This window comes from Nocardioides sp. NPDC004968, assembly GCF_040608935.1.
Classification (GTDB): Bacteria; Actinomycetota; Actinomycetes; order Propionibacteriales; family Nocardioidaceae; genus Nocardioides.
The window spans coordinates 1-43148 of sequence record NZ_JBEXJF010000045.1 but is presented as its reverse complement, the minus strand read 5'-3'; the positions used below and the strand labels follow the sequence as shown (position 1 = coordinate 43148).

At 68.8% G+C, this 43148-nt stretch carries 40 protein-coding genes; 27 read left to right on the top strand and 13 right to left on the bottom strand.

Features of this window, described 5'->3' with window-relative positions; translation table 11 throughout:
* The 4 genes from ABZU72_RS25895 to ABZU72_RS25880 all read left to right on the top strand — a co-directional run.
* The coding region (locus ABZU72_RS25895) for a carboxyl transferase domain-containing protein (RefSeq protein WP_355021652.1) at positions 1 to 740 on the top strand (740 nt) is incomplete at its 5' end.
* Positions 737 to 976 (top strand): acyl-CoA carboxylase epsilon subunit, encoded by a 240-nt coding sequence (locus ABZU72_RS25890; protein ID WP_355021651.1) that lies wholly within the window; start codon positions 737 to 739, stop codon positions 974 to 976. The genes ABZU72_RS25895 and ABZU72_RS25890, both read left to right, overlap by 4 nt.
* Before the next feature lie 22 nt (positions 977 to 998).
* Positions 999 to 2756, top strand: coding sequence for a biotin carboxylase N-terminal domain-containing protein (locus ABZU72_RS25885; RefSeq protein ID WP_355021650.1), 1758 nt, complete (start codon positions 999 to 1001; stop codon positions 2754 to 2756).
* Positions 2757 to 3055: 299 nt separating this feature from the next.
* On the top strand, positions 3056 to 3637 hold the full coding sequence (locus tag ABZU72_RS25880) for an adenylate kinase (RefSeq protein ID WP_355021649.1): 582 nt from the start codon (positions 3056 to 3058) through the stop codon (positions 3635 to 3637).
* Between the two features lie 79 nt (positions 3638 to 3716).
* Here ABZU72_RS25880 and ABZU72_RS25875 read toward each other — a convergent pair whose 3' ends face one another.
* A complete protein-coding gene (locus tag ABZU72_RS25875; RefSeq protein ID WP_355021648.1) occupies positions 3717 to 4664 on the bottom strand; it encodes a ThuA domain-containing protein in 948 nt (315 codons plus the stop codon).
* A gap of 285 nt (positions 4665 to 4949) precedes the next feature.
* Here ABZU72_RS25875 and ABZU72_RS25870 point away from each other — a divergent pair, with 285 nt between their 5' ends.
* On the top strand, positions 4950 to 7640 hold the full coding sequence (locus ABZU72_RS25870) for a PQQ-binding-like beta-propeller repeat protein (protein ID WP_355021647.1): 2691 nt from the start codon (positions 4950 to 4952) through the stop codon (positions 7638 to 7640).
* 59 nt (positions 7641 to 7699) lie between these two features.
* On the opposite strand, the gene ABZU72_RS25865 is transcribed toward ABZU72_RS25870, so the two are convergent.
* Genes ABZU72_RS25865 through ABZU72_RS25855 form a run of 3 tightly spaced genes read right to left on the bottom strand, consistent with a single transcriptional unit; the run spans position 7700 to position 10505 of the window.
* On the bottom strand, positions 7700 to 8497 hold the full coding sequence (locus ABZU72_RS25865; RefSeq protein WP_355021646.1) for a citryl-CoA lyase: 798 nt from the start codon (positions 8495 to 8497) through the stop codon (positions 7700 to 7702).
* The gene (locus ABZU72_RS25860; RefSeq protein ID WP_355021645.1) at positions 8497 to 9699 is read right to left on the bottom strand and encodes a CoA transferase; all 1203 of its coding nucleotides are present in this window, start codon (positions 9697 to 9699) and stop codon (positions 8497 to 8499) included. Before ABZU72_RS25860 ends, ABZU72_RS25865 begins: the two co-directional genes overlap by 1 nt.
* The gene (locus tag ABZU72_RS25855) at positions 9696 to 10505 is read right to left on the bottom strand and encodes an IclR family transcriptional regulator (protein ID WP_355021644.1); all 810 of its coding nucleotides are present in this window, start codon (positions 10503 to 10505) and stop codon (positions 9696 to 9698) included. The genes ABZU72_RS25860 and ABZU72_RS25855 overlap by 4 nt, the downstream gene beginning before the upstream one ends.
* 145 nt (positions 10506 to 10650) lie before the next feature.
* Between ABZU72_RS25855 and ABZU72_RS25850 the strand changes: the two genes are divergently transcribed.
* The 9 genes from ABZU72_RS25850 (at position 10651) to egtD (ending at position 20784) form a co-directional block, all read left to right on the top strand.
* Complete coding sequence (locus ABZU72_RS25850; RefSeq protein WP_355021643.1) at positions 10651 to 12114, top strand: aldehyde dehydrogenase family protein; 1464 nt, start codon at positions 10651 to 10653, stop codon at positions 12112 to 12114.
* Positions 12111 to 13913: a thiamine pyrophosphate-binding protein gene (locus tag ABZU72_RS25845; RefSeq protein WP_355021642.1), complete on the top strand. Its 1803-nt coding sequence runs from the start codon at positions 12111 to 12113 to the stop codon at positions 13911 to 13913. The genes ABZU72_RS25850 and ABZU72_RS25845 overlap by 4 nt, the downstream gene beginning before the upstream one ends.
* A 98-nt stretch (positions 13914 to 14011) precedes the next feature.
* A complete protein-coding gene (locus ABZU72_RS25840; RefSeq protein WP_355021641.1) occupies positions 14012 to 15043 on the top strand; it encodes a DctP family TRAP transporter solute-binding subunit in 1032 nt (343 codons plus the stop codon).
* A gap of 29 nt (positions 15044 to 15072) precedes the next feature.
* The gene (locus ABZU72_RS25835; RefSeq protein ID WP_355021640.1) at positions 15073 to 15828 is read left to right on the top strand and encodes an SDR family oxidoreductase; all 756 of its coding nucleotides are present in this window, start codon (positions 15073 to 15075) and stop codon (positions 15826 to 15828) included.
* A 47-nt stretch (positions 15829 to 15875) separates the two neighbouring features.
* Entirely contained in the window at positions 15876 to 16517 is a 642-nt protein-coding gene (locus ABZU72_RS25830) for a TRAP transporter small permease (RefSeq protein ID WP_355021639.1), read from the top strand.
* Positions 16514 to 17788, top strand: a complete 1275-nt coding sequence (locus ABZU72_RS25825; protein WP_355021638.1) for a TRAP transporter large permease — start codon at positions 16514 to 16516, stop codon at positions 17786 to 17788. Before ABZU72_RS25830 ends, ABZU72_RS25825 begins: the two co-directional genes overlap by 4 nt.
* Positions 17789 to 18056: 268 nt before the next feature.
* Complete coding sequence (gene egtB / locus ABZU72_RS25820; protein WP_355021637.1) at positions 18057 to 19313, top strand: ergothioneine biosynthesis protein EgtB; 1257 nt, start codon at positions 18057 to 18059, stop codon at positions 19311 to 19313.
* Positions 19310 to 19780, top strand: a complete 471-nt coding sequence (locus tag ABZU72_RS25815; RefSeq protein ID WP_355021636.1) for a hypothetical protein — start codon at positions 19310 to 19312, stop codon at positions 19778 to 19780. The genes egtB and ABZU72_RS25815 overlap by 4 nt, the downstream gene beginning before the upstream one ends.
* Positions 19777 to 20784: an L-histidine N(alpha)-methyltransferase gene (gene egtD, locus ABZU72_RS25810; protein WP_355021635.1), complete on the top strand. Its 1008-nt coding sequence runs from the start codon at positions 19777 to 19779 to the stop codon at positions 20782 to 20784. The genes ABZU72_RS25815 and egtD overlap by 4 nt, the downstream gene beginning before the upstream one ends.
* A gap of 40 nt (positions 20785 to 20824) precedes the next feature.
* Here the strand turns inward: egtD and ABZU72_RS25805 are convergent, their stop codons facing one another.
* Complete coding sequence (locus tag ABZU72_RS25805) at positions 20825 to 21508, bottom strand: TetR family transcriptional regulator (RefSeq protein WP_355021634.1); 684 nt, start codon at positions 21506 to 21508, stop codon at positions 20825 to 20827.
* Positions 21509 to 21577: 69 nt separating this feature from the next.
* Here ABZU72_RS25805 and ABZU72_RS25800 point away from each other — a divergent pair, with 69 nt between their 5' ends.
* Together ABZU72_RS25800 and ABZU72_RS25795 are read left to right on the top strand one after the other, a co-directional pair.
* Positions 21578 to 22429, top strand: a complete 852-nt coding sequence (locus ABZU72_RS25800; protein WP_355021633.1) for a 3-hydroxybutyryl-CoA dehydrogenase — start codon at positions 21578 to 21580, stop codon at positions 22427 to 22429.
* Between the two features lie 29 nt (positions 22430 to 22458).
* A complete protein-coding gene (locus ABZU72_RS25795; protein ID WP_355021632.1) occupies positions 22459 to 23622 on the top strand; it encodes an acyl-CoA dehydrogenase family protein in 1164 nt (387 codons plus the stop codon).
* Between the two features lie 24 nt (positions 23623 to 23646).
* Here ABZU72_RS25795 and ABZU72_RS25790 read toward each other — a convergent pair whose 3' ends face one another.
* The 3 genes from ABZU72_RS25790 to ABZU72_RS25780 form a co-directional block, all read right to left on the bottom strand.
* Positions 23647 to 23880 carry a hypothetical protein gene (locus tag ABZU72_RS25790; protein WP_355021631.1) on the bottom strand — a complete coding sequence of 78 codons (234 nt, stop codon included), beginning with the start codon at positions 23878 to 23880 and terminating at the stop codon, positions 23647 to 23649.
* Positions 23881 to 23947: 67 nt separating this feature from the next.
* Positions 23948 to 25204 (bottom strand): HAMP domain-containing sensor histidine kinase, encoded by a 1257-nt coding sequence (locus tag ABZU72_RS25785; RefSeq protein ID WP_355021630.1) that lies wholly within the window; start codon positions 25202 to 25204, stop codon positions 23948 to 23950.
* Positions 25201 to 25917 carry a response regulator transcription factor gene (locus ABZU72_RS25780; protein WP_355021629.1) on the bottom strand — a complete coding sequence of 239 codons (717 nt, stop codon included), beginning with the start codon at positions 25915 to 25917 and terminating at the stop codon, positions 25201 to 25203. Before ABZU72_RS25780 ends, ABZU72_RS25785 begins: the two co-directional genes overlap by 4 nt.
* 182 nt (positions 25918 to 26099) lie before the next feature.
* Between ABZU72_RS25780 and ABZU72_RS25775 the strand changes: the two genes are divergently transcribed.
* The 4 genes from ABZU72_RS25775 to ABZU72_RS25760 are packed head-to-tail and all read left to right on the top strand — an operon-like array spanning position 26100 to position 30224.
* The gene (locus ABZU72_RS25775) at positions 26100 to 27167 is read left to right on the top strand and encodes an AAA family ATPase (RefSeq protein ID WP_355021628.1); all 1068 of its coding nucleotides are present in this window, start codon (positions 26100 to 26102) and stop codon (positions 27165 to 27167) included.
* Positions 27164 to 28117, top strand: coding sequence for a DUF58 domain-containing protein (locus tag ABZU72_RS25770; protein ID WP_355021627.1), 954 nt, complete (start codon positions 27164 to 27166; stop codon positions 28115 to 28117). Before ABZU72_RS25775 ends, ABZU72_RS25770 begins: the two co-directional genes overlap by 4 nt.
* Positions 28118 to 28133: 16 nt before the next feature.
* On the top strand, positions 28134 to 29135 hold the full coding sequence (locus ABZU72_RS25765) for a VWA domain-containing protein (protein ID WP_355021626.1): 1002 nt from the start codon (positions 28134 to 28136) through the stop codon (positions 29133 to 29135).
* 33 nt (positions 29136 to 29168) lie between these two features.
* A complete protein-coding gene (locus tag ABZU72_RS25760; protein WP_355021625.1) occupies positions 29169 to 30224 on the top strand; it encodes a trypsin-like peptidase domain-containing protein in 1056 nt (351 codons plus the stop codon).
* A 39-nt stretch (positions 30225 to 30263) separates the two neighbouring features.
* On the opposite strand, the gene ABZU72_RS25755 is transcribed toward ABZU72_RS25760, so the two are convergent.
* Complete coding sequence (locus ABZU72_RS25755; protein ID WP_355021624.1) at positions 30264 to 31949, bottom strand: alpha/beta-hydrolase family protein; 1686 nt, start codon at positions 31947 to 31949, stop codon at positions 30264 to 30266.
* Positions 31924 to 32478, bottom strand: coding sequence for an LURP-one-related family protein (locus tag ABZU72_RS25750; RefSeq protein WP_355021623.1), 555 nt, complete (start codon positions 32476 to 32478; stop codon positions 31924 to 31926). Before ABZU72_RS25750 ends, ABZU72_RS25755 begins: the two co-directional genes overlap by 26 nt.
* A 107-nt stretch (positions 32479 to 32585) precedes the next feature.
* Between ABZU72_RS25750 and ABZU72_RS25745 the strand changes: the two genes are divergently transcribed.
* From ABZU72_RS25745 to ABZU72_RS25735, 3 genes are read left to right on the top strand one after another with little or no spacing between them, the layout of a single operon-like run.
* A complete protein-coding gene (locus ABZU72_RS25745; protein WP_355021622.1) occupies positions 32586 to 34040 on the top strand; it encodes a basic amino acid/polyamine antiporter in 1455 nt (484 codons plus the stop codon).
* 26 nt (positions 34041 to 34066) lie between these two features.
* Entirely contained in the window at positions 34067 to 35317 is a 1251-nt protein-coding gene (locus tag ABZU72_RS25740; RefSeq protein ID WP_355021621.1) for an arginine deiminase, read from the top strand.
* A gap of 18 nt (positions 35318 to 35335) precedes the next feature.
* Complete coding sequence (locus ABZU72_RS25735; protein WP_355021620.1) at positions 35336 to 36376, top strand: lysylphosphatidylglycerol synthase domain-containing protein; 1041 nt, start codon at positions 35336 to 35338, stop codon at positions 36374 to 36376.
* Positions 36377 to 36415: 39 nt separating this feature from the next.
* Here the strand turns inward: ABZU72_RS25735 and ABZU72_RS25730 are convergent, their stop codons facing one another.
* A complete protein-coding gene (locus ABZU72_RS25730) occupies positions 36416 to 37348 on the bottom strand; it encodes an EamA family transporter (RefSeq protein ID WP_355021619.1) in 933 nt (310 codons plus the stop codon).
* Positions 37349 to 37432: 84 nt separating this feature from the next.
* On the opposite strand from ABZU72_RS25730, the gene ABZU72_RS25725 reads away from it, so the two are divergent.
* The 4 genes from ABZU72_RS25725 to ABZU72_RS25710 all read left to right on the top strand — a co-directional run bounded on the left by ABZU72_RS25725 (position 37433) and on the right by ABZU72_RS25710 (position 40710).
* Complete coding sequence (locus ABZU72_RS25725; RefSeq protein ID WP_355021618.1) at positions 37433 to 38296, top strand: LysR family transcriptional regulator; 864 nt, start codon at positions 37433 to 37435, stop codon at positions 38294 to 38296.
* A gap of 133 nt (positions 38297 to 38429) precedes the next feature.
* On the top strand, positions 38430 to 39248 hold the full coding sequence (locus ABZU72_RS25720; RefSeq protein ID WP_355021617.1) for a MerR family transcriptional regulator: 819 nt from the start codon (positions 38430 to 38432) through the stop codon (positions 39246 to 39248).
* Complete coding sequence (locus ABZU72_RS25715; protein WP_355021616.1) at positions 39245 to 39604, top strand: VOC family protein; 360 nt, start codon at positions 39245 to 39247, stop codon at positions 39602 to 39604. The genes ABZU72_RS25720 and ABZU72_RS25715 overlap by 4 nt, the downstream gene beginning before the upstream one ends.
* 125 nt (positions 39605 to 39729) lie before the next feature.
* Positions 39730 to 40710, top strand: coding sequence for a serine protease (locus tag ABZU72_RS25710; RefSeq protein WP_355021615.1), 981 nt, complete (start codon positions 39730 to 39732; stop codon positions 40708 to 40710).
* Positions 40711 to 40735: 25 nt separating this feature from the next.
* Here ABZU72_RS25710 and ABZU72_RS25705 read toward each other — a convergent pair whose 3' ends face one another.
* Positions 40736 to 40990, bottom strand: a complete 255-nt coding sequence (locus tag ABZU72_RS25705) for a hypothetical protein (RefSeq protein WP_355021614.1) — start codon at positions 40988 to 40990, stop codon at positions 40736 to 40738.
* Positions 40991 to 41043: 53 nt separating this feature from the next.
* Positions 41044 to 43148 (bottom strand): LuxR C-terminal-related transcriptional regulator (locus ABZU72_RS25700; protein ID WP_355021613.1); only part of this gene is annotated, 2105 nt, incomplete at its 5' end.

Genomic DNA, 43148 nt, shown 5'->3' with positions numbered 1-43148 from the left:
GCGGGAACCAGCCCTACGACATGCACGAGGTCATCTCCCACATCGTCGATGATGAGGAGTTCCTCGAGGTCCAGCCGCTGTGGGCGCCCAACATCATCATCGGCTACGCCCGGATCGAGGGCCGCCCGGTCGGGATCGTGGCCAACCAGCCGATGCAGTTCGCCGGCTGCCTCGACATCGACGCCTCCGAGAAGGCCGCCCGCTTCGTGCGCACCTGCGACGCCTTCAACGTCCCGGTGATCACCTTCGTCGACGTCCCCGGGTTCTTGCCCGGCACCGACCAAGAACACAACGGCATCATCCGCCGCGGCGCCAAGCTGATCTACGCCTACGCCGAGGCCACCGTCCCGCTGGTCACCATCATCACCCGCAAGGCCTACGGCGGCGCCTACGACGTGATGGGCTCCAAACACCTCGGCGCCGACATCAACCTGGCCTGGCCCACCGCCCAGATCGCGGTCATGGGCGCCCAAGGCGCCGCCAACATCATCCACCGCCGCACCCTGGCCGACCTGGAAGCCTCCGGCGCCAGCACCGACGAGGTCGAAGCCAAACGCACCCAGCTCATCGACGAGTACGAGACCACCCTGGCCAACCCCTACATCGCCGCCGAACGCGGCTACATCGACGCGGTCATCCCACCCCACGAGACCCGCGCCGAGGTCACCCGCGCCCTGCGGCTGCTCCGCACCAAGCGCGAGACCCTGCCCGCCAAGAAGCACGGGAACATCCCGCTGTGACCACGCCCGAGAACCCGACGAACGAGCCCAAGGCTGAGCCCAAGCCACTGCTCAAGGTCATCGACCACAACGCCACCCCCGAAGAGGTAGCCGCGATCGTGGCCGTCTTCGCGGCCCTGGGATCGACCGGCGAGGCACCCAAGAAGAAGCCACGCTCCCTGTGGGCTGCTCCGCAGCTGCGTACCCCGCTCCACCCCGGCCCCGGCGCCTGGCGCGCCAGCGCTCTTCCGAACTGAACGTCGTAGAAAGCAGAACACCGTGCCTGAACTGACAAAGGTCCTGATCGCCAACCGTGGTGAGATCGCTGTGCGAGTGATCCGTGCGTGCAAGGACGCCGGGATCGGCTCGGTCGCGATCTATGCGGACCCCGACCGTGACGCGCTGTTCGTGCGGCTGGCTGATGAGTCCTACTCCCTCGGTGGAGCCACCCCGGCGGAGTCGTACCTCTCCATCGAGAAGATCCTCGACGTCGCCCGCCGCTCGGGGGCGGACTCGGTCCACCCGGGCTATGGGTTCCTGGCCGAGAACGCCGACTTCGCCAAGGCGGTGATCGAGGCCGGTCTGACCTGGATCGGACCCTCGCCCGAAGCGATCGACGCACTCGGGGACAAGGCCAAGGCCAAGCAGATCGCGTTGAAGGCCGGTGCGCCGTTGGCGCCGGGCCTCAAGGACCCGGTCAAGGACGCCACCGAGATCGTCTCCTTCGCGAAGGAGTACGGCCTGCCGGTCGCGATCAAGGCCGTCTTCGGTGGCGGCGGCCGCGGCCTGAAGGTCGCCCGCACCCTGGAGGAGATCCCCGACCTCTACGAATCCGCGGTCCGTGAGGCCGTGGGTGCGTTCGGTCGGGGTGAGTGTCTGGTGGAGAAGTTCCTCGACAAGCCCCGCCACGTCGAGACCCAGTGCCTGGCCGATACCCACGGCAACGTGGTCGTGGTCTCCACGCGGGACTGCTCCCTGCAGCGTCGCCACCAGAAACTGGTCGAGGAAGCCCCCGCACCGTTCCTGTCCGAGGAGCAGAACAAACGCCTCTATGAGTCCTCCAAGGCCATCCTGCGTGAGGCCGGCTACGTCGGCGCCGGGACCTGTGAGTTCCTGGTCGCCGCCGATGGCACCATCTCCTTCCTCGAGGTCAACACCCGCCTCCAGGTCGAACACTGCGTCTCCGAGGAAGTCACCGGCATCGACCTGGTCCGGGAGATGTTCCGCATCGCCGCCGGCGAAGAGCTCGGCTATGACGACCCCGAGGTCCGCGGCCACTCCATCGAGTTCCGCATCAACGCCGAAGACGGCGGCAACAACTTCATGCCAGCGCCCGGCACCCTCACCGAATGGGCACCCCCGGCCGGACCCGGGGTACGCCTGGACGGGGGCTATGAGAAGGGCCAGACCATCCCCGGCGCCTTCGACTCCTTGATCGCCAAGCTGATCGTCTCCGGCCGCGACCGCACCCAAGCACTCGAACGCTCCCGCCGGGCGCTGGAGGAGTTCCAGGTCGACGGGATGCCGACCGTGATCCCGTTCCACCAGGCCGTGGTCACCGACCCCGCCTACACCGCCACCAACGGGTCCTTCGAGGTCTACACCACCTGGATCGAGACCGACTTCGACAACCAGATCACCCCCTACGCCGGTGCCCACGGTGAGCCCGCCGAGGACGGCGAGCGCCAGACCGTCGTGGTCGAGGTCGGCGGCAAACGCCTCTCGGTCACGCTGCCCGCCGGACTCGGCGGGCTCGCGGTCAGCGGCGGCACCGCGGCGAAGAAGCCCAAGCGGTCGGCGAAGAAGGCCGGCGCGGCCGCCTCCGGTGACTCGGTGACCTCGCCGATGCAGGGCACCATCGTCAAGATCGCGGTCGAAGAAGGCCAAGAGGTCACCGAAGGCGACGTCGTGGTCGTCATCGAGGCCATGAAGATGGAACAACCCCTCAAGGCCCACAAGTCCGGCGTCGTCACCGGCCTCAACGCCACCGTCGGCGAGACCGTCGCCAACGGCGCCGTCATCGCCGAGATCAAGTAGCTGAAGGGATCCGTGATGACACCAGCGCCGGCAACTCTCCCCAGGCCTCAGTCACGTGGCACCGTGGGCATGCAGTGGCTCGCGACGGCGCCTCAGACACAGCCGCGGCACTCTCGCCACCGACTGCCATGGGGAACGGTCCACATCCGAAGGAACGGCTCCCAACGAACGGCCTGCGGAGAACCGACAGCGCTCTGGTACACCTTCTGGGAGCTCCCCGTCGACATGACGTCTCCCGAGACGTGCCGCGCCTGCGCGCAACGTGCCGCAGGCGATCACAGGATCATGGGAGACGTGTGATGCGGATCATCATCATGGGCCCGCCCGGCGCGGGTAAGGGCACCCAGGCCAAGCACCTCGCCCAGCACTTCGGCATCCCGGCCATCTCCACCGGCGACATCTTCCGCGCCAACGTATCGCTGGCCACTCCACTCGGCCTGGAGGCCAAGCGCTACCTGGACGCCGGCGAGTACGTCCCGGACGAGGTCACCAACAACATGGTTCGCGACCGGATCGCTGAGCCCGACGCGACCAACGGCTTCCTTCTCGACGGCTATCCCCGCACGCTCGCACAGGTCGAGGAGCTCGACGGGATGATCAGCCCCACCGGCCACGACCTCGACGTCGTCATCAGCCTCGTCGTCGACGAGGACGAGGTGGTCGAGCGGCTGCTGCAGCGTGCCCAGGTCGAGGGCCGCGCCGATGACACCGAGGACATCATCCGCCGTCGTCAGGAGATCTACCTCGAGCAGACGGCGCCGCTCATCGATGCCTATCGCAGCCGGGGCCTCATCGTCGAGGTCGATGGCCTCGGCGAGGTCGATGAGGTCACCAAGCGGATCCTCAGCGCCTGCGGTTCATCCGCGGACGCCATCTGCTGACCGCGAAGGACCCGGTGGCGCCGCGGGCTCCTTCACGGAGCACGTTGCGGCGGATCTTGCCGCTCAGCCCAGCACGAATCTACCGACAGAACTCCTCGACACCCATGGCACTAAGGGTGCCCTGCACCACGTGCTCCCTGAACTCGGCGTCGCCGCGCAGAGGCTCGTCCGTCCAAGCCTTGACGTCGTGACCCAGCGTGGTGAGCCAGGCTCGTCCGCCGTCGTAGTAGTGGCACCAGCTGACCGGGTGGTGCTTGCCGTGGCCGGGGTGGCCCTGAGTCCCCTCGGGCCGAATGCTGGTCTCGGCGTCCACCTCGGCGAGGACCTTGACGAAGCTGGGGTACGGCGTGAGGTTGTACCACTCGTCCGTGAACGTCCACTCGCGCGGAAGATCGGCGGTCGACACGTCACGGCGGTTGATCGTCTCGACGGTTCCTTCGCGGTTGGGACCGTGGTCGTAGAAGTTGGCGCCACCCAGCAGGCCCTCGTAGTACTCGAAGCTGTACTCGGCACCGAAGGCGTTGTGAATACCCACGAATCCCCCACCGCGTCGTACGTACTGCTTCAGGGCGGTCTGGGCCGTGTCGTCAAGCGTGTCCCGGTTCGAGCTCAGGAAGACCACCGCGTTGTAGTTGTTGAGCCGGAACTGGGCAAGGTCCTCGGTGTAGTCGACCTGCACACCCTCGGCTTCTAGCCATGCCTTGAGGTTTGCCTGGGCCACGTTGTTGGCGTTCAACGGAGGGTTGAGCCCAGGGTCAAGGGCAGTACCGAGGTGTGCGTGCCGCGGCCCTGCTGTACGACTCCAGATCAAGACGCGCTTCTGCTCGCCCTCCTCCCACCCAGCCCCCCAGTCGTGGTAGCAGGACGGGTCCACGCCGCGGCAGACGCCGTAGTCGGCGATCTCGTCGGTGTAGATGTCGGTCGCGCTCGATGCATCGTCCCGCCCGGCGCTCGGGGCACCGAGAGCCAGCGCGCCGCCCATGAGCGCCGCAACGGCGACCGACCCTGCCTTCGTCTTCAGGTCCATTTCTGCCTCCGTACCACTAGGTGGGTCATAAAGTCCATTTGGTGACATGAATGTAACGGACGTCACACGACCGAGCAAGAGGGTGTCCAGCGCCAAATACAGCAGGAATCTCCCTAGGAGATGGCGAGCGGAGGTCTTGCCGAAGCGTGTGACGCTCGTTACCGTCGTGTCACGGGACGGTTCGATCGACCCACTAGATGGATCAACCTGCGGCGGGGCGAGAGATCCGCTGTGCGACACCAGGGCACCGGAAACGGCTGTCCGCGACCATCCGAGGAGAACAAGGTGCGCAGACCAACCAAAGTGCGCACGGCGACAGCGTTGGTGACCGTTCTGGTCAGCAGCCTCGCCGTGGCTCCCTTCGCCAATCCGCTCATGGCTGCTGCCGAGCAGGCCATAGGTCCAGACGAACTCGGGGCGACAGAGCCCACCGGCGCAGACATGCCGACTGTGGGCGGCAACCTGGGCAACCAGCACTACTCCGCCCTCGACCAGATCACCAAGCGAAACCTCGACAAGCTCAGCCCGACCTGGCGGACCCACGTCAGCGCAGTTGCCCCGGCGTCTGACGACGTCGGTCAGCAGACGACTCCGATCGTGATCGAAGGGGTCATCTATCTCGATACGCCCAACGGTGGTGTCGTCGCGGTCGACGGCAAGTCGGGTGAGGCCAAGTGGAAGTGGGTGCCTGAGGAATTCGCCCCGGCCGATACTCGCCGTGGCGTCGCGGCCGGTGACGGCAAGGTCTACACGCTGGCCGACGGCGACCGCGTGGTCGCCCTCGACCAGGAGACCGGCGAGGAGGAATGGGGTGTCCAGCCGACCGGCCCCAACGGCGAGAGTCTGGGCAACTTCGATCGGGTGGCGACCGTCTATCACGACGGCATCGTCTACGCCCATGCCGCGAACGGAGACCGGGCCGCGGTGGCTGCCCTCGACGCCACCGACGGCAGCCGTCTGTGGCACTTCTTCGGAGGCCCGAGCCGAGGCACCGTCTTCACCGACGTCAACGGGAACTCCGTGGACGCCGGCGCGACCTGGGGACCGGTCCTGCCTGATGGCACGGACTGTGCCCTGGAAGGCGGCTCGACCCCCTGGATCCACGGAGCCGTGGATCCAGAGCTGGGCATGTACTACATGACCTTCGGCAACGCACGCAGCTGCCGCACCTCGCAAGACGGGTCACAGCGGCCAGGCGACAACCTCTTCTCGTCCACCATGGTCGCGGTCGATGCCGTCACCGGCGACTACAAGTGGCACTACCAGTCGATCCGGCACGATGTGTGGGACATGGACAACGTCCACCCGCCCACGCTCGCCGACGTGAAGATCGATGGGGACGTACGCAAGGTCGTCTTCTACGGCAGCAAGTCCGGTCACCAGTTCGTGCTCGACCGCACCAACGGCAAGCCGGCACTCCCGGTCGTCGAGAAGCCCATGATCCAGGACTCTCGCCAGCACCACGCGAAGACCCAACCCTTCCCGAAGGAGCGGCTGCTGCCCGAGTGCGTCGCCTGGCAGAAGCTCGACCCGAAGAACGTCCCCGGCGATCCGTGGCGAGCGGTTCCCAACTACAACGGATACCAGCCCGACAAGGACGGCAACCTGGTCTTCGACCCTGACAGCTACGTCAAGGCCGACGAACCGTTCCTGACGTACCCGAGCGGTCAGGACCACCGCAAGGGCTGCATGTACGACCCCCAGTGGGACCTGCCCATTCTCTCCACCACCAGCCAGAACGGCGGGGCCGACTGGTCGAACAACGCCTACAGTCACAAGACGAACCTCGTCTACTACCCCTACGGCACCAACCCGGTAGCCCACTGGAACGGGGCCGCCGCCAACGGTCAGCGGGCCATGGGCCAGTACCAGACCGGCGGAATCCTCGCCTACGACGCCTCCACCGGGAAGGTGGCCTGGAGGAACCATCTAGGGACCGACATGTCGCACGGCCAAGGTCCGCTCGCCACCGCGTCGAACCTCCTCTTCGCCGGCCAGATCGACGGAAGGCTGCTCGCGATGGACGCCGCCGACGGCGACGTGCTGTGGGACTTCCAGACCGGGTCCGGGATCGCCGGCGCCCCGATCACCTACGAGATCGACGGCGAGCAGTACGTGGCGGTTTTCGCGGCCGGCTCGACGAACCCCTACGGCGGCTCGGTGACCCAGGGTGACTCTCTCTGGGCCTTCAAGGTCGGTGGGACGTACATCACGGATTCTGGGAGCCAAGAGGGTCCCAGCACCGCCCCGTTGAGCATCCGCCGGCCCGTCAGCGGAGCGCCAGTCGAGGGCAGCACGGTGGACAACACCGTCTATCTCGGCCGTTCGAGCCGTACGGCCGACACCGCCGCTGCTCGCGACAGCAAGGCCCAAACGGGTATGCAACCGACCCACCTGCGGGTACCTGTCGGCGCGACGGTGAAGTTCCTCAACCCGGGAGCTGCCACGTTCCCGAACTTCCCGAACGAGCTGCCGCACTGTGCCACACAGTTCTTCGAGGGCGAGTTCAACGTCAAGTTGAAGCCAGGTGAGGTCTACGAGCACACCTTCGACCGTGCTGGCGAGTACTTCTTCAACGACTGCACCGATCCCAGGCCGACCGGAAAGATCGAGGTCGTCCTGACTCCGGAGGACCGGCCGGGAGCTCTGCACTTCAAACCCTCCCAGCTCGATCTGAGTTCCAGGACGGGGACCTTCACGGGCGTCAGAGGTCTCGTCACAGCGGTGCTGGACGTGCCCGCCGGCTACCGGTTCGATGACTTCGCCGAGCTCGAGACCCCGCTGGGAGGCACCCCGATCGCCGCGGTACGGACGGAGTCGTCCAGAGGAAAGGTCGTCGTGCAGTTCCGTAAGGCCGATCTGGACAACGACGTGCCGGAAGGCTCAGGGGTTCCATTGAGACTCGTGGCCAACTTCGTCCACCACGGCGAGCAGAAGCAGGTGACGTCTGCGACCGAGGTGACGGTCATCAAGTGAGCCCGGGTGGCTGCACCTTCGCAGGGTGCAGCCACCTTCACCTCTCGATGAGGCGACTCTCAGCCCGAAGGCGGAACATATGTCGGGAGGATCGTCGGCGGCATGGGGCCCTTGAGGCGACTGCCGGACTCGGCTTCCTCCCAGGCATGAGCCAGGATGCCGACGCTGCGACTGAGTACGAACAGCCCGCGCGCCAACGCTGAGGGGAAACCGAGCTCGCCGTAGATGATGGCAGTGGCTCCGTCGATGTTCATCGGTACGCCACGTACACGACCGCGAGCGAGCAGGCGTTCGATCGCCAGGCCGGCCTGCAGATGGCGGCCTGACACCACCCCTTCGTCACGGGAGGCCGCGACCAGACCGAGGAGCGGGGCGCGCCGCGGGTCGACGGGGTGGAATCGATGCCCGAACCCCGGGATGTGGGAGTTGGCCTGGCGGAAGCGGGTCACACACTCTTCCGCTGCTGCGTCCCAGTCATCATCGGACGAGGCGCGGTCCACGATCTCCTCGAGCAGGGTCAGGCACTGCTCCCCCGCACCACCGTGGACGTCCCCGAGTACGTTGACGGCGCTGGCCATGGCGCTGTTGATACCGACTCCGCACGTGATCGCCATCCGCGAGATGGCGATCGACGGTGCTTGCGGACCGTGGTCGGTGCCGGCGACAAGGGCGGCATCGAGCAGGGCTGCTTGCCTGGGGTCTGGTCGCTCGCCGCGTACCATCAGCCACACCATCTCGGCGAAGGACGTCCGGCCGATCAGGTCCTGCACGGGGATCCCCCGATGCTCGATCACACCGGGCTCGATGCGAGTGACCGAGGTCGCCCACCAATCAGCGAGGTCAGCTGCCTCGCTCATCAGGCAGGCCTGCTCACGGTCGAGGTGTGCTCGTCGTCGTTGTGCTCGCCGAGCAGCGGCGGCCGGAATAGTGGCTTAAGGGAGCGACCGTCCACGCGGACTCCCGAGCCCATGACCCGTACGTGCTCGTCGTCGCGGTCGGGGACCTCGACGTCAGCGAAGAAGTCACGGTGCTGGAGCTGGTCGAGCTCGACGGCCTGGGCGACCGTCAGGATGCGAGCCGCCGGTACGCCGTTCGCGGAGAGCGTCTCCTCCCACCACTCCGCCGTGGCGCCAGCGAGGGCGGCGTTGATCTCGTCGTTGAGAGCCTGACGATGGATCTTCCGGTCCTCACGCAGGGCGAAGCGCTCGTCGTGGAGAAGGTCGTCACGGCCGATCAGCGTGCAGAGGGTGACGAACTGCTCCTGACGGTTCGCGGCGATGTTCAAGGGGCCGTCGGCCGCCTGGAACGTGCCCGACGGCGCCGATGTCGCGTTCTGGTCCCCCATCGGCATCGGCTCGACGCCACTGACCAGGTAGTTGCTGACGGCCCATCCCATGGCCGAGAGCGATGATTCGAGCATCGACACGTCCAGGTAGGCGCCGCGGCCAGTGCGCTCCCTGCTGAGCAGCGCAGCGTTGATGGTCATCGCCGCGACCAGACCACCCACGGTGTCGCAGATCGGGAACCCGACCCGTTGCGGCGCAGTCTCCTCGGTGCCGGTGATGCTCATCATCCCGGACAGACCCTGCACGATCTGGTCGTAGGCGGGGCGCTGGCTCATGGGCCCGGTCTGGCCGAACCCGGAGATGGCGCAGCAGATGAGTTCAGGCCGCAGCTCCCGAAGCCGTTCCCACGGATAGCCCAGACGTGCCATCACGCCTGGACGGAAGTTCTCCAGCAGCACGTCGGACTCCGACAGCATGCGCTCAAAGGCCGCTCGCCCGTCGGCAGACTTGAGGTCCACCTCGACCGAGCGCTTGCCCGAGTTCTGCGCCAGGAAGGACGCGCCGATCCGGCGCGCATTCAGGTCGGCGTCGGGCCCCAGCTGCCGGGCGAGGTCGCCGCGGTCCGGCACCTCCACCTTGGTCACGTCCGCACCCAGCAACATCAGCTGGTAGCTGCAGAACGGACCAGCCAGCACGTTGGAGAGGTCCAGGACGCGTACGCCTGCCAGCGGCTCCGGCGCCGCATGGCTCGAGGCGACATCAGAGACGCTCATGAGATCGAACTCCGCACGGCGCTGCCGAGCGCGCGGCCCGACATGGCGACGGCAGCGCTCTGCAGGGCCGAGGCGAAGTCGCGCACGCGGTCCTCGGCGAACCGGGGTGTGGCGCCACTCATGCTGAGGGCGGCGATGACCTGGCCGTTGTCCATGACCGGTACTGCCACCGCTGACACGCCGGACTCCCGTTCACCGTGCGAGACCGCGAAACCATCCACCTTCGTCTGGGCGACTGCCTCCCGGAGTCGGGCGAGGTCTGAACGACCCGCGGGGGCGCCTGCCACCACGCGCGCCAGCAGACTGTCTTCGACGTCGGTCAGGAGCACCCGGGCGGAAGCACCTGCCCACAACGGGAACTCGTCGCCGACGTTCACCACATGGCGCAGCGGTCTGGGACTCTCGGCCTGGGCGATGCACAGGCGTCGGACGTCCCGGCGGATGTAGAGGTTGACCGTCTCCTGATGTTCGCGGGCCATGTCGGTGATCATGCTGCGGAACTCGGGCGGCAGCTCCCAGGCGCTGCGGGCCAGGTGCGCCCAGCGCCACAGGCCAGGCCCTGCCATGAAGCCCGACTCGGTCGCCCACAGGAGGCCCGCGTTCACCAACGTCTGCGCCAGGCGGGTCGAGGTGGTCTTGGCCAGCCCCGTGTTGTCGACGATGTCCCGGATCGTGATCTGCGGCTTCTCCTCGCTCAGCAGATTCAGGATCTCCAGGGCGCGCTGAACGCTGCGTACACCTCCCATGGCCTCGGACGAGGTTCCACTCACTTCGGCGTCGTCGCCTGCTGAGCTGCCTTTCACCATGGAGCACTCCTGGGGTCGGGACGCGGGTGCGTCATCTCGGGCTGTGACAAGTTTCACATCCACCCTTGCCACGAAACATTGAATGCCCGTACCTTACTCAAAGTCCACCCAGTGGTCCAGATAGACCGCCAGACGGAACGAGTAGGTGAAGGCAGTGACGCACGAGTTGCCGCAGGTCGTTCGCAACCTTGTCGCGGGGTCCTGGCACGATAGCTCCACGCTCGACCGCCGAAGCCCCGTCACGGGGCACGTGGTGTCGCAGGCTGCGCAGGCCACCACGGCCCACGCGAAGGATGCGCTCGACTTCGCAGCCATGTCCGCCTCAGAGGTGGCCGGCCTGTCCCCTGCCGCCCGTGCCGACATCCTCGAGAGTGCCAGCCTCCTCGTGGAGGAGAGCCAGAGAGAGATCGCTCGCCTGCTCGCCCTCGAGCTCGGCAAGCCGGTGCGGGACGGCCGCGGCGAAGCACTTCGCGCGGCCGAGACCTTGGCCCTGTCCGCCGCTGAGGCGCGGACCATCGGCGGAGAGGTGCTGCCCTCGGCCGGCTGGGAACGTGGGGTGGGCACGACCGCCATGACGTTCCGTTCGCCTGTAGGCGTCGTCGTTGCCATCACCCCGTTCAACGCACCAGTCAACCTTCTGGCCCACAAGCTCGCGGCCTCGTTCGCGGCCGGCAACACGACCATCGTCAAGCCACCGCCCCAGGCGCCGGCGAGTTCCGTACGCTTCGTCGAACTTCTCATCGAGGCCGGTCTGCCAACGACCGCCGTCCAGGTCCTGCACGGTGGACCCGACCTCGGCGAGGTGCTCACCGGCAGCCCGGTAGTGGCCGCGATCAGCTTCACCGGGAGCGCTAGCGCAGGACATGCCGTCGCTCGCAATGCTGCGGGCAAGCGGCTCATCCTCGAGCTCGGCGGCAACGCGGCGACCATCGTGTGCGAGGACGCGGACCTCGCCGAGGCGGCTGCACTGTGTGCACGCACTGGCTTCAGCAACTCGGGACAGAGCTGTATCAGTGTTCAGCGCATCTTCGTGCCACGACCCATGATGGACGACTTCGCTGGCCGCCTGGCGGCCGCGGTGAGCGAGCTCCGCACCGGCGACCCGCTCGAGGAGACGACGGACATCGGGAGCATGGTGGACGAGAGCGCCGCCGAACGAGTGCTGCGATGGGCGAAGGATGCCGAGCGAGATGGCGCCGAGCTGGCGACCGGCGGGACGCGAAACGGCGCCACGCTCGAGCCTCTCGTCGTGGTCGACCCCGCGCGCGACGCCACGATCGTGCGCGAGGAGGTGTTCGGGGCCGCAGTCGTCGTGCTGCCCTACGACGACTTCGACGAGGTCATTCGAGAGTGCAATCGCAGCAGCTACGGACTGCAGGCCGGACTCTTCACCCATGACAGCCGGCGCATCTTCAAAGCCTGGCGCGAGCTGCAGGTCGGCGCTGTCGTCGTGGGTGGCACCTCCAACTTCCGTCTCGACAACGTGCCGTTCGGAGGGGTCAAGGACTCCGGGATCGGGCGCGAGTCACCGCGCTGGATGATCGACGACTACACGTACGTCAAGACGTTGCTCTGGAAGAACGAATCCGTATGGGGAGTGACCCGATGACCATGTCCAACCACCACGAGGAGGCCGGGCCGATGGCCGCGGAGCACGCCGACCCCGAGCAGACGACCACTGGGGCCGACGTGGTCGTGCGCCAACTCGAGGCCTGGGGGGTCACCCATGTCTTCGGGCTCTGTGGTCATACGAACATCGCGCTCCTCGACGCCTTGGGGCGCAGCGGAATCGAGTTCGTCGTCTTCAGGCACGAGCAGACCGCGGCGCACGCGGCTGACGGTTACGCACGGGCGACGGGTCGTCCTGGTGTGGTCGTCGTGCATGTCGGCCCAGGAATGATGAACGCAGTCACCGGAGCGGCGACCGCAGCGCTCGACTCCGTCCCGCTCATCGTCATCAGCGGCGACATCCCCTCCTACTACCGCGGCCGGCACCCGCACCAGGAGGTGAACCTGCACGAGGACGCGAATCAGTCGGCGATCTACCGCCCGTTCGTCAAGCGTGCCTGGGACGTCTCACGCGTGGAGGACCTTCCGCGATTCCTCGAACGCGCGTACTGGACCGCAGCGGCCGGACGCCCTGGCGTGACACTTCTGAACGTGCCGATGGACATGTTCTCGCGCCCGCTCGGGGCGGAGTATGCCGAGGCATACCCGCTACCGGTCGCCAGTGCGCGGCCGGACCTGCCTGAAGAGACCGCCGATGCGATCGCGGCCGAGCTCATCAACGCGGAGCGCCCGCTCATCTACTTCGGCGGCGGCGTACGCGAACCCGCGGCCAAGGAGCGGATGCTGCGCATCGCCGAGCACCTCGACATCCCCCTGGTCCATTCCTTGATGGCCAAGAGCGTCGTCTCCGACGATCACCCCCTCCTGTTGGGCATGCCGGGGTTCTGGGGGCTCGAGTTCACCAACGAGTACGCCCGCTCCGCGGACCTCGTCCTGGCACTGGGCACCCGGTTCGCCGAGACCGACGCCAGCTCCTGGGAGCGCGACTACACCTGGCAGTTCCCGCCCGCTCGTCTCGTTCAGATCGATCTCGACATCGCGGAGATCGGGCGCAACTACCCGGTCACCATCGGCGCGGTGGCAGATGTCGGCCTCGCCCTGGCCGCGATCGAGTCGGCCCTGGAACGAGCGGGCGCAGCACCCGTCGACCACGCTGAGCTCCGGGACAAGATCGCTGCGACGCGTGGGGAGCTCTTCGCAGACACCGAGGAGCGTGGCGTTGACCCTGCGTTCCCCCTCAAGCCCGAGCGGATCCTCAAGGACGTGCGCGACAACGTGCCTCAGGACGCCGTCTTGGTGACCGATGTCGGATGGAACAAGAACGGCGTCGCGCAGAGATATCCGATGAGCGACCGCGGCCGCTTCATCACTCCCGGCGGCGCATCCACGATGGGCTTCGGCCCAGCGGCCGCACTGGGCATCCAGCTCGCCTGGCCCCAGCGGGTCGTGGTGGCGCTGGTCGGTGACGGCGGGATGAGTGCACAGCTGGCCGCGCTCCCCACCGCCGTCGAACGGGATCTGCCGGTGATCTTCGTGGTCATGAACAACGCTGCTCACGGAACGATCGCCGACCTTCAGGCATCGAGCTATGGGGCCAGCTACGGCTGTGAGTTCGTGGATCGCGACGGTCGGCCGTACAGCCCGGACTTCGCCGCTCTGGGGCGCGCATGCGGCGCCGAGGGGTTCAAGGTTTCCGGCGTCGACGACCTGGGCGCTGCCATCGAGAAGGCCATCCAGGCTCGTCGCCCCACCGTCATCGATGTGCCCATGGTCAACGACCCCGTGCCTACGCCCGGGCACTGGAACATCAAAGACATCTACCGCGGCGTCTTCGAGTAGCCCCGCGATCAACCCGGCGGAAACCTTCCCACCAACGTTTGTCCAGAAGTAACGTACTAGTTCGGTCATTATGGCCGCACTGGCCCATAGGAGGAGCCATGTCAGTCAAGCGCACGAAGAGAGGGCTCGGTATTGCCGCAACCGCGGTAGCCAGTCTGCTGATCGTCTCCGCATGCGGAGGGAACGAGGCGGGTGGCGACGGCGAGGACGGCGCGACGACCAAGCTCTCGTTCGCCAACAGCTATCCCGACGAGCACCCGCACAACACGTGTGGCGCACAGGTAGTCGCCGATGCCCTGAAGGAGGACGACACGGGTGTGGAGATCGAGGTCTTCTCCAACAGCCAGCTCGGACCCGACGCCGAACGTTTCGCCTCGGTGGCTTCAGGAGACATCGACATGGATATCCAGGGGGCCTCAGCGATCTCCGCTTCGTTCCCCGAGGTCGGGGCGCTCGACGCGGCGTACGCGTTCGACGGTCCGGACGCCTTGTTCGAGTTCGTCGACAGCGAAGCGTTCGAGGGTCTCAAGAAGCGCATGCTCGAGGAGACCGGCGTTCGGGTCCTCGACGTGTGGTACTTCGGCATGCGGCACTTCACCGCGAACCAGCCGATCAAGACACCTGACGACTTCAAAGGCCTGCGCATGCGGTTCCCGGACAGCCCGCAGTACCTCATGAACGCCGAGGCGCTCGGCGCCGAGCCCACGGCCGTCGCCTTCGAGGAGGTGTTCCTCGCGCTGCAGCAGGGCACGATCGACGGCCAGGAGAACCCGGTCCCCACCATCAAGGACCTGAACCTCCCCGAGGTCCAGAGCCACGTCAGCCTGACCGGCCACCAGGTCGGATCAGTGCTGGCGATCATCTCCGAGGAGACCTGGCAGAGCCTCTCGGCCGAGCAGCAGGAGGCCGTGCAGGCCGCCATCAGTGACACCCGTGACGGCGACCGGAAGTGCGTTGAGGACGCCGAGGCGGAGATCGTCGAGGAGTGGAAGTCGAGCGGCGAGATGACGGTCGTCGAGGATGTCGACGTCGACACGTTCCGGTCCCAGGCCGAGAAGTTCTTCAAGTCTGAGTACAAGGACGATCAGCTCGCCCTCTACGAAGCGATCCTCGCTGGCGCCTCGAGCTGATTCGACAGCCGGGAGAGGAGGAGGCGGACGTGCAGGCGATCGTCACCGGTGGTCGGGGCGGTATCGGTCGTGCCGTCGTGGAACGCCTCGCGTCCAATGGCTACCGCGTGGTCGTGGCAGATGGCGCGCCGGTCCCGGACGGCGAGACGTCCACCGCAACTGTCACCCACGTTGTCACGGACCTCACCGACGAGGCAGCGATCAAGGACATGGTGCGCGAAGCCTCAAGCGACGGACTCCACGTCCTGGTCAACTGCGCAGGTATCTCGCCGAAGCGGCACGGCGCCGCACCCCAGCTGCCGGAGATCGATGTCGAGGAGTGGGACCGAGTGTTCTCGGTCAACGCTCGCTCCTGTTTCCTCACCATCCGCGAGGCGTGGCCGCACCTGGCCGACCATGACAACGCCTCCATCGTCAACGTCGTCTCTGCGGTCGCCAAAGCAGCAGCTTCAGGACCGCCGGGGACCTCGTTCGGGCTGAATCACCCCGCGGGCGCTCACTACTGTGCGTCCAAGGCCGCATTGGGCAACCTGACGTTGTCGGTGGCTAGGGCTCTTGCCGGTCGCGGCATCCGGTGCAACGGAGTCGCGCCCGGCTACATCAACTCGGGGATGGGCAACGCGACCGCCCGATCGGTGGAGCAAGCAGTCGTACGCCAGCTGCCGCTGGGGAGACCGGGGACCAGCGCGGAGGTGGCCAATGTCGTCGAGTTCCTCGTCTCCCCTGCCGCGTCGTACCTGACCGGCGAGATCGTCGATGTCGACGGCGGCTGGTACCCCGACTGACTCGTCTGCTCGGGCGACAAAGAGAACATCCAGAAAGGACACGAGAGGTGCAGGCGACAACAACACAGCAGGAGCGCTCCCGGGGCTGGCGGCGACCCCGCTGGCTCGTCGCCGGGCTGCGCGGACTCGAGATCGTCGAGTTGACCATCGGAGCCATCCTCATTCTCGGCATCGTCATCCTGGTCATGCTCCAGGTGCTGGCGAGAGTGACGCCCATCGACAACCAGGTCTGGACCGGCGAACTGGCACGCTTCTCATTGGTATGGCTCTCCTTCGGGCTGGCCGGGTACCTGCTGGGACGTGACGAGCACATCGCGCTGGACGTCGCCGACCACGTCCTGCCAGCCCTCGGCCAGCGTCTCGTCAAGGCGTTCTCCCTCCTGGTCGTCGCCGCCACGGCGGCCATGTTCGGCTACGAAGGACTGGACCTCTTCACCTCCGATTCACCGATCAAGTCACCGGCCACCGGGATCCCGTTGGCGTGGATCTACTTCATCCCCATGGTCGGGATGGCACTCACGGTTCTCCGTGCCCTCATCGAGATCATCTGGCCCTCCAGCCACCAGGGTCAGATCCGCGTGGCCGGCGAGGTGATCGCCGACGAGACGCTCGGCGCCGACGGCGACGCCCTGACCCACGCGGCACTTGGCGAGATTCCGCCCTCGAACGACGAGGAGACCTCACGATGAGCGTCGCAATCCTGGGCATTCTGATCGCCGCGTGCATCGCACTGCGAGTCCCGATCGCCTTCGCGATCCTCGGTCCGTGCTTGGTCTACATGTGGACCAACGACCAGTCGGTCGGTTTCGCCATGCGAACCGGCGCTGGCGGGGTGAACAGCTGGCCGCTGCTCGCGGTGCCGCTCTTCATCCTCGTGGGATTCCTCGCCACGCGCGCCGGCATCGCCGAACGGGTCTTCGCGCTCGTCCTCGCCCTGTTCGGCAAGTTCCGTGGAGCGCTGGGCTACGTCAATATCGGGGTCAGCCTCGGCTTCTCCTGGATGAACGGCTCGGCCCTGGCCGACGCCGCCGGGGTCGGGTCGATCGAGATCCCGCACATGGTCAAGAAGGGCTACCCGCAGCGCTTCGCCGTCGGCCTGACCGCAGCGTCATCCGTCATCGGCCCCATCATGCCGCCGAGCATCCCTGCCGTGGTCTTCGCCTCGGTGGCGCTCGTCTCGACCAGCGCGCTGTTCGCGGCCTCCGTGGTTCCCGCACTGCTCATCTGCGTGACCCTCGCCATCTACGTGTTCATCTGGGCTCGCCGCCACGACGACATCCCCAACGAGTCCTTCGCATGGGCCCAGGTACGACGCACCGCGCTCGGAGGCCTGGGTGCCCTCATCGCCCCCGTCATCATCCTCGGCGGGATCCTCGAGGGCTTCTTCACTCCCACCGAAGCTGCGGCGGTCGGCGCGGTGTACATGCTCTTGCTCGGCTTCCTCTACCGCTCCCTGAAGCTCGGGGACCTTCCGAAGGTCTTCGCGGACACGGCCACGACGACGGCGGCGATCATGGTGATTCTCGGCGCATCCAGCCTGCTGGGCTGGATCCTTGCCCGCGAGGGTGTGCCACGGGCCATGGCGGAGACATTCCTCGGCTTCACCGACAGCAAAGTCGTGTTCTTGATCCTGGTGAACATCCTGCTGCTCATTCTCGGTGCCATCATCGAGCCCACCTCGGCCCTTGTCATCAGCGTGCCCGTGCTTCTGCCCGTTGCGACGCAGGTGGGTGTGGACCCGGTCCACTTCGGGGTCATCGTGGTCCTCAACCTGATGATCGGGCTCATGACGCCGCCCATCGGTGGCGTGCTGTTCGTGCTCAGCTCGGTCACCAAAACACCCGTGGCAGAGGTGTTCCGAGGCGTCGCCCCATTCCTGATCCCCTTGCTGGTGACCCTGCTACTCATCACCTTCATACCTCAGATTGCCCTGTGGCTACCCGAGCTGCTGGGCCTGTGATGCCCGCTGACGGGCGGCGCATCCCTTCTGCGCCTGCAGCTCAGTCAGCTGCCGCGAGCAGGGCCGAGCCCAGACGAGCGCCCGTACCTCAGCATGACTCGGAAAGATCAGGTCGTCGGTAGACGCGCTCACTGCACCCTCGAGCGAGCGGGGGGCGGTATCGGCCCGGTCATGGCAGCAGCCGAAGGGCGTCGCACGGGTTGGGCGACCAGGCAGAGTAGTTCGTAGCACTCGCCGTACTCGACCCTCCACCGTCAGGAGACGTGAGATGGACACGACCACTGCGATCGCCCGCTTCGACGAAGTCCGGGCCGACACCGAACGCCTCGCAGCACCCCTCTCCCCCGAGGACCAGACGGTCCAGTCGATGCCCGACGTCTCGCCGACCAAGTGGCATCGCGCGCATGTGACCTGGTTCTTCGAGACATTCGTGCTGGCCGAGAACGAGCCCGACTTCACACCGTTCCAGGACAAGTACTGGTTCCTCTTCAACAGCTACTACGAGCAGGTCGGGCCGAGGTACGCGCGGCCGATGCGTGGTGTCATCAGCCGGCCCGGCGCGTACGAGGTCGGCGACTACCGGCGCAACGTAGACGACCGGGTCAGGGACCTGCTCGACCGTGTGGACGAGGGCACCTTCGCCAAGCTCGCTCCGACCATCGAGCTCGGCTTCCACCACGAGCAGCAGCACCAGGAGCTGCTGCTGATGGACATCAAGCACGTGCTGTCGCTCAACCCGCTGCAGCCGACGTACGCCGGGCGTCCGGTCGCGGGCGACGGGGTCGACCGACTCGGCTGGGTCGATCTCGACGGCGGCCTGGTCGAGATCGGCTCCGAGGGTGGTGGGTTCTGCTTCGACAACGAGCTGCCACGGCATCAGCAGTGGTTGGAGCCGTACCGGCTCGCCGATCGGTTGATCACCAATGGGGAATGGCTGGAGTTCATGGCCGACGGTGGCTACCGGCGCCCCGAGCTGTGGCTCTCCGACGGGTGGGCGCGGGTCAACGCCGAGGGCTGGGACGCGCCCTTCTACTGGCGCGAGCTCGACGGGGAGTGGTTCGAGCACACCCTGCACGGCACCTCACCGCTCGACCCAGGGCTGCCGGTCTGCCACCTGAGCCACTACGAGGCCGACGCGTACGCCACCTGGGCCGGCAAGCGCCTCCCGACCGAGGCCGAGTGGGAGCACGCCGCCCGGACGTACGAGGTGGCCGGCAACCTCGCCGACCGGGACAGCTTCCACCCGCGTGCGGCCGGCCCCTCGACCGGCGGTCTGCGACAGCTCTTCGGGGACTGCTGGGAGTGGACCTCCTCGGCCTACCTGCCCTACCCGGGGTTCCACCCCGCCGCCGGCGCGATCGGCGAGTACAACGGAAAGTTCATGTCGAGCCAGATGGTGCTCCGCGGCGGCTGCGCGCTCACCCCGCCGGGACACACCCGAGCGTCGTACCGCAACTTCTTCCCGCCTGGTGCGCGCTGGCCGGTCACCGGCCTCCGGCTCGCCGACGACGGGCGTCGTGCGTGACCTGGTCGGCTGCCGTCACCTGTGCCCATCGCGGCATCCTCGGACAGGGCCAGACGCACGTCGACTGGGCCTGTGATCACGACTACTGCCCCGCTCCGCGGCGGCTCGGTCCATGGACCGCCGCGGTCAGCGGCACCATCGACGACTCGTGGACGCTCATCCTCGACAGGGCGCAGCAGGAGCGTCTGCCGGTCGGCTCCGCCGTGGTCCAGATCGCCAACGAAATAGCGGTAGGCGGATTCTCGGTTCTCCTCAGCGACGGGGAGGACCTCGCCCTGCTGACCGGCGACGAGGGCAGCCACCTCGTCGAGCCGGCGTCCTGGGAGTACGTCGTCAGCAACCGTCCGCTCGCGGGCGCTCCGTCCACCCCGATCCCGCCGCGCACCATCGGCGTCCTCAGCCCGTGCGGGCCCACCTGGTGGCGGCTCGACCAACCACTTCACAACCCGAAGGAGAACCTCGCGTGACCCTCGACAGCAACGGCCAGACCAGCACCAGCACACCAGCCGGGGGCAGGCTCACCACCCTGTTGACCGCCGAGGACCTGCGCCAGAGCCTCGCGGAGGACGCGCGCACCGGCTTGAGCGCGGCGCCGAAGTGGCTCCCACCGAAGTACTTCTACGACGAGCGTGGCTCGGAGCTGTTCGAGGAGATCACCCGGCTACCGGAGTACTACCCGACCCGCACCGAACGGGCGCTCCTGACCGAACATGCGCGGGAGATCGCCGAGGCCTCCGACGCCGAGGTGCTTCTCGAGCTCGGGTCCGGCTCCTCGGAGAAGACCCGGCTCCTGCTCGACGCGCTGACCCAGACCGGTCGGCTGACGACGTACGTCCCCGTCGATGTCAGCGCCAGCGCGCTCACCCAGGCGATGGACGCGCTCGCCGAGGAGCGGCCGGGGCTCGCGCTGCACGGTGTCGTCGCCGACTTCGACCAGCATCTCGGGCAGCTGCCGACCCCGGGACGTCGGCTGATCGCACTGCTCGGCAGCACCCTGGGCAACTACGACCGCCCCGGCCGCGAACGGTTCCTGGGATCGGTCGCAGCCGCCATGCAGTCCGGGGAAGGTCTGCTGCTCGGGCTGGACCTGGTCAAGGACCCCGGGCAACTGGTCGCCGCCTACGACGATTCCGCCGGCGTGACCGCCGAGTTCAACCTCAACGCGCTGCGCGTTCTCAACCAGAGCCTTGGCGCCGACTTCGACCTCGACGGGTTCCGGCACCTGGCGCGCTGGAACACCGACGAGGAACGGATCGAGATGCGCCTCGTGGCACAGGACTCCACCCGTGTGGAGCTGCGCGAGCTCGACCTCGACATCAAGTTCGACGAAGGCGAAGAGCTCCTCACCGAGCTGTCCTGCAAGTTCCGCCGAAGCATCGCCGCACTCGAGCTCGCCGCGGCGGGCTTCCGCGACCTTCGCTGGTGGACCGATCCGGAGGAGGCGTACGCGCTCGTGCTGGCCAGGCGTTGAGTCGAGGGGTCCGGCGGAGAGCTCTGCCGGACCCTTCGACTCAGCTCAGGGGCGCTTCGTTGTCGAGCAGCGGCTGCAGCTGCGCCTGGATGGCGGCGGGCGTGGCCGAGGTGCGTAGAACGACCACCGTGGAGGACGGCTCTAGGCCTGAGGGCTGATAGCGCTCGAGGGCGACCCGCATCGCCTGGTCGAACTCGCTCTCGGGGTCGGAGGTCTGGTCCCTGAGCCAGCGCCGGAGGACGTAGTTGTGCGCGGTCACGAGGTCGGCGGCCAGGAGATCGGCGCGCAGATGCCCGTCGGGCAGGTGGGACATCCACTCCCGGAGCCAGCGCGCGAACAGCCGCTGGTACTGCTGGATCCCACCCGTCTCACGGGCACGAAGGGCCGGCACCGAGCCGACCAGGCGGTAGCGCGCTCGCGCCAGCTCCCCCTCGTCCAGGTAGTGACGCAGCACGACCCGGGTGGCCTCACTCAGCGCGAGCGCACGCGTGGCCGGCGTCGCGGCGGCCAGGCGCTCGTCGATGCGACCGAGCAGCAGGTCGTGCTCGGGGAAGATCACGTCGTCCTTGGACCCGAACGCGCGGAAGAAGGTCGTACGCCCCACGCCGGCGCGACGCGCGATGTCCTCGGCGGTCGTCGCGTCGAAGCCGCGCTCCTCGAACAGTTCGTACGCCGCGGCGACCAGGCGGTCCTTCGTCGTCGCTGATCGAGGCTTCTCGCTCATGACCTGAACCTACTTGTTGGTACGCCGTTCCGTCTATAAGGTACGGCGTACCAACAAAGGAGGCTGCACATGAACGAGTTCAACCGCGTCGGCGTCGTCGGCGCCGGACTGATGGGTGCCGGCATCGCCGAGGTCGCCGCGCGCGCCGGCAAGGACGTCGTCCTCATCGATGCCAACCCCGCGGCCGCCGAGGCCGGCCTCGACCGGCTGCGAGCCTCCCTCCAAAGGGCCGAGCAGCGCGGGAAGATCAGCGACGCCGCCGAGGTGCTGGAGCGCATCACCGTCAGCAGCGACCTGGAAGCACTCGCCGACCGCGACCTGGTCATCGAGGCGATCGTCGAGGACGAAGCCGCCAAGACGGCGCTGTTCACCCGGCTCGACGCCATCGTCACCGACCCCGAGGCCGTACTGGCCTCCAACACCTCGTCCATCCCGATCATGAAGCTCGCGGTCGCCACCGAGCGCCCCGCGCAGGTGATCGGGCTGCACTTCTTCAACCCGGTCCCGGTGCTCTCCCTGGTGGAGCTCGTGCCCAGCCTGCTGACCGCGCCGAGCACCACCGACCGCGTGCGTACGTTCGTCGAGAACGACCTCGGCAAGCACCCCATCGACTCCCAGGACCGGGCGGGCTTCGTGGTCAACGCGCTGCTGATCCCGTTCGTGCTCTCCGCGATCCGGATGCTGGAGTCCGGGTTCGCGACCGCCGAGGACATCGACCAGGGCCTCGTACGCGGCGCGGCCCACCCCCAAGGACCGCTGGCACTCGCGGACCTCATCGGCCTGGACACGACCAAGGCCGTGGCCGAGTCGCTCTACGAGGAGTTCAAGGAGCCGCTCTACGCCCCACCGCCGCTCCTCGCCCGGATGGTCGACGCCGGTCTGCTCGGCCGCAAGACCGGCCGCGGCTTCTACCACTACTGACCCATCGACACCTCTAGCCAGGAGGCATCATGACCGACGACTTTCCCTACCTCGAGCTCGCCGACCACCACCTCGACCTGCGTGAGGCCGTGCGCGCGATCGCGGCGAACAAGATCGCTCCGTACGCCGCAGAGGTCGACGCCGCCGCCAGGTTCCCGACCGAGGCCTACGACGCGCTCGTCGCCTCCGGCCTCCACGCGGCCCACGTGCCCGAGGAGTACGGCGGCGAGGGCGCCGATGCCCTGGCGACCTGCATCATCATCGAGGAGATCGCCCGCGTGTGCGCCTCCTCCTCCCTGATCCCCGCGGTCAACAAGCTCGGCAGCCTCCCGCTCATCCTCGCCGGGTCCGAGAGCCTCAACCAGCGCTACCTCCCACCGCTCGCCGCAGGCACGTCGGCGTTCTCCTACGCCCTCTCCGAGCGCGAGGCCGGCTCCGACACCGCCTCCATGAAGACCCGTGCCGTCCTCGACGGCGACCACTGGGTGCTGAGCGGCCAGAAGTCGTGGATCAGCAACGCCGGCATCTCCGACTACTACACCGTCCTCGCCGTCACCGACCCTGCCGGTCGACGCGGATCCAACGTGAGTGCCTTCGTCGTGGAGAAGAGCGACGAGGGGTTCACCATCGGCGCCCCCGAGAAGAAGCTGGGCATCAAGGGCTCTCCCACCTGCGAGCTGATGTTCGACGCCGTCTACCTGCCCGGCGATCGCATCATCGGCGAACCCGGAACCGGCCTCCAGCTCGCCCTCCGCACCCTGGACCACACCCGCATCACCATCGCCGCCCAGGCCGTCGGGATCGCCCAGGGCGCCCTCGACCACGCACTGGCGTACGTCCAGGAACGCCAGCAGTTCGGCAAGCACATCGCCGACTTCCAGGGGATCCAGTTCATGCTCGCCGACATGGCCATGAAGCTCGAGGCCGCCCGCCAGCTCGTCTACATCGCCGCCGCCAAGTCCCAACGGCACGCCAGCGACCTGGCCTTCTTCGGGGCAGCCGCCAAGTGCTTCGCCAGCGACACCGCCATGGAGATCACCGTCGACGCCGTCCAGCTCCTCGGCGGCGCCGGCTACACCCAGGACTTCCCCCTCGAACGCATGATGCGCGACGCCAAGATCACCCAGATCTACGAAGGCACCAACCAGATCCAGCGTCTCGTGATGGCACGCCAGCTGCTCGGGAACCGGTAGCCGCGCGCCGGCGGTGACCTCGGTTCAGCTCGCCCAGCAGTCGTCCCACGTCTCGTACGTCGGGTCGTCGGCGTACGTCGTCGACCAGCGGGCTTCCTCGACCGTCTCGACGGTGCCGTAATAGGTCGTCGGCTTGGTGGGAGGCGTGGGCGCCGGGTCCACCTGGACCGTGACGTTCATGCAGGCGCTGGTGACGGCTCCGAGCAGAACCACGGGGGCGAGAGCTCGTACGCCAGACCACGTCGATGCTGTTCTCATGCTCACTCCTCAAACGGTAGGTCCGTACGCCGCCCGGTGGGAGGCACTGTCAGGGCACCCCTGCCGCTCAGCCGAGCAGCGGGTCACCCTCGGGTGGCGCGTCGGTGCGCCCGGCCGAACGGTTCATGGCGTGGTCGGGGAGCCAGAGCACGAAGGTGCTCCCGGCTGTGCCGTGGCTGACCAGCACTAGCCGGCCCTCGTGGCTCTCGGCGATCTGGCGTGCGATGGAGAGGCCGAGGCCAGACCCGTCGGTGACCGCATCGTCGCCGGACGTACCGTTCCCTCGGTAGAACCGGTCGAAGACACGTTCCTGGTTCGCCTCGTCGATCCCCGGTCCCTCGTCGGCGACCGCGGCCCAGGCCCAGCCGTCGCGGCTGCCCATGCCGACCGTGAGGGTGGAGCCGGCCGGGGCGAGCCTGACCGCGTTGGACAGCAGGTTGGCCATGATGCGCTGCAGCGCGTCGGGGTCGCCGACGACGACCGGCCCACCGTGGCTGCGCTCGACCACGCTGAGGCCGCGTGCCTCTGCTGGCAGGCGATACTCCCGAACGGCAGCGGTGACGGCTCCGGCCAGGTCGACCTGACGGTCGGTGAAGGCCTCCGAGCGGCTGCGGGCGATGGCCAGCAGGTCCTCGAGGAGGCGGCGCATCCGGCGGGTGGCCTGGAGCACGACCAGGCTGGCCTCGCGCCGTTCAGGGATCGTGGAGCGGTCGTTGGCGAGGACGGCCTCGACGTTGGTGTGGATGAGGGAGACCGGGTTGCGCAGCTCGTGGGAGACGTCCTCGACGAACCGGCGCTGGTCGGAGAACGCCCGGTCGAGGCGGGCGAGCATGGAGTCGATGGTGTCGGCGAGCGTACGCAGCTCGTCGTGCGGTCCGGTCGCACCGATGCGCCGGGTGAGGTCGGAGGCGTTGATCTCCTGGGCGGTGCGGGTGATCGCGCCGACCGGCCGCAGCGCCCGCCCGGCCACCCACCAGCCGATCGCCAGGCTGAGGACGAACATCACGATCAGCGCGATGATCGAGTAGTTGCGCAGCGTCTGGAGCGAGGCGTAGTTGACCGCCTCCTGGACATCGGCGAAGTCCGCGGCCTGGAACTCCTGCCCCGGCTTGTAGACGATGTGGCCGTCCTCGGTCTCGAACTTCTTGACCGTCACCGGGTCCAGCGGCGCCGCGCTGATGCTGCTGGAGAGCGCCAGATATACCCCGGCGAGCAGCAGCGCGGTCACCCCGAACAGGAGCGAGGAGTACGTCAGGGTCAGCCGCACCCGCACCGTACGGAGCCACCGAGGCACCCGCACCAGCCGCCCCGAGCGCTCACTCATGCGGTCGCGCCCTGGTCGAGCTCGGGCAGGTCGCGGAGCCGGTAGCCGCGACCGACGACGGTCTCGAGAGCCGGAGCCTCCTCGCCGACGGTGAGCTTGCGACGCAGGGTGCCGACGGTGACCCGCACGGTCTGGGTGAACGGGTCGGCGTTCTCGTCCCACACGTGCTCCAGGAGCTCCTCGGCCGAGACGATGTAGGCGGGCCGCGTCATCAGGTAGCGCAGGACCGAGAACTCCTTGAGGGTCAGCCCGAGCTCGCGGTCGCCGCGCCGGGCCAGCTGCCGGGCGGTGTCGAGCCGGATCGGCCCGTGCGTCAGCACGGCGGAGCCATCGCTGCTCGGCCGGCGAAGCAGCGCGCGCAGCCGCGCGGTCAGCTCGGCCAGCTCGAACGGCTTGGTCAGGTAGTCGTCGGCCCCGACGTCGAGGCCGCGGACCCGGTCGTCGAGGCGGTTGCGGGCGGTGAGCATCAGGATCCGCGGGGCCTCCTCGCCGGGGATCTCCAGATCCCCCGTACGCAGCGCCGCGGCGACCTCGAAGCCGCTGCCGTCGGGCAGGTTGATGTCCAGGACGACGAGGTCGTAGGCGTTCACGCCGAGCTTCTCCAGGGCGTCGGCGACCGAACCGGCCCCGTCGACGGCGTACCCCTCCCGCTGCAGCGCGACCCGCAGGGCGCTGACCAGGCCCGCCTGGTCCTCGACGATCAAGACCCTCACGCTCAAGAACGGTAGCGCGTAGCCGGGCCGGCGCCCATGCACAGGACGTAATCGCTCGGTATCGGTTCCATCCAGCTCTTTCGGATCGCTTTCGGTGCCGTTTCCGCTGGTTTTCGCCCTTCTTCGATGTGATCGGTGCTCAGCAGACCCATCCAGGACACAGCCAGCCAGGGAGGTCCCCCATGTGGGAGCCAGAGCAGAAGCAGCCGATCACCGAGCCGATCCGGTCCGACATCGGGACCACTGCCGTCCTCGAGCGGGTGCTGTTCGAGGTCAAGCGCGTCGTCGTGGGCCAGGACCTGATGATCGAGCGGATGCTGGTCGGGCTCCTCGCCCGCGGCCACGTGCTGCTCGAGGGTGTGCCGGGCGTCGCCAAGACCCTGGCCGTACGCACCCTCGCCGACGTCGTCGGCGGCTCGTTCGCCCGGCTCCAGTTCACCCCGGACCTGATGCCCTCCGACATCGTCGGAACCCGGGTCTGGCGCCCGTCGGCGGAGCAGTTCGACACCGAGCTGGGACCGGTCTTCGCCAACCTCGTCCTCGCCGACGAGATCAACCGGGCGCCGGCCAAGGTGCAGTCGGCGCTGCTGGAGGCGATGGCGGAGCGCCAGGTCAGCATCGGCGGCACCAGCCACCGCCTGCCCGACCCGTTCCTCGTCCTCGCCACCCAGAACCCGATCGAGAACGACGGCGTCTACCGGCTGCCCGAGGCCCAGCGCGACCGCTTCCTGCTCAAGGTCGACGTCGGCCACGTCGACGAACTCGAGGAGATGACCATCATCCAGCGCATGGGCACGCATCCGCCGCGTGCCGACCAGATCCTCGACGCCACCACTCTGCGGCACCTGCAGTCACGAGCGGACCAGGTCTTCGTCCATCACACCGTCGCGCAGTATGCCGTCAAGCTCGTCATGGCGACGCGTACGCCGCACGCCTACGGGCTCCGCCACCTCGAGGGCCTGCTGGCCTACGGCGTCAGCGCCCGCGGCAGCCTCGGCCTCATCACCGCAGGTCGTGCCCTGGCACTGCTGCGCGGGCGCGACTACGTGCTGCCCGGCGATGTCGCCGACCTGGCCGGCGACATCCTGGCCCACCGACTGGTGCTCACCTTCGACGCCGAGGCCGACGGGGTCGACCCCCGCGCCGTCGTGGACGCCGTCCTCGCCGTCGTCCCGCAACCGCGGGCGACGCCGAGCGACGACGACTCCGAGACCGCCGAGACGACGCCCGATGCGGAGCTTGCCTCGTGAACGCGGCACGACGTTCGCCCGACGGGGCGTTCCGGAGGCTGGACCTGACCGTCCAGCGCCGGGTGAGCGGGCTGCTCCAGGGCGAGACGGGCGGGCTGCGGCTCGGGCCGGGCAGCGACGCCGAGGAGCTGGTGCCCTACTCCCCCGGCCATGACGTACGCCGCATCGACTGGAACGCCACCGCCCGCCTGGGCGACCCGCACGTCTGGCTCACCCAGGCCGAGCACGAGCTCGAGACCTGGGTCCTGGTCGACCGCACGCCCAGCATGGCCTTCGGGACCGCGCTCGCCGAGAAGGTGGAGGTCGCCGAGGCGACCGTCTCCGCGATCGGCATCGTGGCCGACGGCCCCGGCAACCGGGTCGGTCTCGGGATCCTCGATGCCGGCGGCGTACGTTGGCGCCCGCCCACCACGGGTCGCCGGGTCGCCCGCCGGCTGCTGACCACGGAGCCACCCTCGCCGCGTACGGCCGAGGCGGCGACCGCCGGCCCCACCTTCGCCGCAGCGCTGGTCGAGCTGGGCCGGCGCGCCCGGATCCCGGGGCTGCGGGTGATCGTGTCCGACCTGCTGCCCGCGGACGGGACCTGGGAGCGGCCCCTCGACTGGGAGCCGCCGCTGCGGCGGCTCACCGCGCGCCACGACGTGATCGTCGTCGAGATCGTCGACCCTCGCGAGCTCGACCTGCCCGCCGTCGGCCACGTCACGATCCTCGACCCGGAGACCGGCCGTCAGCACGAGGTCGACACCTCCGACCCGCGGCTGCGGGCGGCGTACGCCGAGGCGATGAGGTCGCTGCGCGAGCACAACGCCGAGGCCGTTCGGGCCGCCGGTGCGGACCACCTCCGGGTCTCCACCGACGACGACTGGGCACGGCTGCTCATCCGCCTGCTGCGCCGCCGGGCACGGCATCCCCGACCGGCCCGCTCACGCGCGGCCACGGCCACCCACTGATCGGAAGGAGCCCTCGATGAGACTCAGCCAGCCCCTGTTCCTGCTCGCACTGGTCCCGGTCGCCCTGCTCGCCATCGGCTACCTGGTGATGCAGCGCCGCCGGATCAAGTACGCCCTCCGGTTCGCGACCGCGCCCATGCTCGAGCGCCTCGTCCCCCACCGTCCACGCTGGCGCCGCCACCTGGCCGCCGGGCTGGTCGTCGGTGCCTTGGCACTGCTCGCGGTCGCCACCACCCAGCCCCAGGTCCGGGCGCAGGTGCCGTACGAACGCGCCACGATCCTGGTCGCCATCGACACCTCCGCCTCGATGTCGGCCGAGGACATGCCACCCAACCGTCTCGAGGCCGCCAAGGCCGCCGCCGTCGACTTCATCGAGCAGCTGCCACCGCGCTACAACGTCGGGCTCGTCAGCTTCTCGAGCAACGCCCGCGTCGTCTCCAGCCCGACCACCGATCACGCCCTGGTCGCCCGCAGCATCGAGGGTCTCGGCCCGCCCGACGGCGGCACCGCCATCGGCGAGACCGTCTTCTCCTCGATCAACGACCTGCGGCAGGTCCTGGACGAAGCCGCGGCGGCCGGTCCGTCCGCCTCGCCCTCGCCCGGGGGCTCCGAGGACGACACCGACGAGGAGGGGTCGCCGGCCCACCTCGTACTCCTCTCCGACGGCGGCAACTCCGCCGGTCGCAACCCGGTGGCCGCGGCCGAGGCCGCCCGTGAGGCCGGGCTGCCGGTCTCGACGATCGCCTACGGCACCGAAGGAGCCAGCGCCGCCCTGCCAGGAGGGCAGTCGGTCGAAGTCCGCGAAGACACGCTGCGCGAGCTCGCCGACGCCACCGGCGGCCAGTTCTACAGCGCCTCCAGCGCCGACGAGCTGCGCGAGGTCTACGAAGACATCGGCACCCTCGTCGGTTATCACCTCGAATACCGCGAGATCACCGTCTGGGTCGTCATCGGCGCCATGATCCTCGCCTTCGTCGCCGCCGCGCTCTCCCTGCGCTGGTTCGCCCGGCTCATCTAGCCACCCCGAGATCCAGGACAGGAAGGCACTCTCGTGAACGACACCGCATCGCCCGGGCCCGACCTCGGCCGGCCCGCCGGACCCCAGCAGTGGACCATCGCGGCCCCACCCGCCCGTGCCGCCCGCCCGCTCCAGCCCGCACCCCCACCCCCGATCCGACCAGTCGCACCCCCGCCGACACCACCGTCCGCGCCGAGCCCGACCCCCCTGTCGGCACCCCCTCCGGCGCGACGTGTGGTGCGTGACCGCTACGGCAGGGTGCGGCTGGTCGCCCGTCCACAGTCCCCGGATGCGGCCCCGCCGCAGGGCCGGCCGACCGGTGCGCACCCCGAGCCGCCCGCCGCCCTGGCCAAGCGCCCACGACGTACGCGAACCGTGACCCTCACGCTCGCGGCGGCCGTCGTCGCGGGCGCGGCGACCAGCGGCGCGATCACCCTCATCACGCCCGACCGCGAGCCCACCGCAGGCACTATCGCCGCGCCGGCCCCCGCACCTCAGGGAGGGGCACCGACCAACGCCACCGAGGCGGCCGCCCAGCGCATCCTGCCCAGCGTGGTGCAGGTCCGCGCCGGCCGCGGCACCGGCTCCGGGGTCGCCATCGACGGCGTCGGCCACGTGGTCACCAACGCCCACGTCGTCCAGGGCTCCGACTCGGTCAGCCTGGTGCTGGCCGACGGCAGCACCACCTCGGGCCGCGTCATCGGCAGCGACGAGCGCAACGACATCGCGGTGATCGCCACCAACCCCAATGCCGTACGCGCCGCCACCATCGGTCAGAGCGGCAACCTCCGGATCGGACAGCCTGTGATCGCCGTCGGCTCACCGCTCGGTCTCAACGGCACCGTCACCTCCGGCATCGTCAGCTCACCGAACCGCTCCTCCGGATCGAGGCCCGAGATGATCCAGACGGACGCCGCCATCAACCCCGGCAACTCCGGCGGGCCCCTGGTCGACCTTCAGGGCCGCGTCGTCGGGATCAACACCTCCATCGCCACCCTCGGCGGCCCCAGCGGCAACATCGGCATCGGCTTCGCCGTCCCCATCGACCGCGTACGCACCGTCGCCCAGGCCCTGATCAGCCAGGGCTGAGCGCGACGGCGGTACCGCTCACCCCGACCGGGCCGTCGGTCATCTCAACCACGCCCGGTCGCCGATCACCACGGCCAGCTCGTCGGTGCGCTCATCGGACCAACCCGGGGGCGGCAGGATCTCCGCCCAGGCATACACCGGCGCGGTGCCGAACTGGTGGCCCTGCCCCTGCGGCACCGAGTTGGCGGAGAACTGGTCGACACCCAGCTGCAGCATCGTCACCCCCGGGATCCAGCGTACGTTCGGGGAGACGTCGCGGCCGCGCTCCTCCTCCAGCCAGTCGGGGCGCTCCAGCGCCAGCGACGGCGACCACCAGGTGATCGGGTCGTTCGCGTGCTGGAGATACCCGATCCGGGTGCCGTTCCAGGCGCCAGGCAGGTCCCACTGCTCGGGCTGGTCGGCGAAGCGTACGATCTCGCCGTCGTCCAGGATCGGCAGCACCTGCGGGGTCCCCTGCTCGCGTTCCTCGGTGAACCGGCTCCAGAGCCGGTTGTCGGCGGTCGGGCCGACGAACAGGGCGCCGTCGGTGCGCGTTGCCAGGTCCTGGGCCCCGCTGAAGGCGGCCTCGCCGCCGAAGCTGCCCAGGCTCTCCCCGCTCACCACCAGCAGCGGACGCTCGGTCTCGGGGATCTCCAGCCAGCGTCCGTAGACGGCGTCGAAGAGCGCCAGACCGGCATCCTGCGCGCGCTGCCGGTCCAGGACGAAGGACATCCAGCTCGGGAGGTAGGAGTACTGCAGGCTGACCGTCGCCGTGTCGCCGCCCCACATGAACTCCAGCGCCTGGGCCTGGTTCTCGTTGACCCAGCCTCTGCCCGTGCCGGTCACCACGTTGATCACCGCGCGGTCGAAGCCGCCGAGCGCGTCGAGCTCGGTCACCGCGGCCGACGCCTCCTCGCGGATGTCGACGCCTTCGTGACCGGCCCCGACATAGGCGCGCACCGGCTGCTGGGCAGGCTCCTGGGTGAACTCGCCGATGTCGGCGGCGGTCGGTGCGCTCGCGATGAAGACCCGACCCTGGCGGCCCAGGTCCTCCCATGCCTGGGACGAGGCCGGGCTGGCCGTGAGCTCGGGCGTCGTGGGCGCAGGTATTTCGGTGCGGAACTCCTGGTTGATCGTGGCGAAGCTCGAGTCGAGTGCTCCCAGCAGGCGGTTGCCACCCACCCCGATGGCCAGCTCGTAGATCAGGACCGCAGCGATCAGGCCGCCGATCACGGTCGATGCGGCAGCGGGAAGGAAGCGGCCGACGAACCGGCCGATCGAGCGCCCCAACGCCCTGATCCCTCGCGACAGTCCGAGCAGCAGCGCGAGCAGGACCGCGGTGATCAGCACGGTGAGCACCAGGTGCCAGATGCCCACCCGGTCGACCCCGACCAGGTCGCGTACCTGGTTCTCCCACCGCAACGACAGGCCCAGCACGACCAGCGTGCCGACGCCGGCGACACCGGCGAGAACCCGCCATGCGATCACCCGTGCCCGGCCGGCCAACCGGCCACCGCAGCTGCGGACCAGCCATCCGGCCAACGCGCCCGCGCCGTAGCCGGCCAGCATGCACAGCGCGGTGAGCAGCGCCTGGAAGAGCGCTGTCCTCGGCATCAGTGACGGGGTCAGCGATGCCCAGAGAAGCACCACCATGCCTGCCGTCGCCGCGAACGGCGCTCGCACCTGCTTTCGCAGCTGCTCTCGCAGCACGTCGACCGCGTCACTTCTCGGGATGGACCATCGCATCGACCGCGACGGTCACGGCCAGGATGAGCGCAGGATCCTCGCCGGGCGCGACCTCGACACCGTAGGTGTCCCGGACACGGAACCACTTCTTGGACACCTCGGCGATCTTGCGTCCGTCAGCTTCGATGTCGTACTCGTGGTCGACGATGTTGCCCTGGACCGTCCAGTCCTCACCCTGCTCGCGGTCGACCTTCCAGCGATCACGCAGGGGCGAGATGAGCGCCTTGTGCACGAGGGCGAGCTTCTCGCCGTCGGCGTCCTCGATCGCCATCGAGTCCCGGATGTGCAGGACCCTGGTCTGGATACGGCAGATCTTGTTGCCGTGGGCATCCTCGAGATCGAACGTGTCGCGCAGCCGCAACGCCTTGCCGTCGACATGGAAGACGCGGTCGCCGTCCTCGTTCTCGATCCAGTAGTCGTCACCGATGGAGATCATCTTCTGGCGCATCTGGAAGCGATGGGCGCTCCCGCCGCGCCCGAAGGCCTCGCGTTCCTCTTGGCGCTTGTCGCGTCGGTCTCGAAAGCCCATCATTGTCTCCCTTCACAGGACCATCCCAGCGTCGTCGCAGGCGAAGGGGGACGGATCACTCGTTCCGGGTGAGGTGGACGGACCGGAACGGACATCAGATCAGGGGCATGAGTTCTGACTCTGCCACCACCGAGGCACCCGCTGTAGCGAAGATGAGTCTTCCCACCCTGACCGCGATGGTCGTGGGTGGGATGGTCGGCGCGGGCGTCTTCTCGCTGCCGGCCCGGTTCGGGGTCGCCACCGGCATCCTCGGCTCGCTGATCGCCTGGGCGATCGCGGGCGCCGGGATGCTCATGCTGGCGTTCGTCTTCCAGAGCCTCGCCATCCGCAAGCCCGAGCTCGACTCCGGGGTCTTCATCTACGCCAAGGCCGGCTTCGGTGACTACGCGGGCTTCAACTCCGCCATCGGCTTCTGGGCGAGTTCCATCGCCGGCAACACCTTCTACTGGGTCTTCATCGGCGCCACCATCGGCGCCTTCTTCGACGGCTTCGGTGACGGCGACACCGTGCTCGCGGTCGCGCTCTCCACCGTGGGGGTGTGGCTCTTCCACTATCTGATCGCGCGCGGCGTCCGGGACGCCGCGGTGATCAACCGGATCGTCACGATCTTCAAGGTCCTGCCGATCCTGGTGTTCATCGTGGTCCTCTTCATCTCCTTCGACGCCGGTGTCTTCGCCGACAACTGGGTCGCCACCGGCTACGGCGATCTCGGCAACCTCGACGAGCAGATCCGCAACACGATGCTGATCACCACCTTCGTCTTCATCGGCATCGAAGGGGCCAGCGTCTACTCCCGGTACGCCAAGAAGCGCGAGGACGTCGGGAAGGCGACCGTGCTGGGCTTCCTCAGCGTGCTGTCGATCTTCGCGCTGGTCACCCTCTCGAGCTACTCAGTCGTCCCGCAGCCCGAGCTGGCCGCCACCCGGCAGCCGTCGATGGTCGGGGTCTTCGAGTCGGTGGTCGGCGACTGGGGCGAGGTGTTCATCAGCATCGCGGTGATCGTCTCGGTCCTGGGTGCCTACCTCGCCTGGACGCTGATGGCCGCGGAGGTCATGTACGTCCCGGCCCGAGCCGACGACATGCCCGCCTTCCTGGGTCAGGAGAACCGCAACGGCACCCCGATCACCGCGCTCGTGGTGACGTCGCTGGGCGTCCAGGCGCTCCTCGCCCTCACCCTGTTCGTCAACGACGCGCTCAACTTCATGCTCGATCTCGCCACCAGTCTGGCGATCCTGCCCTACCTGTTGGCCGCGGCGTACGCCCTCAAGCTCGGCCTGACCGGCGAGGCGTACGAAGGGGTGCCGGCCGGCGTACGTCGCAAGGAGACGATCGTGGCCGGCATCGCGACGGCGTACACGTTCTTCCTCTTCGACGCTGCCGGGCTGAAGTTCGTGCTGCTGATGACGCTGATCCTCGCGCCGGCGTCGCTGCTGTACATCAAGGCCCGCAGCGAACATGGCCGGCGGATCTTCAGTCCCACCGAGATCGCGCTGTTCGGCGCGATCCTCATCGGAGCGGCGATCGCCGTCGTCGGCCTGTGGTCCGGCCGGATCTCCCTCTGACCTCGTCCTCAACAGAAAGGCATCCCATGTCCGAGCAGGAGTCCGCGTACGGAGTCCATTCCGAGGTCGGCCGGCTCAGGAAGGTGCTCGTCTGCGCACCCGGCCTGGCCCACCGCCGGCTGACCCCCAGCAACAACGACGAGCTGCTCTTCGACGACGTGATGTGGGTCGAGAACGCCCAGCGCGACCACGCCGACTTCGTGAACAAGCTGAGCCAGCGTGGTGTCGAGGTCGTCGAGCTGCACGACCTGCTTGCGCAGACGCTCGCGGTCGCCGGCGCCAAGGACTGGATCCTCGATCGCAAGATCGTGCCGAACCAGGTCGGCCTCGGGCTGGTCGACGACACCCGCACCTACCTCGAGTCCGTCTCGGACCGACAGCTGGCGGAGTTCCTCATCGGTGGCCTCGCGACCAACGACCTGCCTGACGACTTCCGCTCCGCCTACCTCGGCCTCGCGCGGGAGTCGACCGGGGCCCGCGAGTATCTGATGCCACCGCTGCCGAACACGCTCTACACCCGGGACACGACCTGCTGGCTGTACGGCGGGCTGACCATGAACCCGCTCTACTGGCCGGCGCGCAAGGACGAGACGCTCCTCTACAAGGCGATCTACCAGCACCATCCCGACTACGTCGGCTCGACCGTGTGGTGGGGCGACCCCGAGCTGGAGTGGCAGCAGGCCAGCTTCGAGGGCGGCGACGTGATGCCGGTCGGCAACGGGGTCGTGCTCGTCGGCATGAGCGAGCGCACCTCCCGCCAGGCGATCACCCAGGTCGCCAAGGCCCTCTTCGAGCAGGGTGCTGCGGAGAAGGTGATCATCGCCGGGATGCCGAAACTGCGGGCGGCCATGCACCTGGACACGGTCTTCACGTTCGTCGATCGCGACATCGTTACGCTGTATCCGACGATCATGGACGCCGTGCACACCTTCACCCTGGTGCCCTCCGACAAGGCACCCGGGGTCGAGGTGATCGACCACGGCGACGCGGCCTTCGTCGACGTCGTGGCACAGGCGCTCGGGCTGCCCGAGATCCGGGTGATCGACACCGGCGGGGACGTCTACCAGTCCGAGCGACAGCAGTGGGACAGCGGCAACAACGCGGTCGCGCTCGAGCCCGGCGTGGTGTTCACCTACGACCGCAACACCCTCACCAACACGCTGCTGCGCAAGGCGGGGGTCGAGGTCATCACCATCGTGGGCGCCGAGCTCGGCCGCGGCCGGGGTGGCGGGCACTGCATGACCTGCCCGATCAGCCGTGATCCCGTGGAGTTCTGAGACCTACGCGGCCGCGAAGTGAGCACACCGGAGGGCCCCGACGTCAGCGACGCCCGCCCCGGACGTCGCGCCTGGATCACCCGCATCGTCCTGCTGGTCGTGGCGGCGCTCAGCACCGTCACGGTCGTACGCCTGGTCGGGCGGGTCGACTGGGAGGCGGCCCGGGACGCGCTGACGCACCTCAGCTGGTGGCATGCCATCGTGCTGCTCGTCGTCGTCCTGGCTCGTCAGATCCTGCTGGCGATGCCACTGAGGTTCTTCATCCGCGGGGTGACGTTCTACCGGGCCACCATCAACGACCTCGGCGCGACGCTGATGTCGCTCATCGCTCCGCCACCCAGCGATATCGCGCTACGGGTCGCGATGTTCAAGTCGTGGGGGGTCAGCCCCGCCAAAGGCCTCGCCGGCACGGTGATGAACTCGCTGACGTTCTACATCGCGAGGTTCTCGGGCCCGCTCTTGGGATTCATCCTGCTGCTGGCCGTCGGTGAGGCCCCTTCGTTCCGATGGCTCGAGCTGCTCAGCATCGCGGTCGCGGCCGTCATCCTCGTGACCGTTCTCATGGTCGTACGCAGCGACCGGCTCGCACGCACCGTCGGAACCCGCTCCGGACGGATCGTCCGCCGGTTCCGGAAGTCGGTCGACCCCGATCGCTGGGCCGACGCGTGTCAGAGCTTCCGTGCCGACATTTCCGAGCGGTTCCACAGCGGGTTCCCCCTGGCGGTCCTCTCTCAGGCCGGCATGATGGTTGTCGACCTCGCGGCGCTGACGCTGTGCCTGCGCTTCGTCGGGGTCACGGCGGACGAGGTGGGCCTCGTATGGATCACGATCGCCTACCTGTTCGCCTTCCCGTTCACCGTGTTCCCCCTCTGGGGGATCGGCATCGTCGACGCCCTCATCCTCGCCGCCCTGGTCGAAGCCGGTGGCCTCGAGGTCGAGGCGGCGGCCGTCGCCGGCCTGATCGTGTGGCGGGTGTTCACCGTGGGGCTGCCGGTGCTGCTCGGCGCCGTCGCGGTCGCGGTGTGGCGGCGTGAGGTAGCGGGGCAAAGCCAGGCCTGACACGCCGACCCGGTGAATCGGAGCGACGCGCACCCGCCCTCAGCCTGGAGGCAGTGCCGGGACACCCCTCGTCGGTGCCGGTGGCGTGCTGTCGGTCTCGTCGACCGGGCCGGACGGGGTGCGGCCTCCGGCCCGTTCTGCTCCCACCCCGGCGGCGACCACGAGCCCGATCCCGAGGACGGCGATGAGGTTGGGCGCCTGGTCGAGGGCGAAGAACCCGATCACGAGCGCCATCGCCGGCTCGAGCGCCATGAGGGTCCCGAAGGCACCGGCGGTGAGACGTCGCAGCGCCAGCATCTCCAGGGCGAAGGGCACCACCGGTACCAGTAGCGCCAGACCGAGGCCGGCCAGCAGGAGCTCGGGCGTGAGCTTTCCGACGATGCCCGGTCCGACCACGAAGGTGGCGACCAGGGCCGCGACCGGCATGGAGATCGCGAGTCCACCGATGCCGCTGACCGCGTCGCCGACTCGCTGGGTGAGCAGGATGTAGCACGCCCAGCACACGGCCGCACTCAGGGCGAACGCCACGCCGACCGCATCGACGGCGCCGTCCCAGGGTTGGGTCAGGCACACCACACCGCCGGCGGCCACGAGCGCCCACGCCCGCGCGATGCCGCGGCTGCGGAGGACAGCCACCCCGAGCGGCCCCAGAAACTCCAGCGCGGCGGCCGTGCCGAGCGGGAGCCGGGTCAACGCCGCCATGAACAACAGGGTCAAGCCGGAGGTGACCACGCCGAGAGCGACACCGGCCAGCAGCGTCTCGCGCCTGAACGACGAGAGCCGCGGCCGGACGAGGACGAGAAGCACCAGACCTGCCCAGAACAGGCGCAGCCAGGCGACACCCGCCGGACCGAGCTGATCGATCAGTCCCACCGACGCGGCGAGCCCGAGCTGAACGCAGAGCATGGCCGCCATCGCCATCGAGGCGCCGGTGCGGGCGGAGGAGGCGGGACGGAGAGCCGGTCTGAACATGAGGCCCAGTTGACCTCATCCCATCCGTTCGCGTCCACGTGACATTGCTGGACATTATGTTCGACGATCCGAAACAATAGACAGGTGGACGTACGCAGGCTCCGGATGTTGCTCGAGCTCTCTCGCCTCGGCTCGATGCATGAGGTCGCCGCCGAGATCGGCACCACCACCTCAACGGTGTCCCAAGCCATCGCAGCCCTCGCCCGAGACGTCGGCACCGCGCTCATCGAGCCTGATGGCCGACGTGTACGCCTCACCCCCGCAGGGCATCGCCTGGCCGAACATGCCGTCACCATCCTGGCGGCGGTCGATGCGGCGCGTCTGGACCTGGATCCTGACGCGGAGCCGATCGGCGTGGTCCGGGTGGCCGGGTTCGCCACCGCGATCCGACGCTCCCTCCTGCCGGTGATCGACGGCCTCCGGAACACTCATCCCGGCATCGAGGTCCGGGTGCGTGAGCACGAGCCGCCGGAGGCACTGGCTCTGCTCGCGCGCGACGACGTCGACCTCGCTCTCGTCTACGACTACAACCTCGCCCCGGCGTCGTGGCGCAGCGACCACGACACCATCGCGCTGTGGGAAGTCGAATGGGGCCTCGGAATGCCGACGCACGAGCCGCGCGCCCCACTCGCCGCCTTCGCCGACCGAGACTGGATCGTGAACTCGCGTCACACCGCCGACGAGGAGGTGCTGCGTACCCTGGCCTCGATGGCGGGATTCACGCCGCGAGTCGTCCACCGCGTCGACGCTCTGGAACTCGTCGACGACCTCATCCTCGCAGGTCACGGGCTCGCGTTGTTGCCGCGAGGGCGCACCTCCCGTCGTGGCGTCACCGTTCGGCCGTTGACCGACCCCACGGTCCGGCTGCGGGGCTATGCCGCGACGCGACGCGGCCGAGACCGATGGCCACCCCTAGGGGCGCTCCTGAACCGCCTGCCCCAGGTCTGACCAGGAAATCCGAGCACGAACCGGCAGCGCGACACCGCCCGGCCGCGACCCGCTGCTGCCAAGATCATCTCGTGCCCACGCCTCGCGACGCCCTGCTTGCCTCTCCCCCAGGGGGAGACCTGAGGATGGCGACATGAGCGAGCCGCTGATGTCCATCGGGACGTTCTCGCGCGCCGCCAGCCTGTCCGTCAAGACGCTTCGCGCCTATCACGCCCAAGGCCTGCTCACCCCGGCCGCGGTGGACCCGGAGAACGGCTTCCGTCGGTACGCCTCCGGGCAGCTCGCGGATGCGGCCGTGATCCGTCGGCTCCGCGAGCTGGAGGTTCCGCTCGCCGACGTCGCCACGATCCTGGCCGCACGTGACCCGGAGGTCACCGCGGCGACCCTCGCCCGCCATGCCGAGCAGATGCGCGAGCGCGCGCGACGGGTCGAGCAGATCGTCCACGACCTGCACGCGGCGCCGCCGGAGTCCTGGACCCCGCCGCGTCTCGCTGAGCTCCCCGCGATGCGCGCGGTCGCGGTGACCGGCATCGTCAGAGACGGCGCGTACGACGACTTCCTGGTGGCGGCGTACGAGCGCCTGGAGCAGGCCTGCCGGGACCCGGGTGTCGAGTTCACCGGCCCGTCGTCTGCCTTGTACGACGCGGAGTTCCTCGACGATGCCGAGCAGGAGGTCACGGCGTACTTCCCGGTGGACGCGGACGTCGCCCCCGCGGGCACGACCCTGCTGCACCTGCCCCCGGTCACCGCCGCGGTCGTCACCCACTCCGGGGACCACGAGACCCTTCCCGACACCTACGGGCTCCTCGGTGCCTGGGTCGCCCACCACGGGACCCCGACCGGGCAGCCGCTCCGGGAGGCGTACGTCGTCAACGTCTCCGACGGCACACCGCCGTCGGCCTATCAGACCGACATCGCTTGGCCACTCACCCCTCGAAAGGACACTCCATGACCCTGACCCTTGCCGCGATCAGCTTCGACTGCGCCGACGCGCTGCGTACCGCCACGTTCTGGGCCGCCGCGCTGGACCGGAAGCTCGACGAGGGCAGCAGCGACGAGTTCAGCTCCATCGGTCTGAAGGAGCCCACGCCCGGCGCAGCGGCGTGGCTGTTCGCGCGTGTCCCCGAGCCGCGCCGGGCGAAGAACCGCGCACACCCCGACCTCGTCGCACAGGACCGCCCGGCGGAGGTCGCTCGCCTGGTCGACCTCGGCGCCACGGTCCTCGACGAGCACGACGAGTTCGGAATCCAGTGGACGGTCCTGCGCGACGTCGAGGGCAACGAGTTCTGCGTCGCGACTGCACACTGAATACCGCCCCGCGTATCAGAGCCTGCCGCTACCGCTCCTCGATAGTGAGGCTTCGGTTGTCGTTCTGGAAGGTCCGGAACCCGGAGCCCACAGGGGGAATGAACATGAACAACGAAGATCTGTTCATGGCACAGTCAGAGGCGGTGCCCGAGGAGCTCACGGCCGTGGCCGAGTCGAAGGCATCGGCCGAGGAGGGCCTGCTCGGCAGGGAGAACGTGGTCGGCGTCGGGGTCGGTCTCAAGATCAAGGGCGGCGAGCAGACCGAGACGCCGAGCGTGATGGTGCTGGTCAGCCAGAAGATGCCGACCGAGCTGGTCAGCCGCGCGAACACCATCCCGAAGACGGTCGACGGCAAGCCGACCGACGTCCTCGAGGTCGGGCACCTGTTCGCCGGCGGCAGCCAGCAGCAGCTCATGGAGACCCAGGAGGTCGATGCCCAGACCCTGGCGACCCGGATCCGTCCGGCTCGACCGGGTTTCAGCGTCGGGCACTTCAAGATCACCGCAGGGACGATCGGCGCGGGAGCGTACGACCTGAGTCCCGTCCCGGGGATCCCGCCGCGCTACTACATCCTGAGCAACAACCACGTGCTCGCCAACTCCAACAACGCCAGCATCGGCGACCCGATCCTGCAGCCCGGCCCGTTCGACGGTGGAACGGCGCCGGCGGACGTGATCGGCCGGCTGGCCCGGTTCGTGCCGATCAGGTTCGACGGCACCTGCAACTCCGTGGACGCCGCGGTAGCGGAGGTTCCGTTCCACGTGATCGACCGCGACGTCTACTGGAACGGCTACCCGGCAACGGCCGCCAAGGCCGCAACCGTGGGGATGCTCCTCAAGAAGACCGGCCGCACCACGAACTTCACCACCGGCCGGGTCACCGCCATCGCGGCGACGGTGAACGTCAACTACGGCGGCGGGAACGTCGCGAAGTTCTGCAACCAGATCATCACGACCAACATGTCAGCCGGCGGCGACTCCGGCTCGATGGTGCTCGACCTGCAGAACAACCCGGTCGGGCTGCTCTTCGCGGGATCGAGCGTGGCGACGATCCTCAACCCGATCGCGCTGGTCCAGCTCGCCCTTCAGGTGCGTGTCTGGCCGTGATCGGCTGAAGGGCCCGGAGATGCCGTCAGCCCTCGGATCTGAAGGCGTCTCCGGTCTCCACGCGCACCGGCAGGCCCTCGCACTCCTGCGGCAAGGACCGCACCGCGGCCGAGGCCGGGTCGAGGGCGTAGACCACCACCGCCGGTCCCCCATCCTCGGCGGCACCGATCGCGACACCCGCGATGCCCTCCCCGATCCACTTCTCGGCGACCGTCAGCGCCCGCCGTGACCGCTCATCGAGGGATGGGATCTCGGCGTACAGGTCGTCGTCCGCGCTCATGCACCCAGGCTACGCCGGGCGCCCACAGACCACGGTCGCGTTCGCGATCCGACTCACGGGCCAGCCACTTCGCCGTCCTGGCCGAGCACGCTGCTGTCTCGCCGTAGCTCCTCGCGCGAGCGGAGCCCGAGCTTGCGCAGCGCGTGCGACATGTGCGTCTCGACGGTGCGGGGCGAGAGGAACAGCTCGGCGGCGATCTCACGGTTCGTCCGCCCCTCGGCGGCGAGCAGCGCGATCTCCCGCTCCCGGTCGGAGAGATCCGTGCCGAGCGCTCGGCGACCGCCTCGCCAGGGGTACGGAACGGCCACCCCGTGGCGACGCATGAGCTGGGTGACCCGGGCGATGTCACGCCGGGCGTCCAGTCCGCCGTAGGTGCGCAGCGCAGCCTCGAGGAGTGCCGGGCCGGAGCCTGCGCCGTGCGCACATCGCCAGTCGCCGAGCCGCTCCTCGACCTGTGCTGCGACGTAGACGAGTCCCGCGGCCGCCGCCGCGTGGCGCGCGGAGGCCAGCAGCCGTTCGACGGCCGCCGCGTCCCCGTCGGCCTGAGCGACGATCGCCTCGCAGATCCGCACCGCCGCGAGCGCGGCCGGCGCGTCGACATCATCGAGACGGCCGGCCAGGTCAGCCACCTCGGCACGGACCTCGGCCACCGTCCCCATCGCGACGGCCGCGTCGACGAGGCAGAGCATCGGGGCGGCCGCCCAGACGTAGAGGCCCTTGCGACCGGCCTGGTCGACCGCGGCCCGCGCCTGGGCAAGGCTGCCGTGGGCGTCGCCGGTGGAGAGCAGGAGCCGGGACAACGCGGCCTGGGCGGGAATGAGTGGCCATACCGAACCGACCCGCTCGCAGTCGGCGATCACGCCGGCCAGCTGCTCGCGCGCTTCGGTCCCGGTCGCGGTCGCGGTCAGCACGAGTCCGTGAAGCAGGCGCGCGTCCAGCGAGGCCGCTCCGAAGCCGAGTCCCGGCACGGCGAGATCTCGCACGCGTTCGGCCAGACCGTCCCAGCGACCGTTCTCGTAGTCGGCCATCGCGCCGACGAGGACATAGACCTCCGCGACCCGCTCGAACCCGGCCGACTCCGCGACGGCGCGGCCCTCGGCGAGGAGCTCGTCGGCGCGTCGCAGGTGACCACCGTGAAGAGCCCCTTGGGCCCAGTTCACCGCGGCGCGTGCGTGTTCACGTGGGTGGGCGAGCAGCACGCCGTCGCGGCGTACGGCGTCGATCAGGTCCCAGGCCTCCGGTCGTCCCTGCTCCAGGAGCAACGAACCGCGGGTGATCCGCACAGACAGGCTGACGTCGTCCGCTCCCGCCCGCTCGGCCGCAGCCTCCGCCTGCTCGCAGCGCTCGAGGTGGGTGGCGATCGAGACGTCGACCACGGTCTCGGGCACCGCGAGGACGGCGAGGGCTCGCGCCTGGAGATCGGGGCGTCCGTCGAGGTCGGGGACCGCACGCTCGATCGTGCGGAAGCCGTCGCGCGCGTGTCCCTGCTGCCGCTGGAGCCTGCCCAGCGCCAGCCCGAGCTCGCCTCGGGCGAGCGCCGGAAGATCACCCTCGTCGAGCAGCCTGGCCAGGATCGGCATCGCCTCCGCGTGGGCGAGGCCGTCGACCGCGGCTCGGCCGAGCTTCGTCGCCAGGCGTACCCGGGCGTCGGGCGCCAGGCTCGCCATGTCTGCCGTCGCCTGACGGAGAAGGTCTGCGGCGACGGCATCGTTGCCCCGCCCGATCGCCTCGTCGGCGGCGGCCTCGGCATGACGTACGAACTCGGCCGGGCGACCGGCCCGCTGGTAGTGGTGAGCGATCCTCGCCGACCGGGACGCACCGTCGGACTCCTCCAGGACCTGGGCGATCCGCAGGTGCAGCCAGCGACGTGTCGGTGACGGCACCTCGTCGTAGATCACCTGCTGAGCGAGTACGTGGCGGAACCTGCTCCGTCCATCTTGGTCGTGGAGCAGACCGATGGCGTACGCAGCGTCGAGGGCTCGCGCGACCTTGCGCATGTTGTAGCCGGTGACCTCGGCGACCAGGCCGGCGTCGACCGTGAGATCCGCGACCGCGGCGGCACCGAGCACCTCGACGGCCAGGGCGTCGAGGGCGGCCAGGCGCTCACGTACGACATCGCGCAGAGCGGTCGAGACCGACAGCGCTGCGATCGCGTCGG

Excerpts from the sequence above, each read along its gene's own strand:
- ABZU72_RS25765 (WP_355021626.1), top strand. The coding sequence starts at position 28,134 with ATGAGACTCAGCCAGCCCCTGTTCCTGCTCGCACTGGTCCCGGTCGCC.
- ABZU72_RS25865 (WP_355021646.1), bottom strand. The coding sequence starts at position 8,497 with ATGAGCGAGGCAGCTGACCTCGCTGATTGGTGGGCGACCTCGGTCACT.
- ABZU72_RS25800 (WP_355021633.1), top strand. The coding sequence starts at position 21,578 with ATGAACGAGTTCAACCGCGTCGGCGTCGTCGGCGCCGGACTGATGGGT.
- ABZU72_RS25805 (WP_355021634.1), bottom strand. The coding sequence starts at position 21,508 with ATGAGCGAGAAGCCTCGATCAGCGACGACGAAGGACCGCCTGGTCGCC.
- egtB (WP_355021637.1), top strand. The coding sequence starts at position 18,057 with ATGGACACGACCACTGCGATCGCCCGCTTCGACGAAGTCCGGGCCGAC.
- ABZU72_RS25790 (WP_355021631.1), bottom strand. The coding sequence starts at position 23,880 with ATGAGAACAGCATCGACGTGGTCTGGCGTACGAGCTCTCGCCCCCGTG.
- ABZU72_RS25840 (WP_355021641.1), top strand. The coding sequence starts at position 14,012 with ATGTCAGTCAAGCGCACGAAGAGAGGGCTCGGTATTGCCGCAACCGCG.
- ABZU72_RS25785 (WP_355021630.1), bottom strand. The coding sequence starts at position 25,204 with ATGAGTGAGCGCTCGGGGCGGCTGGTGCGGGTGCCTCGGTGGCTCCGT.
- ABZU72_RS25755 (WP_355021624.1), bottom strand. The coding sequence starts at position 31,949 with ATGCGATGGTCCATCCCGAGAAGTGACGCGGTCGACGTGCTGCGAGAG.
- ABZU72_RS25795 (WP_355021632.1), top strand. The coding sequence starts at position 22,459 with ATGACCGACGACTTTCCCTACCTCGAGCTCGCCGACCACCACCTCGAC.
- ABZU72_RS25750 (WP_355021623.1), bottom strand. The coding sequence starts at position 32,478 with ATGGGCTTTCGAGACCGACGCGACAAGCGCCAAGAGGAACGCGAGGCC.
- ABZU72_RS25730 (WP_355021619.1), bottom strand. The coding sequence starts at position 37,348 with ATGTTCAGACCGGCTCTCCGTCCCGCCTCCTCCGCCCGCACCGGCGCC.
- ABZU72_RS25710 (WP_355021615.1), top strand. The coding sequence starts at position 39,730 with ATGGCACAGTCAGAGGCGGTGCCCGAGGAGCTCACGGCCGTGGCCGAG.
- ABZU72_RS25720 (WP_355021617.1), top strand. The coding sequence starts at position 38,430 with ATGAGCGAGCCGCTGATGTCCATCGGGACGTTCTCGCGCGCCGCCAGC.
- ABZU72_RS25705 (WP_355021614.1), bottom strand. The coding sequence starts at position 40,990 with ATGAGCGCGGACGACGACCTGTACGCCGAGATCCCATCCCTCGATGAG.
- ABZU72_RS25855 (WP_355021644.1), bottom strand. The coding sequence starts at position 10,505 with ATGGTGAAAGGCAGCTCAGCAGGCGACGACGCCGAAGTGAGTGGAACC.
- ABZU72_RS25860 (WP_355021645.1), bottom strand. The coding sequence starts at position 9,699 with ATGAGCGTCTCTGATGTCGCCTCGAGCCATGCGGCGCCGGAGCCGCTG.
- ABZU72_RS25845 (WP_355021642.1), top strand. The coding sequence starts at position 12,111 with ATGACCATGTCCAACCACCACGAGGAGGCCGGGCCGATGGCCGCGGAG.
- ABZU72_RS25875 (WP_355021648.1), bottom strand. The coding sequence starts at position 4,664 with ATGGACCTGAAGACGAAGGCAGGGTCGGTCGCCGTTGCGGCGCTCATG.
- ABZU72_RS25745 (WP_355021622.1), top strand. The coding sequence starts at position 32,586 with ATGAGTTCTGACTCTGCCACCACCGAGGCACCCGCTGTAGCGAAGATG.
- ABZU72_RS25775 (WP_355021628.1), top strand. The coding sequence starts at position 26,100 with ATGTGGGAGCCAGAGCAGAAGCAGCCGATCACCGAGCCGATCCGGTCC.
- ABZU72_RS25740 (WP_355021621.1), top strand. The coding sequence starts at position 34,067 with ATGTCCGAGCAGGAGTCCGCGTACGGAGTCCATTCCGAGGTCGGCCGG.
- ABZU72_RS25825 (WP_355021638.1), top strand. The coding sequence starts at position 16,514 with ATGAGCGTCGCAATCCTGGGCATTCTGATCGCCGCGTGCATCGCACTG.
- ABZU72_RS25880 (WP_355021649.1), top strand. The coding sequence starts at position 3,056 with ATGCGGATCATCATCATGGGCCCGCCCGGCGCGGGTAAGGGCACCCAG.
- ABZU72_RS25715 (WP_355021616.1), top strand. The coding sequence starts at position 39,245 with ATGACCCTGACCCTTGCCGCGATCAGCTTCGACTGCGCCGACGCGCTG.